The sequence below is a fragment of the Algibacter sp. 2305UL17-15 genome (genome assembly GCF_040720935.1).
Lineage (GTDB): Bacteria > Bacteroidota > Bacteroidia > Flavobacteriales > Flavobacteriaceae > Jejuia.
On record NZ_JBFDAE010000014.1, the window covers coordinates 57,672 to 115,342 of the forward strand.

At 33.6% G+C, this 57,671-nt stretch carries 46 protein-coding genes (2 of these 46 cut by a window edge); 26 read left to right on the plus strand and 20 right to left on the minus strand.

Annotated elements, in window-relative coordinates:
- The 4 genes in view from ABXQ82_RS14590 to ABXQ82_RS14605 are tightly spaced (at most 27 nt apart) and all read right to left on the minus strand, a layout consistent with a single transcriptional unit that may run on beyond the window.
- Positions 1 to 456, minus strand: partial view of a T9SS type B sorting domain-containing protein gene (locus ABXQ82_RS14590; RefSeq protein ID WP_367061239.1) — the start only. It extends 2,004 nt beyond the left edge of the window; only the first 456 of its 2,460 coding nucleotides appear in the window; the start codon lies at positions 454 to 456; its stop codon lies off the left edge, out of view.
- Positions 457 to 460: 4 nt separating this feature from the next.
- Positions 461 to 3,181, minus strand: coding sequence for a T9SS type B sorting domain-containing protein (locus ABXQ82_RS14595; RefSeq protein ID WP_367061243.1), 2,721 nt, complete (start codon positions 3,179 to 3,181; stop codon positions 461 to 463).
- A 27-nt stretch (positions 3,182 to 3,208) separates the two neighbouring features.
- Positions 3,209 to 4,033, minus strand: a complete 825-nt coding sequence (locus ABXQ82_RS14600) for an ABC transporter permease subunit (protein WP_367061246.1) — start codon at positions 4,031 to 4,033, stop codon at positions 3,209 to 3,211.
- A gap of 10 nt (positions 4,034 to 4,043) precedes the next feature.
- Positions 4,044 to 4,940, minus strand: a complete 897-nt coding sequence (locus ABXQ82_RS14605) for an ATP-binding cassette domain-containing protein (protein WP_367061249.1) — start codon at positions 4,938 to 4,940, stop codon at positions 4,044 to 4,046.
- A 111-nt stretch (positions 4,941 to 5,051) separates the two neighbouring features.
- On the opposite strand from ABXQ82_RS14605, the gene ABXQ82_RS14610 reads away from it, so the two are divergent.
- Positions 5,052 to 6,116 (plus strand): hypothetical protein, encoded by a 1,065-nt coding sequence (locus ABXQ82_RS14610; RefSeq protein ID WP_367061251.1) that lies wholly within the window; start codon positions 5,052 to 5,054, stop codon positions 6,114 to 6,116.
- 6 nt (positions 6,117 to 6,122) lie between these two features.
- Here the strand turns inward: ABXQ82_RS14610 and ABXQ82_RS14615 are convergent, their stop codons facing one another.
- The 6 genes from ABXQ82_RS14615 to ABXQ82_RS14640 all read right to left on the minus strand — a co-directional run bounded on the left by ABXQ82_RS14615 (position 6,123) and on the right by ABXQ82_RS14640 (position 13,622).
- Positions 6,123 to 6,635, minus strand: coding sequence for a hypothetical protein (locus ABXQ82_RS14615; RefSeq protein ID WP_367061253.1), 513 nt, complete (start codon positions 6,633 to 6,635; stop codon positions 6,123 to 6,125).
- 131 nt (positions 6,636 to 6,766) lie between these two features.
- Positions 6,767 to 7,672 carry a hypothetical protein gene (locus ABXQ82_RS14620; RefSeq protein WP_367061256.1) on the minus strand — a complete coding sequence of 302 codons (906 nt, stop codon included), beginning with the start codon at positions 7,670 to 7,672 and terminating at the stop codon, positions 6,767 to 6,769.
- Between the two features lie 22 nt (positions 7,673 to 7,694).
- Entirely contained in the window at positions 7,695 to 9,137 is a 1,443-nt protein-coding gene (locus ABXQ82_RS14625) for an MBOAT family O-acyltransferase (RefSeq protein WP_367061258.1), read from the minus strand.
- Between the two features lie 117 nt (positions 9,138 to 9,254).
- Positions 9,255 to 9,674 (minus strand): DCC1-like thiol-disulfide oxidoreductase family protein, encoded by a 420-nt coding sequence (locus ABXQ82_RS14630; protein ID WP_367061261.1) that lies wholly within the window; start codon positions 9,672 to 9,674, stop codon positions 9,255 to 9,257.
- 17 nt (positions 9,675 to 9,691) lie between these two features.
- Positions 9,692 to 11,284, minus strand: coding sequence for a tetratricopeptide repeat protein (locus tag ABXQ82_RS14635; RefSeq protein ID WP_367061263.1), 1,593 nt, complete (start codon positions 11,282 to 11,284; stop codon positions 9,692 to 9,694).
- A 445-nt stretch (positions 11,285 to 11,729) separates the two neighbouring features.
- Positions 11,730 to 13,622 carry a tetratricopeptide repeat protein gene (locus ABXQ82_RS14640; RefSeq protein WP_367061266.1) on the minus strand — a complete coding sequence of 631 codons (1,893 nt, stop codon included), beginning with the start codon at positions 13,620 to 13,622 and terminating at the stop codon, positions 11,730 to 11,732.
- Between the two features lie 312 nt (positions 13,623 to 13,934).
- Here ABXQ82_RS14640 and ABXQ82_RS14645 point away from each other — a divergent pair, with 312 nt between their 5' ends.
- Positions 13,935 to 15,479: a thiol-activated cytolysin family protein gene (locus ABXQ82_RS14645; protein WP_367061269.1), complete on the plus strand. Its 1,545-nt coding sequence runs from the start codon at positions 13,935 to 13,937 to the stop codon at positions 15,477 to 15,479.
- Between the two features lie 169 nt (positions 15,480 to 15,648).
- Here the strand turns inward: ABXQ82_RS14645 and ABXQ82_RS14650 are convergent, their stop codons facing one another.
- Entirely contained in the window at positions 15,649 to 17,817 is a 2,169-nt protein-coding gene (locus ABXQ82_RS14650; RefSeq protein ID WP_367061271.1) for a DNA mismatch repair protein MutS, read from the minus strand.
- Between the two features lie 162 nt (positions 17,818 to 17,979).
- Between ABXQ82_RS14650 and sppA the strand changes: the two genes are divergently transcribed.
- Positions 17,980 to 19,752 (plus strand): signal peptide peptidase SppA, encoded by a 1,773-nt coding sequence (sppA, locus tag ABXQ82_RS14655; RefSeq protein WP_367061274.1) that lies wholly within the window; start codon positions 17,980 to 17,982, stop codon positions 19,750 to 19,752.
- 70 nt (positions 19,753 to 19,822) lie between these two features.
- Here sppA and ABXQ82_RS14660 read toward each other — a convergent pair whose 3' ends face one another.
- Positions 19,823 to 20,245, minus strand: a complete 423-nt coding sequence (locus tag ABXQ82_RS14660; protein ID WP_367061277.1) for a DoxX family protein — start codon at positions 20,243 to 20,245, stop codon at positions 19,823 to 19,825.
- Between the two features lie 176 nt (positions 20,246 to 20,421).
- Between ABXQ82_RS14660 and ABXQ82_RS14665 the strand changes: the two genes are divergently transcribed.
- A complete protein-coding gene (locus tag ABXQ82_RS14665) occupies positions 20,422 to 21,027 on the plus strand; it encodes a hypothetical protein (RefSeq protein WP_367061281.1) in 606 nt (201 codons plus the stop codon).
- Here ABXQ82_RS14665 and ABXQ82_RS14670 read toward each other — a convergent pair.
- Positions 21,024 to 22,667: a carboxyl transferase domain-containing protein gene (locus ABXQ82_RS14670; RefSeq protein WP_367061283.1), complete on the minus strand. Its 1,644-nt coding sequence runs from the start codon at positions 22,665 to 22,667 to the stop codon at positions 21,024 to 21,026. The two genes, ABXQ82_RS14665 and ABXQ82_RS14670, sit on opposite strands and share 4 nt — an antisense overlap.
- A 169-nt stretch (positions 22,668 to 22,836) precedes the next feature.
- Between ABXQ82_RS14670 and ABXQ82_RS14675 the strand changes: the two genes are divergently transcribed.
- From ABXQ82_RS14675 to ettA, 7 genes are all read left to right on the plus strand, one after another.
- A complete protein-coding gene (locus ABXQ82_RS14675) occupies positions 22,837 to 23,367 on the plus strand; it encodes an NAD(P)H-dependent oxidoreductase (RefSeq protein ID WP_367061286.1) in 531 nt (176 codons plus the stop codon).
- A gap of 34 nt (positions 23,368 to 23,401) precedes the next feature.
- Positions 23,402 to 23,839 (plus strand): MarR family transcriptional regulator, encoded by a 438-nt coding sequence (locus tag ABXQ82_RS14680; protein WP_367061289.1) that lies wholly within the window; start codon positions 23,402 to 23,404, stop codon positions 23,837 to 23,839.
- A 168-nt stretch (positions 23,840 to 24,007) separates the two neighbouring features.
- Positions 24,008 to 24,724: a pirin family protein gene (locus ABXQ82_RS14685; protein WP_367061291.1), complete on the plus strand. Its 717-nt coding sequence runs from the start codon at positions 24,008 to 24,010 to the stop codon at positions 24,722 to 24,724.
- Positions 24,725 to 25,318: 594 nt separating this feature from the next.
- The gene (locus tag ABXQ82_RS14690; protein WP_367061294.1) at positions 25,319 to 26,425 is read left to right on the plus strand and encodes a sulfatase-like hydrolase/transferase; all 1,107 of its coding nucleotides are present in this window, start codon (positions 25,319 to 25,321) and stop codon (positions 26,423 to 26,425) included.
- Positions 26,406 to 27,137, plus strand: coding sequence for a hypothetical protein (locus tag ABXQ82_RS14695; RefSeq protein WP_367061296.1), 732 nt, complete (start codon positions 26,406 to 26,408; stop codon positions 27,135 to 27,137). The genes ABXQ82_RS14690 and ABXQ82_RS14695 overlap by 20 nt, the downstream gene beginning before the upstream one ends.
- 78 nt (positions 27,138 to 27,215) lie before the next feature.
- Positions 27,216 to 27,398 (plus strand): CAL67264 family membrane protein, encoded by a 183-nt coding sequence (locus ABXQ82_RS14700; protein WP_367061299.1) that lies wholly within the window; start codon positions 27,216 to 27,218, stop codon positions 27,396 to 27,398.
- A 93-nt stretch (positions 27,399 to 27,491) separates the two neighbouring features.
- Entirely contained in the window at positions 27,492 to 29,183 is a 1,692-nt protein-coding gene (ettA, locus tag ABXQ82_RS14705; RefSeq protein WP_367061301.1) for an energy-dependent translational throttle protein EttA, read from the plus strand.
- 155 nt (positions 29,184 to 29,338) lie between these two features.
- On the opposite strand, the gene ABXQ82_RS14710 is transcribed toward ettA, so the two are convergent.
- Positions 29,339 to 33,736 carry a BspA family leucine-rich repeat surface protein gene (locus tag ABXQ82_RS14710; protein WP_367061304.1) on the minus strand — a complete coding sequence of 1,466 codons (4,398 nt, stop codon included), beginning with the start codon at positions 33,734 to 33,736 and terminating at the stop codon, positions 29,339 to 29,341.
- Positions 33,737 to 34,168: 432 nt separating this feature from the next.
- Entirely contained in the window at positions 34,169 to 34,411 is a 243-nt protein-coding gene (locus ABXQ82_RS14715; RefSeq protein ID WP_367061306.1) for a hypothetical protein, read from the minus strand.
- 316 nt (positions 34,412 to 34,727) lie between these two features.
- Here ABXQ82_RS14715 and ABXQ82_RS14720 point away from each other — a divergent pair, with 316 nt between their 5' ends.
- From ABXQ82_RS14720 to ABXQ82_RS14775, 12 genes are all read left to right on the plus strand, one after another.
- Complete coding sequence (locus ABXQ82_RS14720; RefSeq protein WP_367061309.1) at positions 34,728 to 36,071, plus strand: microtubule-binding protein; 1,344 nt, start codon at positions 34,728 to 34,730, stop codon at positions 36,069 to 36,071.
- A gap of 217 nt (positions 36,072 to 36,288) precedes the next feature.
- Positions 36,289 to 37,359 (plus strand): hypothetical protein, encoded by a 1,071-nt coding sequence (locus tag ABXQ82_RS14725; protein ID WP_367061312.1) that lies wholly within the window; start codon positions 36,289 to 36,291, stop codon positions 37,357 to 37,359.
- 29 nt (positions 37,360 to 37,388) lie between these two features.
- The gene (locus ABXQ82_RS14730; protein WP_367061315.1) at positions 37,389 to 37,625 is read left to right on the plus strand and encodes a four helix bundle protein; all 237 of its coding nucleotides are present in this window, start codon (positions 37,389 to 37,391) and stop codon (positions 37,623 to 37,625) included.
- 205 nt (positions 37,626 to 37,830) lie between these two features.
- The gene (locus ABXQ82_RS14735) at positions 37,831 to 39,795 is read left to right on the plus strand and encodes an AAA family ATPase (protein ID WP_367061318.1); all 1,965 of its coding nucleotides are present in this window, start codon (positions 37,831 to 37,833) and stop codon (positions 39,793 to 39,795) included.
- Positions 39,785 to 40,372, plus strand: coding sequence for an NUDIX domain-containing protein (locus ABXQ82_RS14740; RefSeq protein ID WP_367061321.1), 588 nt, complete (start codon positions 39,785 to 39,787; stop codon positions 40,370 to 40,372). Before ABXQ82_RS14735 ends, ABXQ82_RS14740 begins: the two co-directional genes overlap by 11 nt.
- 159 nt (positions 40,373 to 40,531) lie before the next feature.
- Positions 40,532 to 41,770: a DUF6638 family protein gene (locus ABXQ82_RS14745; protein WP_367061324.1), complete on the plus strand. Its 1,239-nt coding sequence runs from the start codon at positions 40,532 to 40,534 to the stop codon at positions 41,768 to 41,770.
- A gap of 66 nt (positions 41,771 to 41,836) precedes the next feature.
- Positions 41,837 to 42,139, plus strand: coding sequence for a GIY-YIG nuclease family protein (locus ABXQ82_RS14750; protein ID WP_367061327.1), 303 nt, complete (start codon positions 41,837 to 41,839; stop codon positions 42,137 to 42,139).
- Between the two features lie 46 nt (positions 42,140 to 42,185).
- Positions 42,186 to 42,710, plus strand: coding sequence for a hypothetical protein (locus ABXQ82_RS14755; RefSeq protein ID WP_367061330.1), 525 nt, complete (start codon positions 42,186 to 42,188; stop codon positions 42,708 to 42,710).
- 140 nt (positions 42,711 to 42,850) lie between these two features.
- Positions 42,851 to 44,545, plus strand: coding sequence for a hypothetical protein (locus tag ABXQ82_RS14760; protein WP_367061333.1), 1,695 nt, complete (start codon positions 42,851 to 42,853; stop codon positions 44,543 to 44,545).
- A gap of 189 nt (positions 44,546 to 44,734) precedes the next feature.
- Complete coding sequence (locus ABXQ82_RS14765) at positions 44,735 to 46,036, plus strand: Ig-like domain-containing protein (RefSeq protein ID WP_367061336.1); 1,302 nt, start codon at positions 44,735 to 44,737, stop codon at positions 46,034 to 46,036.
- 321 nt (positions 46,037 to 46,357) lie between these two features.
- Positions 46,358 to 47,242, plus strand: a complete 885-nt coding sequence (locus tag ABXQ82_RS14770) for a chromosome partitioning protein ParA (protein ID WP_367061339.1) — start codon at positions 46,358 to 46,360, stop codon at positions 47,240 to 47,242.
- A gap of 140 nt (positions 47,243 to 47,382) precedes the next feature.
- Entirely contained in the window at positions 47,383 to 47,955 is a 573-nt protein-coding gene (locus ABXQ82_RS14775) for a Crp/Fnr family transcriptional regulator (protein WP_367061342.1), read from the plus strand.
- A 153-nt stretch (positions 47,956 to 48,108) separates the two neighbouring features.
- On the opposite strand, the gene fumC is transcribed toward ABXQ82_RS14775, so the two are convergent.
- A complete protein-coding gene (fumC, locus tag ABXQ82_RS14780) occupies positions 48,109 to 49,506 on the minus strand; it encodes a class II fumarate hydratase (RefSeq protein ID WP_367061345.1) in 1,398 nt (465 codons plus the stop codon).
- A 199-nt stretch (positions 49,507 to 49,705) separates the two neighbouring features.
- Between fumC and ABXQ82_RS14785 the strand changes: the two genes are divergently transcribed.
- Positions 49,706 to 50,344, plus strand: a complete 639-nt coding sequence (locus ABXQ82_RS14785) for a peroxiredoxin (protein ID WP_367061348.1) — start codon at positions 49,706 to 49,708, stop codon at positions 50,342 to 50,344.
- Between the two features lie 545 nt (positions 50,345 to 50,889).
- Here ABXQ82_RS14785 and ABXQ82_RS14790 read toward each other — a convergent pair.
- The 4 genes from ABXQ82_RS14790 to prfB form a co-directional block, all read right to left on the minus strand.
- Positions 50,890 to 53,313, minus strand: a complete 2,424-nt coding sequence (locus tag ABXQ82_RS14790) for a TonB-dependent receptor (RefSeq protein WP_367061351.1) — start codon at positions 53,311 to 53,313, stop codon at positions 50,890 to 50,892.
- Positions 53,314 to 53,400: 87 nt separating this feature from the next.
- Complete coding sequence (arsC, locus tag ABXQ82_RS14795; protein ID WP_367061354.1) at positions 53,401 to 53,742, minus strand: arsenate reductase (glutaredoxin); 342 nt, start codon at positions 53,740 to 53,742, stop codon at positions 53,401 to 53,403.
- Positions 53,742 to 54,356, minus strand: coding sequence for an HAD family phosphatase (locus ABXQ82_RS14800; RefSeq protein ID WP_367061357.1), 615 nt, complete (start codon positions 54,354 to 54,356; stop codon positions 53,742 to 53,744). The genes arsC and ABXQ82_RS14800 overlap by 1 nt, the downstream gene beginning before the upstream one ends.
- Positions 54,356 to 55,466, minus strand: a protein-coding gene (gene prfB, locus ABXQ82_RS14805; protein ID WP_367061360.1) for a peptide chain release factor 2 whose coding sequence is annotated in 2 segments (ribosomal slippage) — positions 54,356 to 55,402 and positions 55,404 to 55,466 — 1,110 coding nt in all. Because the reading frame shifts where the segments join, the coding sequence is not laid out codon by codon here. Before prfB ends, ABXQ82_RS14800 begins: the two co-directional genes overlap by 1 nt.
- Before the next feature lie 154 nt (positions 55,467 to 55,620).
- On the opposite strand from prfB, the gene ABXQ82_RS14810 reads away from it, so the two are divergent.
- Together ABXQ82_RS14810 and ABXQ82_RS14815 are read left to right on the plus strand one after the other, a co-directional pair.
- On the plus strand, positions 55,621 to 56,655 hold the full coding sequence (locus tag ABXQ82_RS14810; protein WP_367061363.1) for a glycosyltransferase: 1,035 nt from the start codon (positions 55,621 to 55,623) through the stop codon (positions 56,653 to 56,655).
- Positions 56,656 to 56,661: 6 nt separating this feature from the next.
- A protein-coding gene (locus tag ABXQ82_RS14815) for a glycosyltransferase (protein WP_367061366.1) crosses the window boundary here: on the plus strand, positions 56,662 to 57,671 show its 5' portion. 7 nt of this gene lie beyond the right edge of the window; the window shows 1,010 of its 1,017 coding nt (coding positions 1–1,010); it begins with the start codon at positions 56,662 to 56,664; its stop codon lies beyond the right edge, outside the window.

Consider the following 57,671-nt stretch of genomic DNA (forward strand, 5'->3'; position numbering starts at 1 on the left):
AATCCATCTTACAAAACTGTTTCCATCTGCTCCAGGGCCTTCAGAAGTATCTGTAGAAACCGCATTCATACCCGTAAAATTACTCGTTAAATTTGCGTTTGAAGGGTTTGTTGTAGAACACCTTATTGCTTGACCAATGGCACTACAAGATACATTAGGGCCGAATACAAAAAAGTCGTAATCCTCATTAATATCAGTACTTTCTGGTTTTAATGTAAATCCAAGCGTTCCTGTTGTAACGGTTGTTACTTTTAGCCAAACACTATTGTTTTCTTGTCCAAAACATGCATTGCTTCCAAATAATTCTTGGGTTCCTGCGCCATTAACATCAAGGTTAATTTGGGAATTCCCGCAGGCAATTACTGCATCAATACAATCTGTTGGCTCTTGAGCAGAGATAAAATTAAAAAGCAAACCGAAATTTACTAGAAGTATAAATTTTAAATTTGAATTCAAAGAGTTAATATTTTAAAGTAAAGTGATTTTTGTAAATCCTTCCGTCCTGTAATTTTACAACAAACCAATAATCATCAGAAGGGAGTCTTTGTCCATCAAAAAGTCCGTCCCAACCCTCAGAAAGCGGACTTAATTCTTTAATGAGCTTGCCATGTCTATTATATATAGATATTTTAGTTTCGGGTTGAAATTCTTTTGATATCCCATAAACTTGCCAAGTATCGTTATAGCCGTCATTATTTGGTGTGAAAAATTTTGGAAAACCTATAACCGCAACATTATCTTTTATTGTACCACAATCATTTTTAATATCTCTAACAGCTACCTCATAAAAACCGGGTTTTACATTTTCAAAAAAGTTGCTGTCTTGAAACGGGGCGACAATGGTTTTATTATTATCAATGAGCTGGTATTGGTATGTGCCGTCGCCTTCAACAAAAACCACGATACTATTATTTTGAGTTGCATCGTCCACTTTAAAGGATGTTATGGTAGCAATACTGGAAGGCGCAACGGTAATTGTTCCAACATTGGAGCAACCCGTAACGTTATCAGTAACCGTAACGGTATAGCTGCCAACTGCATTTACCTGTATTTGATATCCGTTATCACCAGTTGACCAGCTATAGGTATAATCAGAAATATTGGTACTATTTAAACCCGCATTGATAGCAATTGGTTTTGGAAAGAAATTTGTGCAGTAATATTCTGAGCTAAGAGCTTCAATATCAGCTAGGGGATGTACTGTAAGCGTAACTTCGCTAATCCCATAACAATTATTTTCATTTTCTACCCTGGCATAAATAATTTGCGACATTGGGGTTGTATTCGTGTAAGTGTCTCCTAAGTCATTTTGCTCCAGCAAGGCATCATCATAAGTTTTAAAAAACGAAATGTCCAATCCAGGTGGTAATCCGTTTACTATAGCACTATTTGCGTCTGTTAAGTTAAAAACATGCACACCGTCATCTGATCCGTCTTCGTCACAAACGGCAATTTCTGTGTCAAAAGAATCTGTTCCGCTAACATCTAAAATTAACTCAGAATTACTGGTACAAGATGTAATAACATTGATAACTTCAACATATATAGTTTGTTGATTTGTAGTATTCGAAAAATTCTCAGGATCTGTTATTTCATTAGTTCTTGCAGGGTCTAGATAAAATTTGGCAGTCGAGGTTGTTTCTCCTCCGGTCAATACATTTTCGGCTTCTTTCAGATTGAACGCTGTGAGGCCGTCAACTATGCCATCTTCATCACATTGAAACATTAAATGATCGAATGCTTCTGGGTTGGGATTAAAATTTACAAATGCTTGACCTTCAATGGCGCAATCTCCATTATTAGGGTCAATATATACTTTATAATGTCCTGCTTTTGTTACTTCTAAATCAAAATTGGTATGAGATAATGGATTACCATCTAAAGTCCAAATATAAGTAGCTCCGGGGAGGTTTACAGATTCTAAAGTGTAAGAGCCCTGATCGCAGACGTCAAGATTAATAGTGCTTTTACCATTTTTAATAATATCTATTTGAGTGTTGAAAAAAGATACTATAAATGGTGGTAGCCCTTGAGAAGAAAGCGCAGGAGAAAGGTTAACGGCATTATGTCTATAATTACATGATGGGCCAATTTCGTTAGGGTCTTCAATGACACCCAAACCAGATAATCCGTTATTATAGCTGGAACTCGTCGCTCTATAGATTTTTCCATTAGGACCCAATTGTAATGCTCCTCTGTAGGATTCACGTTCATCTATTGTTATTTCTGACTGTTGTAGTAAAGCCTCTCTAAAATCAAATTGCGTAAGAGCCGCAAAATGATTGGACGGATTGTTGTGGTTTTCCCAATCATCACGGTCAGAAAAATTATTTGATGAATTCACATAAAGCAAATTACTATCAGGAGAAAATTCTACGCCATATGGAAATGCTGCATTATTCGCTCTATTTATGCTTAGGTTTATTTCATTTGAAAGTTTCCCTGTGGAAGCATCAAAATCATAAACAAATAAGCCATCGGTTACATGGGCAGAAGCTACTTTAGTTCCATCTGGCGATAGTTTTAAATAGCCACGGGCATCTAATATTCCCGAACCGAAAGTGGTTTTTATCGCTGTGGTATTGATTCCCGTGTTTGATACTTCAAAAGCATGATACGTGTCGTAAACATCAGTTAGGCCATCTTTAGAGGCAAAGGTTAACACCCAGATAGAGCCATCTAAACAATCCTTTATTACTGCGGTTATCTTTTCTGAGCTTATGTTTAAAAGATTCACATTTTTAACAGTAACGGCTCCCAATCCGCTATCAAGGCTCATATTTACCTCAGAATAGTTTAAACCTTCGTTTATATCATCTAGAAAATTATCAACCGTAAAAACATAAAAAACATCAGGGTTTTCGGGTTTGGGAACAATTATGGCAGATTGTGTACTTGAGGAATCTCCAAATAACCCAAAACCATTGGACATAACATTATGGTTTTTGTTCCAAATAGTTAGCCCATCGGTATAGAATAATAAATTGCCATTTTCGTCCGATATGCTTGCACAACCTTCTCTGGTACTAAGTTGTCCGTCAAGAGGGGTTGTAATGCTATTAGTGTCTAAATCAAATTTCAGACCCGCATGCTCCCCAAAATACCAATTAGCGGCTTGTTTTTGGGCAGATACACTAAGGGTAATTCCCCATAGAAATACGAATACTGCAATCTTTTTCATCTTTAATTAGCAATGCTATCAAAGATATCACAAATCTCGCTTTTTTAATAATCGATAGGATAAAAAGATGAATAGGACAGTCCAAGCTAGAACGATTGTTATTTCATACCAATGTACTGCGTAATCGTGTATAAACTCTTTGTTATCAGGGGCTTTTGAAGCTGCTATTCTTAAAAACGGCACATCAATTAATTTGTAAATTGATTTTAACGGAAAGAAATTTTGAATCTTTGTCGCTATTTCTTCTGTACTGATTTTCCATAGAATACCATACAATATCCACTCTAAAAGGAATAAAATAAATAAAAATGCTAGAGCAAAAGCAGACCTTTTTACCAACATTCCCAATAAAAGACATAAACTAAAAAAACCAATGAGCTTTATAAAGTAAGCAAATAAAAATTCTGTTTCTCTAAAGATAATTCCAAATTCATTATAGCTTGAATAGTATAGGCCAATACATAAGCTTAATATGAAAATGATTATGGTAGATACGAACGAGAAAAATACAATGGTATAAAATTTTGAAAGGATGAACTCTTTTTTGCTCAATCCATCAATTAGGTTTTGCTTTATGGTTTTATTGCTGTATTCATTTCCAATCATGCTTACAACTACAATGGCAAAAAACAATTTAAAATGTGCAGCAAAATAAGTTACCAAGTGCCAAATCAGCGGGAAGTTAAAAACACCCCATTCCCCCAATTCTATGGTAAAATAACCAAAAAAGGGTATTTTAAAAGAGGAAAGTAGTATGATACAAAGTGGTAATACAAACGATATAAATATGAGTACTTTGCTTGTTTTATTAAGCAATAACTTTTGTAATTCTAAATTTAAAAGACGTAGCATGGATAGTGGGTTATTGGTTGTCGGTTAGTTGCAAAAATTGTTCTTCAAGACTTTCCTTACGCTGTACCAAATGCGTTAAAATAATCCCCTTTTCAAAAAGCTGTTTGTTAAAATCTTCCGAAGCTAAAGGTTCATTTAAAAAAGCGGTCACTAAATCGCCTTCAGTTTTAATTTTTCCAAAAACAGGATTGTCATTTAATGCAGCAATCAATTTTTCCTGATTGTTACATTTTAATTCGAAGAAACCGTGACTCGAAATCATTTCGTCAACACGACCAGAATACAATTTCACACCTTTTCTTAACACCACCACATGCGAACACACTTTTTCGACTTCATCCAATAAATGCGAAGCCAATAAAATAGTGGTGCCCTTGTTGGCAATATCTTTTATGATCTCCCTAATTTGATGAATGCCTTGGGGGTCTAAACCATTTGTAGGTTCGTCTAAAATTAAAATTTCTGGATCGTTCAATAGTGCAGAAGCAATGGCCAAACGCTGTTTCATGCCTAAAGAAAAAGTTCTGAATTTACTGTCCTTTCGGTCGTGAAGTCCAACTATTTCTAGTTTTTCATCAATTTTACTATAAGCAACACCTTTTATTTTGCACACCAATTTTAGGTTTTGGGCAGCCGTCATATAAGGGTAAAAATTAGGTCTCTCAATAATAGCACCTACTTTTTTTAGCGCATCGTGGGTAGTTGTATTGCCGTCAAACCACTTAAAATCCCCAGCAGTTTTGTTTACAACATTTAATACAATGCCCAGAGTTGTGGATTTTCCGCTACCGTTAGGCCCTAAAATACCATATATATTACCTTTATGTATTGTGAATGTTAAGTCTTTTACGGCGGTTAAATGGCCAAATTTTTTGGTAAGATTGTTAATTGTTAGAATAGGTTCCAAACGCAATAATTTTATACCGAAATAAGTTCAGTTTAGTGATTAGTTATAATGTTAAGACGAAGGTGCGGTAATTTTGTTACATTAATCCTAAGAAAACCTTAAATTTGAAGTATGCAAGATTTAAAAATTTCGAAGAAAAAACCATCGTACCCAATTTCAGATAAGTTGGACGCTTATCTTTCTGAATATAACAGAAATATAGAGATTCCTATTTATTATGACGATTTATTGCGTTTTCAAGGCGCAATAGAAGTCTATGATAAAGATGACAACGATACGCTTTGGATAAGGGTTTACTATAGCGAATTTGATAGACAGGAAATAGATTTGGCACTTAAAAAAGTATATGCCATTTTACATTCTGATGGTACCGAAAGTATTTTTTCTTTTCTGAATGTAGATGCCATAGACTACTGCACATTCGGAAATTCTAAACCTTTCAGAATAAAGATAAGGAATATCCTGAATGATAATTACACCTACTTTTATGTGAAAACTGCCGATGCGTCCCGTATTTATGGATTAGAATTGGAGCATATGTTGTCGCCTTATAATTTGAATTTTTTGGTGAGTAATACAACGCTTATTGAAGAGCATATTGCAGGAGTGCCCGGTGATGTTTTTATTAAAGATATGTTGCCAAATTGTACCAAGGCAGAAAAAGCTCAAATAGCCAAAGAGTTTGTAAAGTTTAACGAACGCTGTATGATTCGGCTTTTGGGAGATATGAGATCTTATAATTACGTGATTGTGCCCACCCATGATTTTGACCATGTGGTGTATAAAATACGTGCTATAGATTTTGACCAACAATCTTACGAAGGGAAATTTAATATCTACCGTCCACAATTTTTTAAGGAAAATTTAAAAATGGTAGAATTGGTTTCTACTAGTTTTCATAAATTATCCATAGATCAGTATAAAATAGAAGAACGTTCAATTTTAGTAAAACGCTTGAAAAGTTTTAACGATCGTATTGGGGAACTTTTGGATTGCATGGTTGATGATACCATTTCTAAGCCCGAAAACATAGATGAATTAAAGATGAAAATATATGATTATGCGCTAGATAAAAAATTTAAAAAATGTAAATCTATGGGCGAGATATTAAAGCGTGCTTTAGAATTTTTGAAGAATAATTACGAAAGCGTAAATCCTTTAAAAATGAAACCTTAAAGTGGTTTAATTCCAGTTTTCATCAAAGTCTAAACTGTCGTAATCTTCAACATCAAGATCGTCTTCAAACTCGTTAAAGTCACCGTCTGCGTCGGCTTCAAATAGGCGTTCGGGAGCTTCGTCTGGAACTTGTCCTTGAACGAACATCAAGTTGGGATAATCGTGTCCTTCGGTTTCATCAACAATTTCTGCAAGCTCCACATAAAATAGCCACATGCTCATAAAATCATAAACATAAATTAATTTTGTTTGCATTTCATGCACCACATCGTTAATTGCGGTTTCGTTCATTAAGCGGGCAGAATTGTCTTCGCTTAAATCGAATAAAGATATTTCTTCACCTTGATCCCAAGTATCATTACTTATGTAGAAAGATGCCATTTCTGCACCATCAAATCCAAAAGACTGGGTAACAATATTGTGTAAATCTTCTAAAGTATCTGTTTCACGAATTTCTAAATCTCGGAAGATATCTTCTTCTGTATCGTTGTCTAAAATAACTCTAAATCTGTAAATCATGCTGCTAAAAATCTAGCGCAAAGATATGATTTTTTATAGAAATTTTTGGGTAGGTGAGGTTTTGTGTGAATGTGTTTTAGCTTAATTTTTAACATTATCACTATCATTACAAATTTGGGATTGATGTTTGTTTAGGGATTATGTATTGCATTTAATTTTCCGGACAGTTTTTTTGCGCCTATTTCTGATAAATGATCGGCATCATAAAAATCTTTAGCGGTAAAAGAAGTGTCTGCCATAAAATTGATATACATGCAATTATCAAATGTATTAGCAATGTTGTTGGCTGCTCTTACTGTCATTTCTAATTGCTCCTTGTTCATGTTTTCTCTATAGCTTTTATAAGCGGGAGGTGTAAACAAAACAACGTTTATGTCTTTTAACTTGCTCCACTTAATGATGTCTTTTAAAATTGTTTTATTGTCAATAAACTCTAATTTAGATGTCTGAGAGCCTATATCATAATAGTGTCTTTGAGCCGCAATTTTCCCAGTCTCAATTAAATCTTTAGCGTTTTCAGATTTGTATGTTTTTGCCCAACCTAATTTAGAGGATATTCTATTATCTTTCTTTTTAAATACATAGTCGGTTGCTTTAGTAATATTTATTTTTAAATCCCCTGTACTTTCAAAATAATCTTTGGTAGTGAAATCTTTTTTTATGCCATAAGACCTGTAATACATTTTGCATCTCCAATATTCATCAATATTCTTAAGCTTTTCATAAAGTGTAAAAGATGACATTGGGAGGTATATTGTGTTCAATTTTTTAAACTTATGACTGTATGTTTTCAATATTTCATAATCGTAATCTATTGATTGTGAAACATGACTTGCGTTGAACGTGTTTTTTGAAAAATAAGCAGGGTTTGCACCAAAAAAACTATGGGAACTTCCCAGAATTAAACATTCTATCTTACTCGCATTTTGGTCTAAATAAGAAGCTTTGAATTTATAATCGTTTGGAATTTGTCTTAAAATGATTTCTAGGACAAGAAAACCAATGAGGAAAGGTAGCAGCAGTAGAGTTGTTTTCAAAATAAATTTTTTCATACGACTCCTAAAATTGAAAATAAATAAATTTTTGTTCTTCTCCACCAAACCATAGAATTACAAAAACAATGGCATAGTATGTGGCATATCTAAATATAGGTTTCCATGTACCACCTAATTTTTCAATAGCGTATTTTTGTTCTCGCCCAAACCATTCAACAAGCATAAAACAGCAAATAATAATTAAGGTTGTTAAAGCAGAAATGCCACCAAAATGATCAGGAAACTCAAAAAGTGATTTTGAAAATATCTTACCGGTGTACTTTAATGCTTCTGTTATATTTTCAGATCTAAAAAATATCCAAGCAAAAGCAGTCAAACAAAATGTCAGTCCCATTTGAAATAATTCTACGATTGTAGGAAATATGTTTCCTTGTGCTACAGTATTTAAATTTTTTCGATTATTTTGTGTTAACATTAATGGTAAAAAATAACATGCATTTAAAAAGCCCCAAGCCAAAAATGTCCAATTTGCACCATGCCAAAAAGCACTCACAAGAAAAATTATGAATATATTTCTAATAGTGACCCAAGTGCCGCCCCTGCTTCCTCCAAGTGGAATATACACATAGTCTCTAAACCAGGACGAAAGCGAAATATGCCACCTTCGCCAAAATTCCCCAATGTCTCTAGAGAAATAAGGAAATGCAAAATTTTGCATTAAATTGAAACCGAATAAGCGCGCAGTTCCTATTGCGATATCAGAATATCCAGAAAAATCCCCATAAATTTGAAATGTAAAAAATAGTGCGCCTAACACCAATGTGCTCCCATTTAAATCTGAGTGGTTTTGGAATATCTCGTTAGCTAGTTGGGCACAATTATCGGCAATAACAATTTTTTTAAACAATCCCCATAGAATTTGCCGCATACCATCAACAGCTTTATCATACTTAAAGGATCTCTTTTTGTAAAATTGCGGTAAAAGATTGCTGGCCCTTTCAATAGGCCCAGCCACTAATTGCGGAAAAAAGCTGACGAATGCTGCAAAGGCAAAAAAATCTTCCGTAGGTTTTATTTTGTTTTTGTAAACATCTATCGTGTAGCTTAACGTTTGAAAGGTGTAAAAACTAATTCCAACGGGAAGAATAATGTTTAACGACGTAGGGCTTATGTTGCTTCCAAAAAAGGAAAATGCGGTTGTGAAATTATCGATAAAGAAATTGTAATATTTAAAAAAACCAAGAAATCCGAGGTTTACTAGAATACTTCCCCAAAGAAAAAATTTTCGATTGACTTCATTCTTTTCTTTTGAAATTTTTAGTCCAACGAAATAGTCAACTAAGGTGCTAAAAATTATCAAGGATAAAAACCTCCAATCCCACCAGCCGTAAAATATATAACTAGCTAGAATTATTAATAAATTCTGAAGTTTATAATTCTTTATCAACCAATACATGGAGAAAACTATTGGCAAAAATATTGCAAAATCGATGGAATTGAAAAGCATCTATTTTTTCATTTCTTTTGTATTCATAAATTATGTCTCAAATGTAATCAACCGATTGAGTTTTATGAAAGCATTTTGAGATTTAATATCATTTGCTAAACATTTTAAAAAAGATAATTACTCCAAAAACTTACTTTTTAAGTCAGGTGTAGGAATCATACAAGCCTCTTTTTTGCCATACCATTTATAACGATTCTTCGCAATAAAATTGTAAACCCAATTGCGAATAAAAGGCGGGATGATAAAAAAAATACGCATCAAGTTTCTGGGAAACCCCAGTTTTGAAGCTACTTCTAAAGCTGCGGTACTTTTTTGTTCAATACCTTTTTCGGGCGTGTACAACAGGATGGAATCTGTTTTTGAAGTGTCTATATTGTAATGCTCAATAATTTTTTGCCCAACCTCACTTTGCAATGCTGTAAATAAAAACAGGTTGTTTTTATCATGTTTTATAACATATTGCACAGAGTTGTTACAGAGGTTACAGACCCCATCAAAAAGTATTAATTTTTTATTTGCAGGTACTCCAAAAGTCATACTGCAAAGATACCACTTTACAAATCACTTAAAAATTGGTTGAGGTCGATGTCCTTGTCTAAACCTAGTTTCTTTTTCAAGCGATATTTGCTTTTTAAAACACTTTCTGGCAATACGTTAAGCAATGATGCTATTTCTTTGGTAGAAAGGTTCATCCGCAAATAGGATGCTAAACGCATTTCTTTCTCGTTGATATCTTCATAAACTGCCTTCAGCTTATGGTCGAAGTTGTTGTGAACTTCAGAAAAATAAGATTTGAACACTTCCCAATCTTTATCTTCTGCACTTTCTTTTTTCAGGAGCATTACCAAACGTCTGAATTCTACTTTAAATAATTCTGGAGACTTTTTAATTTTTTCTAGGTTCACTTTTAATTCTTGAATAAACGTATTCTTTTGAACCAAATGTAAAGTTTGCGATGCTAACTCTTTTTTCTTGAATTCTATTTCCTGTTTTAAAATAGTCTGCTGTTTTTCACGTTCAATTTTATTCTTCTTGATACGTTGTTTAAATCCGAAGTATAGCAAAGCTGCAATAGCAATACATGAAAACATTCCAATTGCAAACGCTATTTTTGTTAAATTACCTATCTCTATCTTTTGGTTTAAAGATTTAATCTCATTGTTTTTTATCAGTAGTTCGGTTTCTTTCTTTTCGGTTTGATATTGCACTTCTAATTTGTTGATTCTTTCCAAACTTTCAGTCGGATAAAGAGAATCGTTTATTTTAGAATAAAGTCTCATGAATTCATAAGCCTTTGGGTAATTATTTAATGCAGCATAAGAACTGGATATGTTTTTAGAACTTAGTGCAATGCGTCTCTGCATTTTGCTTTTTTCAGCTATTTTTAAAGCACGTGTAAAATAAGCTATGGCTTTTTTATGATTTCCTTTTTTTCGTTCTAGATAACCTAGGTTGTTGGAAGATAATGAGATATTTGCTATCAAGTTAAATTTTTCACTTAAAGCCAAAGCTTTTTTGTAGTAGTATTCTGCGGAGTCACTATTTTTAGTCCTTGAATGTGCTACTCCAATGTTTATATATAGAAGCGGCAGTTTCTCCTCTCTTTTTAGATCCTTGTAGATATACTTGGATTTATAGTAATATGTTAGTGCAGAATCATGTTCTTTTAATCGGTTAAAATTAATTCCTGCATTCATGTAGGCATTTGCCAATTGCGATTTTTTATTTTTTAAGGTATAAACAGCTATGGCTTTTTTAAAGTATGTATTGGATAGTTTATAATTTTTAAGTTCTCCATGAATGTTTCCAACCGTAATATAATCTACTGCTAGATCTAGACTATCCATACCAATTAATTCTTTTTCCTTTAAAGAACGCATCGCAGATTGCATCGCATCTTCATACCTGCCCAGACGCCGTTGTACATGACTTAAGTATCTAAGGTTTCGATGCGTCTGTTTTTTGTTGCCAATTTTGTTGTAATGTGCTATCGCTTTTGAATAATACTTTGCAGCCTCTTCATAATTAGATACAGCCTTGTAATAGTTCCCTGTGTATCGCGCTATTTGACCAATGTATTTTTCTTCATCACATGTGTTTGCTATGCTAGTAAAACTATCTAAATACCGTTTTGCTTCTTTTGGCAATTTATAGTTAACTTCATTGAATAGTCTTTTGTAGAGTTCAATCTTTTTTTTCGGCGTTTGTATTAAATTTAATAAGTGTTCCAGACTGTCAATTTTTTTGATTTGTTGACAGTGCGCAGCGTTAGAGCCTAAGCTTAAAACAAGAAAAAGAAGTAATAATTTATTCATTTCGTGAATTGAATGAGTACCTAAGGTAAACTAAAAATAATGCAAATCAATGCACTATTTAATATTGAAAAACGTATTGCTTTATAACTTAAATGAAATCTAAAACCACTAAATGATACATAAATAACTGATAATTAAGTTTTTAATAAAATGTTTGACTTCATGGTTAAAAATGAAAATGAATTTTATATCGACCATTTTTCTATGATTGTCTATGTTTTGTCTATATATAAAGTGGTTTTCAATAAAATGAAATCGACGGTTAATTTTATATTATTTACAGATTGCTTAAAAATTGGTTCAGGTCAATGTCCTTGTCTAAACCCAGTTTCTTTTTCAGACGATATTTGCTTTTTAGAACACTCTCTGGCAATACATTAAGCAATGATGCTATTTCTTTGGTAGAAAGGTTCATCCGTAAATAGGACGCTAAACGCATTTCTTTTTCATTGATATCTTCATAAACTGCCTTCAATTTATGGTCGAAGTTATTATGAACTTCAGAAAAATAAGATTTGAACACTTCCCAATCTTTGTCTTCGGCACTTTCCTTTTTAAGGAGCATTACCAAACGCCTGAATTCTACTTTGAATAATTCTGGGGATTTTTTAATTCGCTCTAAATTCTCTTTTAATTCTTGAATAAACGTATTCTTTTGGACCAAATGTAACGTCTGGGTTGCCAATTCTTTTTTCTTGAATTCAATTTCCTGTTTTAAAATAGTTTCTTGTTTTTCACGTTCTATTTTGTTTTTTTTCATACGTTGATTAAAACTAAAATAGATTAAACCTGCAATTATTAGGAACCCAATCATACCAGTACCATACAATGTTTTTGTGAGTTTGTCATTTTTGGCTTGCACGCTTAAAGCCTCGATTTCCTGTTTTTGGAAAGCAATTTTTGATTCCTTTTGTTCAGATTCATAAATAGCTTTTAACTCCTCAATTTGTTGCGATTTTTTAGTAGTAAATAAGCTATCGTTTATGGTTTGATACAGTTTTAAAAACTCTAATGCATCATTGTTTTTATTTAAGCCTTCAAATAGTTTAGAACGGTATTTGTACAAATCTGCTAGATGCGAAATGGCACCCAAAGATTTCGAAATCTCTATCGCTTCCTGATTTTTTTTTAATGCTCCCGAATAATTTTTGAAATGAAAATCAATTTTTGAAAGACTATGAAGTACGTTTACTTTACCCAATTTGAGGTTTTCTTCTTCTACAATAGTTTTGGCTTCAAACAATAATTTTTTTGCTTCGGAATATTTATTTTGAAGCCGTTTAATATCGCCAAGATTATGCAACGCATTAGATATCCCTAATTTATCTTCAACAGTTTTGGCGTTTTTAACCGCTAATTCAAAATAAGTTTCAGCAGTTTTGTAATCGTTTAAATTTTGATAGGAAATACCTAAGGAGTTGTGCGTATATGCAGCATAAAAAGTCTCCTCAAAGCGTTCGTAAATTTCAAGTGCTTGTTTGAAGTATTCAATAGAAGATTCATGATTTTTTAAGCCACTTTCTATATCTCCAATTTGCTTTAAAACATCAGCTTTTCTAGATTCATGATTAATTTCTTCAAAACATTTTAAAGCTTTAAAAGCATATATTAGGGCAGTTTTATAATTACCCTTTTCAATATAAATATTTGCCAATGCGTTATATTGAGCACCTATAAATTTAGTTTTGGCCTCTCCTTCTTTTTCATGGTTTTTGATGAGTTCTATATTTTCTTTAGAAATTTCAATAGCCGTATCCAGATTACCATTGGTGCTTTCTATTGTAGATAGGGTATGGTTAACAAATATAATCCCTCGAGTGCTTCTAGCTTGGTTAAAATAGTCTTTAGCTATTTTGTAATAATATAATGCAGAATCATTTTCGTTTCTATTTGAAAAATAGTCGGCAATGTGCATATTTCCAACCGCAATACCTTTGGTGTAATCAATCTTTTTTGAAATCTCTAATTCTTGGAGTGCATATTGTTTTGCTTCCTCTGGTTTAGAAAACATAAGTTTTTCATGAAGTCGTGTAAGAATCATCACTTTTACAGAGTCCTCTTTTTTACTTGATTTTAGTTCCGTTTTTAAACTATCAATCAGTTTCGTGTTTTGAGAAAACCCCGTTTCAGTAATAAAACTTAAAACTATTAAAAGTAGTGCTTTTTTCATTTTCTTGTTGATTGGCTTCTGCTAAGTTAAATATTATATCAGTTCATATTACATAAGGCAATTTGAGTGGAAAAGCCTTTGTCCATAGCTTGTCCATGCTTTTGAATTAATTTCTGAATCTTAAATTTGATTTAATTAATTGAAAATCAATTTATTGCAACCCAAAATCAACATTTTTGGTTTTACTTGTCCAGCAACTAAAGAAGCTTTTTTTTAGAGATGGTGTCCACGCTTTGTCCACATATAAAATTAGATTTTAGCGCCATCTGTATATAGATTTGGAGTGTTGAATCATTAAAAACATAGAAATTTATGAAAACTAAGCTATTAACAAACAGAACATTTTTTAAAGCAATTTTTTTGCTGACGTTATTTACATCTATAGGATGTAGTACAGATGAAGTTGGAGACTCGGGACCAAAAGTAAATCCTGAAGCTGCAGAGATTTCAGATTTAATTTCCAACCTAAGTTACGATGCCAATAAACTTTTAAATGTAAAAGATACTGGTGGCGCACCGTCAGAACGCACGTTAGATAAAACAACGCCATCTACAACCAATCCTGTTAAAGGCTATTATCAATCATGCGAAACCAAGTTTTACACTTTAGAGTCGAATTTTAACGATGTTGCCATATTAAGACCAACTAATGGTATTCTATGGCCCGGGGCACTAGTCGTTGGAAATCAAGGCATGCTTGACGGTATGCCAGATCCTATTACTTTAGATAGGGCGCCGGTAACTTTAAGACTGGATTTACCAGGCATGGGCGATCAAGGCACTATTGTAGTAGAAAATCCCAGAAATTCAAACATACAATCAAGTATCGATAATGCGTTAGAATGGTGGAATGCCAATGCCTATCAAGAAGGCTATGTAAATGCTTCGAACTCTACGTATCAAGCTCAAACTTCATATTCCTCAAAGCAACTAAGTTTAGATGTAGGTTTGAATATAGAATGGGCAAATGGCTCAGTAGCTTCGCAATTAGAATATGAATCTAGTACAACAAAAAGAGTGGCTGCTATGGTTTATAAGCAAGTATTTTATACGGTAACTATGGATACACCAAAAACCCCAGCTAGTGTATTTGGAACTGATGTAACTTATGATGAAGTAGAAGCTAAAATAAATTCTGGAACGCCACCAGCTTATGTGAATTCTGTGTCTTATGGAAGAATTATCATGTTTAGAATGGAAACTACAGACATGAGAAAATCTATCGATTTAGATTTGGTATTAGAATATGCCACCGGAGCAGCAAGTGGTTCTGGAACCGTTAATTCTGAATATGATGAAGTACTTAAGAAATCCAGTATTACCGTGGTAACCATTGGCGGAAATGCCGAAGTAGCTTCCGAAGCTGTTAATGCAACTGGTTTCGAATCCTTAAAACATATCATAACGGGCGAAAATGCAGTATATAGCAGAGATAATCCAGGGGTGCCAATTGCTTATACCGTAAGATATTTAAAGGACAATACCTTTGCGAAAATGGGTTATACAACCGATTATAAAACCGAAGATTGTAGTACAAAAACAGTATCTCACGCCAACGCCATTGTGGATAATAACTTTGGTCAGGATGCACGGTTCCGTTTTAGATATAAAAAGAAAGGCTCTGAAACCATAGCCTATACAAATTGGAACAAGGTTAAGAAAAATGACCCACCAGTTACAGCTAGACCACCAAGTGGGGCGCACAATGTTAAGGTTCAGTTTGAGCTATGGGATTTAACATGGAAATACCTTGGGGAATTTACCGAAGGTTATATTGAAAGTGATGAAAAATACGAAGTGTATTGCTCTAAGAAAATAGCTTTGGTTTGTACAAAAGTTTCAGTAAGGCGAAAATAGAATTTTATAGTTTTTTTAGAATAGTTAATGCAGTCGGTGCCTTAAGTTGTGATTCAACAACTTGGTGCTGGCTGTTTATTGATTTACGAATAACGAGTAACGATTTTTGATTTCAGAATTCTGCGACTGATACTGATACTGCGACTGCCAATTGAATGCCGCAAACGGCCTACTTCTTAACCGCTTCCACAAGTTCCAACAAATCTAAAGCGACATTGGTGGTAAACATACCATAATTAACGACTGCCTTATTTTTTTCAATTTTGTCTATACTTCCAACAGCGCGACCATCTTCCATACGTACTCGGTCTCCAACTCTTAAAATAGCTTTGGGTTTTGGTGTTTCAATCGCTTTTTGTTTGGCTGCTTTTTTCTTTTTTCGGATAACTTTCACTTTCTTTTCGGCTTCTTGTTTTACTTGATTTTCTTTGGCTTTTATTGCCTTTTTCTGTTTTGCAGTAACCTTTTTACGTTTAGAGTTTTCAATTTGAACCAATTTAAAAAGTTCGTCCATTAAAGCTTTCTTCTGTTTATTATCAAAGTATTTTTCAGCAATATCGTTTACTTTTTGCCCCAGATAAATTAGGCGTTGGTTGCTATCATATAATTCTTGATAGCTTTCTAGCTTCTTCTGGATTTTTTCATTTATCTCTTCAAGTTTATCGGCTTCTTCACTTTTCTTCTTTTCATTTTGCTTTAACGATTGTCCCGTTTTTTCAAGTCTGGAACGTTCTTTTTGCAGTTTAGCAATGGTGGCATCAAAACGCACTTTACTGCGTTCAATCTTCTTTTTTGCACGATTGATCAAGCTATACGGAATCCCGTTTTTTTGCGCCACTTCAAACGTAAAACTACTTCCGGCTTGACCGATAACAAGTTTAAATAACGGTTCTAAAGAACGTTCATCAAACAGCATATTGGCGTTTATCATATCGGGCAGCTCTGTTGCCAATATTTTTAAGTTTGAATAATGTGTTGTAATAATACCATATGCTTCCCGATGGTAAAACTCTTCCAGAAATGTTTCGGCCAGAGCACCCCCCAATTCAGGATCACTTCCTGTTCCAAATTCGTCTATTAAAAAGAGGGTGTTTTTGTTACATTTCCGAAGAAAATAATTCATTTGTTTCAAACGGTAACTGTACGTACTTAAATGGTTTTCAATAGATTGGTTGTCGCCAATATCACTTAAAATTCTATCGAATAAACAAACCGTACTACGTTCATGTACTGGGATAAGCATGCCACTTTGTAGCATTACTTGCAGTAATCCAACGGTTTTTAAAGTGATACTTTTTCCGCCAGCATTCGGGCCTGAAATCACAATAATTCTACTGTCTTTTTTAAGTGCTAAGGTCTGCGGAAATGTTTTTACTTTATGTTCTAAATTATTTAAGTAGAGCAATGGATGATAAGCATCTCGCAGGTACATACTTTTGTCTTCCGATATTTCTGGTAAGATTCCATTCATGGATTTTGCGTATTTCGCTTTCGCGGAAATCACATCAAAATCTATTAAAAACGCTTGATAATCTTTGAGTAATGGTAAAAACGGACGCATAAAATCGGTCACTTCCTTTAAAATCCGAATGACTTCTTCTTTTTCCTCGTACTCTAAATTGTTTAGTTCTCGTGAATATTGCAGCGTAGTTTCTGGCTCGATATAAACAATACTGCCAGTTTTACTACCACCCATTATAGCACCTTTTACTTTTCGTCGGTACATGGATTTTACTGCCAAAACCCTTTTGTTATCTACCACCGACTCCCGAATATCATCCAAATATTCTAAATTGTGGTAGGTGTTTAAGGCAGAAGAAAAACTCTGGTTTATTTTTCCTCTTATTTTGTTGATGGCCTGTCGTAAATCATAAAGCGTGTTGGAAGCGTTGTCCTTAATATCTCCAAAACGGTCCACAATAGCATCAACCTTTTCAATCAACACCTTGGTCACTTCAATATGAGATGCAAATGCATTTAAATCGGGATAATATTCCTCGAATTTCTTTAAAAAAACAACAATGCTATTTACCGTTATAGACATCGCCACTATTTTCTTTAGACCGTGAACTTCCAGATAGGTATTTTCAATATTTAAAAGCTGTAATTCTTTAGTAATTGTATCAAATCCATGGTTGGGGATTCGGTTGTCATTATAAAAAGACGATACATATTCATTCGTTAGTTTTAGGGCATGCCGGAGTTCTGCTTCGCTTTTGTAAGGCAGAATCTTTAAAGCCGCTGCATGTCCCAATGGGGTCATACAAAGTTCGCTTACCTGTTGTAAAACGGTTTGGAATTCTAAGTCTTGTAATGTCTTTTTGTGAATATGTATCACTTTATAAATGTGTCAAAAATGAAAACGCAAAGTTATAAATTCTTTAGGTTAAGTTTTTTAGATTTGCAAAATAGAGTGAAATGAAAATTTGCCTAAATTTATAAGTCTAGTTTATGTAACAATATTTCATTTTCGGTACTAATAAATAAATATTAAATACTAATGAATTTTATAAAGAGAGTATTATCCACAGTAACGGGAATTTTTGTGTTTTTGGGTATTTGCATTTTGTTGCTGTTTGTTGTAGGTGTTGTAGGTTCTGCACTTGGAGGAGGTTCAGATGATGTTGTTCATGTGAAATCGAATTCGGTTTTAGAATTAAAATTAGATTTTCCAATAAACGATTATGCAGGAAAAACGGTGTTTAAAGAGTATCCTTTTTTAAATGAAGACAATAAAAACGGACTGTTCAATTTAATTGATGCGATTAAATATGCTGAAACTGATGATAAAATAAAAGGCATTTCTATCGATAATAATTTTATAAGTGCTGGAATATCACAGACCAAAGCGTTGCGTGATGCTTTATTGCACTTTAAGGAGTCTGGAAAGTTTATCGTGTCTTACGGCGATATTTACACACAAAAAGATTACTATTTAAATTCGGTTGCAGATACTATTTTTATCAATCCGGTTGGGATGATGGAGTTTAAAGGACTATATACAGAGCGTTTGTATTTTAAAGATTTTCAGGAAAAATCGGGTGTTAAAATGGAAGTGATTCGTCATGGTAAATACAAAAGTGCGGTAGAACCATTTCTAGAAAATGAAATGAGTGATAATAACCGCGAGCAAATTGCAGCTTATTTAAACGGGCTTTGGACAGAAATAAAGAAAGAAGTAGGCCAGAGCAGAACTATTGCTGTTGAAAGATTGGATATTATTGCAGATAGTTTATTAGCAAGGACTCCAAAATTAGCGATGACCTCAAATTTAATTGATAAAATTGCCTATCATGATGAGTACGTTGTCGGTTTAAAAAACGCAGTAGGTATTGCAAACGATAAAGATTTAGAGGTTGTGACCATCGAAGACTATGCCAGATATGTTGCATCAAAATTTAAAGCAAAATCTAGCGACAACAAAATAGCAGTAATTTATGCTGAAGGCGATATTATTTATGGCGAAGGAAAAGCAGGTGTTGTGGGTCATATCACTATAAATGAATCTTTTCAAAAAGCTAGAGAAGACAAGAAAATTAAGGCCATTGTATTGCGTATCAATTCTCCTGGAGGAAGTGCCTTGGCTAGCGAACTCATTTGGCGGGAGATTGAACTGACCAAAAAGGTAAAACCCGTAATTGTGTCTATGGGTAATTTAGCAGCTTCCGGTGGCTATTATATCGCTGCGAACGCTGATAAAATCATATCTGAGCCTACAACCATTACAGGGAGTATTGGGGTATTCGGAACACTACCAAATTTTAAAAACCTAGCTGATGATATGGGCATAAATGCGGAACAAGTTGTAACTAATGCAAATGCTGTTACCTATAGTTTCTTTGAACCTTTAAATGAAACACAACATGATTTTATTAAAGAAGGTGTTGTAGATATTTATGATATATTTAGAAAAAGAGTAGCAGACGGCCGTGGTTTAACTATTGAACAGGTTGAAGAAATTGCACAGGGTAGAGTTTGGACAGGGTCTGATGCTTTACAACATGGTTTGGTAGATGAGTTAGGTGGTCTTGATTTGGCACTAAAATATGCTGCCGAAGCTGCCGAAATTGAAGATTATAAATTGAAAGAATTCCCAGTATTTGAAAAGAATTTAGATGAAATTTTTGAAGCCTTTGGTTTAACAAAAGCCAAAGAAACCATTTTAGCCGAAGAACTTGGAGAAGAAAACTACAAGCTACTAAAAGAAGTAAAACGATTATCACAGAAAAAAGGTGTGCAGTTGCTGTTTCCTTTTAGTACTGAGATTAAGTAAGAAATAAGAATAAAAAAAATAAAAACGAGATGGCTTGAAATTATATAGTTTTCAAGCCATCTCTTTAGTTTTACTGTTGCATTTTAAAATAATAATCCAATGAATTTTTTCCTGAACCATAAAGTAAAAAGAATATACAAGTTAGAAGTGTAATTAGGGCCATTATTAAATTATTAGAATGCATTTCTCCAATAAAATTGATAATAACAGCTCCAATTAAAATGGGTAATTGGGCAAGAATGGCCCAACGCGTTAATAATCCAGCAACAATAAGAATAGCTCCGATAAAATGTGCTGGTGCTACATAATGCACCACTAACATACTACCGGGCATGTCCTTGATAGGCTCAGCTAGTTCCATTAACATTTCAGTATTTGAAAAAAAACTAATGCCTTTAATGAACAGAAAAACACCCAAGGCAATACGTAACAAGTCGATTGGAAAATAAGTGTGTCTATTGGCCCACTTATTAAGTGTTTTAATAGTTTCCATGTTTGAAGTTATTGGTTTTCAGTCATTAATATACGAAAAATGAGCGAGACTTTAAAATTAAACGGAGCGTCTCTTTTTTTATGGCTTTCACTCAATCAGAATTGCACTTCACTCATTCTCGGTTTTATAAAATGGTAGTTGGTTATAGTTTTATGTGAAACTTAAAACCAAAAACAATGAAAGCACTATTTATTATTCTAGCAGCCACTTTTTATTTTACTCCAAATACTATACTTGCACAAGAAAAAAATATAGAAACACAATCTGTAGAAATAGAAAATCTGATTTCTTTCATAGTTGAAAACTATAAGAAAAAAGAAGAAGGAGGTAATGGTGTGCATAATTTGACTTTTTTAATTCAAGTCTCAAATAATGGATATTCATTAGAAGATGAAGTTGTTTTAAAACAAGGTTTTAAGTTGTTATCAAAAAGACTGACTAAAGACGATTCTATTTCAATCATCGGGTATTCAGGTTTAAATGGGATAGCTTTAGAACAGGAATCAATCAAAAGCTTAAAAAAGATTCTTTACACACTTAATAATTTTAAATCTAGTATAAAAGAATTTCATAAAGATGGCATCACATTAGCATATGATTACGCAGACGAAAATTTTGTTGAAGAAGCGATAAATAAAGTTATAATGGTTAGAATGCCTAATTCACAGCATATAACGGAGACTCAAAATGCTTCAGCAGCACCAAAGAAAAAGAAAAATAATGCCATCGTATTAACCGCAATAACACTTTTACCTGAAATAATTTCAGTTTTAAAGGACTAAACCTGCAACACCCCCAAATTAAATTTCTTTTCAATAGGAGCGTGGTTAGCAGCTTCAATACCCATACTTATCCATGTTCTGGTATCTAAAGGATTAATAATCCCATCCGTCCATATTCTAGCTGCTGCATAGTATGGAGACACTTGGTTATCGTAACGGTCTTTAATTTTTTTAAATAGGGCTTCTTCTTTTTCAGGAGTTATCTCTTCGCCCTTTTTTAGAAGCGACGCTTTTTCAATTTGCAATAATACTTTAGCAGCAGAATTTCCGCTCATAACCGCAAGTTCTGCACTTGGCCATGCAACAATCAATCTTGGATCATAAGCTTTTCCACACATCGCATAATTACCTGCGCCGTAACTATTTCCAATAATAATAGTGAATTTTGGCACTACCGAATTACTAACGGCATTTACCATTTTAGCGCCATCTTTTATAATGCCTCCATGTTCAGACTTACTGCCTACCATAAATCCTGTAACATCTTGAAGAAACACTAACGGAATTTTCTTTTGATTACAGTTAGCTATAAAACGTGTAGCTTTATCTGCGGAGTCATTATAAATCACACCACCAAACTGCATTTCCTTGGGTTTTGTTTTTGAACCAGTTGTCTTAACAATTTGTCGTTGGTTAGCAACAATACCAACTGCCCAACCATCAATTCTGGCGTAGCATGTGATAATTGTTTGCCCGTAACCCGATTTGTACTCATCATATTCCGAATTATCAACCAAACGTTTTATAATCTCATACATATCGTACTGATCTGCTCTCGACTTTGGAAGAATCCCATAAATTTCCTCAGGGTTTTCTTTAGGTTTTTTAGGTTCATTTCTATTAAAACCAGCTTTATCATAATCGCCAATTTTATCAATAATATTTTTGATGGTATCTAATGCATCAGCATCATCTTTAGCTTTATAATCGGTAACACCAGAAACTTCACAATGCGTTGTTGCGCCACCTAAAGTTTCATTATCAATACTTTCTCCAATGGCGGCTTTTACTAAGTAACTTCCCGCTAAGAAAATGCTTCCTGTTTTATCAACTATCAGAGCTTCATCACTCATAATAGGAAGGTAGGCGCCACCAGCAACACAACTGCCCATAACCGCCGAAATTTGTGTAATTCCCATACTGCTCATAATCGCATTGTTTCTAAAAATACGTCCAAAATGTTCCTTGTCAGGGAAAATCTCATCTTGTAAAGGCAGATAAACGCCAGCAGAATCCACTAAATAAATAATTGGTAATTTGTTTTCTATGGCTATTTCTTGCGCACGAAGATTCTTTTTTCCCGTAATTGGAAACCAGGCACCAGCTTTAACGGTAGCATCATTTGCTACAACAATACATTGCTTTCCTTTAATGTAGCCAACCTTCACAACAACACCGCCAGAGGGGCAACCACCGTGTTCGGCATACATATCTTCTCCCGCAAAAGCAGCTATTTCTATGGATTTCTTTTTAGCATCCAATAAATAATCAATACGCTCCCTAGCGGTCATTTTACCCTTGCTATGCAATTTTTCAATACGCGATTTTCCGCCACCCAAGCTTACTTTTGCAAGTCGTTTTTGTAATTCTGATACTAAAAGTTTATTATGATCTTCGTTTTTATTGAAGTTGATATCCATATATTGATTGTTTGTCACGAATTTACAAAACCAATTCCTGTATTGAAAGTGAATATTTTGTTAAATAATATAACATGGAAATATATTCCTTGGAATATAAATATTTTGTTTATATATTTGTAGCGTAATTAAGGATTTCCTCCTTCGAGGAAATGAATAAAATAACTCAATGAAAAATATAATAGCATTTGCAGGTAGTAACAGTAAAAATTCAATTAATAAACAGTTGGCTACTTATGCAGCTAGTTTGGTTGAAGATGTTGAAACTAACATTTTAGACTTGAATGATTTTGAATTACCAGTTTATGGCATTGATTTAGAAACAAAAAAAGGGATTCCTGATAATGCACAACAGTTTTTAGATCTTATAAAATCATCTGATGGTGTCATTTTGTCTTTAGCCGAACATAACGGTGCCTATTCAACAGCATTTAAAAATATTTTTGATTGGATGTCTAGAATAGACGGAAAACTTTGGAGTGAAAAACCAATGCTTTTGATGGCGACATCCCCAGGTGCTAGAGGAGGAGCTTCGGTTTTAGAAATAGCCAAAGGACGTTTTCCTTATATGGGCGGAAATATTGTTACAGATTTTAGTTTGCCATCATTTTTTGATAACTTTAAAGGAGGAGAAGTGATTAATGACGAATTAAATACAGATTTAAAACACAAAGTTGAACTTTTTCAAAAAGCACTATAACCATATATAGGGACTGAAAACTGTAAACTGAAACATGGGCGATTTATCAAAAGATATCAATTCAACATTTGCCAACAATAGAGTAAAAGCTTTATTGAACATTATTTACACGGCAAACTGGATTACAAGTCATCAAAATGAATTTTTTAAATCTTTTGGAATCTCGCCACAGCAGTACAACATTTTAAGAATTTTAAAAGGCGCTGATGAACCATTGAATGTGCAGACCATTAAAGATAGAATGTTGGAACGTTCGCCAAATGCAACGCGTTTAATGGATAAATTATGCGCTAAGAAATATATAGAACGTTGTCCTTCAGAACAGGATAGACGCGTAGTTAAAATAGCTATCACAAAAGAAGGAAAAACGTTTTTAGATGCGATACCAAATAATTTTAATAGGGAATTAGTGAAGAATTTAAATGAAGAAGAAGCAGAACAATTAAGTCATCTGCTTGATAAAATGCGCTAAATTCCTGCGAAGTCAGGAATCTATACAAACACAGAAAGTGTGTTTTTTTAATTAAATAATTTCCATGGAGAATAAAATAAGTTAGACCTGCGAGGTTTTATAAAAACCTTGTAGCTCTGAAAACTAAAAAGATGTCCTTCTTCAAGGAAACGACAAAACACTTAAAAAATGAAAACAATAGTTCATAAATCAGACACAAGAGGTTTTGCCAATCACGGTTGGTTAAAATCGTATCATACATTTAGTTTTGCAAGTTATCAAAATGCAGCACGTAATAATTTTGGCATGTTGCGAGTGCTAAATGATGATGTGGTACAGCCTAAAATGGGCTTTGGAACACATCCGCATAAAAACATGGAGATTATTTCTATTCCGTTAAAAGGTGCATTATCTCATAAGGATAGTATGGGGAACAAACGTGCTATTGAGGTTGGAGAAGTGCAAGTAATGAGTGCAGGAACAGGTTTGAATCATTCTGAATTTAACGATAGTAAAACGGATGAAGTTAACTTTTTACAACTTTGGATTATTCCTGAACAAATGGGTGTAACGCCTCGTTATGAGCAGCGTAAATTTGATGCGAAACATCAAAAAAACAAACTACAAACTGTTGTTGCCCCAAAGGATAAACTGGAAGGTGATGCGTTGCCCATAAATCAGCAGGCCTATATTTATAGAACTGATTTGGATAATGGACATTCAATTACTGTTTTTTTAAAAGAACGTAATAACGGATTGTATATATTTGTTGTTGAAGGAAAAATATTGGTTAGTGGCAATATTTTAAATGATAGAGATGCCATAGGGATTTCAGATGCACAAAATATTTTAGTTTTAGCCCAAGAAGATACTAAACTAATTATTGTTGAGGTGCCAATGACTTAAATTGACCGGCTGGTCTTATTGGAAGTTTTAGGTTGTATTTTTTATAATATATTAATATTTTTTAATTTGATTAAAAACATATCTTTCTTAATAAAACCGCCTTTTTTATTTTTATATATTCCTCTATTCACTTTAATGTTAATAGGTCCTTATTTTATAGTGCCTATTGAGAGCTATTGGAAAGAGGTTGTGAATTTTGGACTTATAATTTTGATCGGTATATCCCTGTTTTTTTTGATGTCTTCAAGAGCTATAAGAAAGGGGTTTTTGGCTTTTTTTGTAACGCTTTTGCACCTGTTGGTCTTTATAAAACTGAGTTTTTATATTAACTATGGTGTGCGGTTAAATGCTTCAGCTTTTTATTTGATTTTTGAAACAAACAAAAAGGAATCGATTGGTTTTTTAGATGCTTATTTTACAAGTTCTGTTATTTGTTTGCTTATTTTTCTAGGTATATCGTTAGTGTTGTTTTTTATTTTTTTCAGTAAGAGTACCGATGTAAAATTTGGTTCGGTTATTTTCAAGGATAAAAGAATAAGAATATGTTTTTTTTCTGCAGCTATTATATTAAGTGTTTTCTTAATAAACAATAGATTGTTAAGGTTTAATTTATTTGCATCAGGTGTTGTGGCATTTGAAGATTATAAAAATTATAAAAATTTGTTGAGAGATAATTTGTCCAAGCCTAATAGCGATAATTTGAAATTAAAGGATAGTTCTTTCAATAATCAAACGTGCGTTGTTATAATTGGAGAATCTACTACCCGTTGGCACATGCAATTATATGGTTATGATAGACCAACAAATCCTAAGTTAAAAGAGTTAAAAGATGAGTTATACATTTTTAGCGATGTCATTGCTCCAAATGTTCATACAATACTATCTCTAGATAAGATTTTAACATTTTCGGATTATTCAAATAGCAATAAAGAAAATAATGCTTCAGTAGTTCAACTTGCTAATATGGCAGGGTTTGAAACCTATTGGTTGAGCAATCAACAAGCAATAGGTTTGCATGAATCTGTTTCTACTTTATTGGGTTTGTCAGCAAAGAACCAATACTTTTTCGCTGGAGATGATAATTCTGCTATCAGTTATGATGAGGTTATATTTGGCAAATTAGAAGAAATATTAAATGATGAAGTTGAGCGAAAAGTTGTTTTTATTCATTTAATGGGTACTCACAGTCGCTACAATTACAGGTATCCCAAAAATTATAGCATCTTCACACAAGATGATTATCAAGATGCATCATTATTTAAAAAATCACGTCAAAAAAAGATTGATTATTATGATAATGCGGTATTATATAATGATTTTGTAGTGAGAAACATTATAGATATGGTTGATAAAACGGGTGATAATAGCTCCGTAATATATTTTTCTGACCATGGGGATGATCTTTACGATACTAGTTTTGATATTGTTGGTCATGACGAATATCATGGCACACGTCCGATGTATGAAGTGCCTTTTTTACTGTGGTTATCATCAAAACATTTTCTTAAGAAGAACGATGGTGAGCTTAGGGAATATGTAAATAGAAAATACATTCTTGAAGATTTTGAGCATACATTTGCCGATTTATTAGGAGTCACTCATAATCTGTATGAACCCAATAAAAGTATTATCAACTCTAATTTTAAAGAGAAAACAAGACTCGTAAAAAATGGAATAGATTATGACAAGCAAGAAGATTAAAAGGATTTTTTTTCTTACTCCAATACTATTGGTAGTTCTTTTGGTTTCTATCAATTATGTTTCTACGTATAAAATACAATTTTCGGGTTATTATTCAACAAAGATTTGGGGACACCGAGCTAATAGCTTGGAAAAGTTAAAACTTGGTGAAAAATATTTTATTGGTGTTGAACTTGACCTTATTTATAGTGATAGTTTAGATATTCTGGACGTTAACCACCCACCTGCAGCATCTACAAACCTTTCTTTTAATGAGTATTTGTCCCATATAAAGGATAAAAAACCAAACCTTTGGCTTGACATAAAAAACCTGACGCCATCAAATAGTAAAGCAATTTTATTTAGAATTGATAGTTTACTGAAACGTAAAAATGTTTCAAATAAGAATATATTAATAGAATCAAACCACCCCGAGGTACTACCCTTTTTTAGTGATTCAGGATATAAAACAAGCTATTATTTACCGTATTTACATGATTTAAAAGAAAGTAAAAGGAGAGACACGATAATGTACATTAAAAGTGTTCTTGAACAACAACCAGAAGTTGGGATTTCTTCACATTTTTTAAGTCACCCAATAATGAAACAAAATTTTCCTGATACCGATAAGTACTTTTGGGTATTAGGCAATTTAATTACATTTAGGTCATTTTTTGATATAAGAAATGTATTAGATGATGATTCAGTAAAAATTGTATTGGTAAGTTATTAAGCAAAAATGATGTAAATAGAAGTTTTTTTATTAAAAACACCGATATTTGCTTTTCGACTAACCAATAAAAAAAAGAATATGGCAATGAATAAAAATACAGTTTTAGCTTGGGCAACAATTTTAATGATTATAATGGGGGTTTTACTGATTTTAATGGGCGCATATAGATATAATGATGTTGCTGGTTGGGGTTTTGCTACCGTAGGTATTGGCTTTTTTGCTATTGCATGGGTGTTTAACGCTTTAAAGGGAAGGGTTTAAGGATTATCGATTGGAGCATAACGATTTCAGATTTTTGAAAAAGAATTTGATTTTAAACGACTTAATAACTTAACGAATTACAACTTACAACAAATGAGTGACGATAAAAAAGTAATATTTTCAATGTCTGGTTTAACCAAGACGTTTCCGGGTGCAAACACACCAGTTTTAAAAAATATTTATTTAAGCTTCTTTTATGGTGCAAAAATTGGAATCTTAGGTCTTAATGGTTCCGGTAAATCTACGTTGCTAAAAATTATAGCTGGGGTTGATAAGAATTTTCAAGACGATGTTACCTTTTTACAAGACTATTCGGTTGGGTTTTTAGAGCAAGAGCCAAAACTGGACGAAAGCAAAACGGTCATGGAAATTGTTCGTGAAGGTGCTGCCGAAACGGTTGCTATTCTTGACGAATACAATAAAATCAACGATATGTTTGGGTTGGAGGAAGTGTATTCTGATGCAGACAAGATGCAGAAGTTAATGGACAGACAAGCGGTGCTTCAAGATGAAATTGATGCAGCAAATGCTTGGGAACTCGACACCAAACTAGAAATAGCCATGGATGCATTGCGTACTCCAGATGGTGATAAGAAAATAAGTGTTTTATCTGGAGGAGAACGTCGTCGTGTGGCTTTATGTCGCTTACTTTTACAAGAACCTGATGTATTGCTATTGGATGAACCTACCAACCATTTGGATGCAGAATCTGTGCATTGGTTAGAGCATCATTTGGCGCAATACAAAGGCACCGTAATCGCCGTAACGCACGATAGATACTTTTTAGATAACGTTGCGGGTTGGATTTTAGAACTGGATAGAGGAGAGGGGATTCCTTGGAAAGGAAATTATTCGTCTTGGTTAGATCAAAAATCCAAACGTATGGCTCAAGAAGGAAAAACAGCTTCCAAGCGTCAAAAAACTTTAGAACGTGAGCTGGAATGGGTTCGTCAAGGCGCAAAAGGACGTCAGACGAAGCAAAAAGCACGTTTGAAAAATTATGATAAGTTAATGAGTCAAGACCAAAAACAACTTGATGAAAAACTAGAAATATACATTCCTAATGGCCCGCGTTTAGGCACCAATGTTATTGAAGCCAAAGGTGTTGCAAAGGGTTATGATGATAAATTATTATATGACGATTTAAACTTCAACTTACCACAAGCTGGAATAGTTGGGATTATTGGACCAAACGGTGCAGGTAAAACCACCATTTTCAAAATGATTATGGGTGAGGAAACTCCAGATAAAGGCGAGTTTATTGTTGGAGATACTGCTAAATTGGCTTATGTAGATCAAAAACATTCCAATATAGATCCTGAAAAAACCATTTGGCAAAACTTTAGTGACGAGCAAGAGCTGATTATGATGGGCGGTAAGGAAGTGAATTCTCGGGCCTATTTAAGTCGCTTTAACTTTTCTGGAGGCGAACAAAACAAAAAAGTAAAATTGCTTTCTGGAGGAGAGCGTAACCGTTTACATTTAGCCATGACGCTTAAGGAAGAAGGTAATGTGTTACTTTTAGACGAACCTACTAACGACCTTGATGTGAATACATTACGAGCTTTAGAGGAAGGTTTGGAAAACTTCGCTGGTTGTGCAGTTGTTATATCGCACGACCGTTGGTTCTTAGATAGAATATGTACGCATATTTTAGCTTTTGAAGGTAATTCTCAAGTGTATTTCTTTGAAGGAAGTTTTTCTGATTATGAAGAAAATAAGAAGAAACGATTGGGTGGCGATTTGATGCCGAAACGTATTAAGTATAAGAAATTAGTGAGATAGTTGAATATAATTTATTTATAAAAAACGGTTTAGATTACTCTAAACCGTTTTTTATATCCCTACTTTTTATTTGAATATGAGGGTAGAACAATATCCGCATATAAAGAAGCAAAACCTTTTCTCAATTTATTAGCCACAATCCATAAATAGCGTTATTATTCCTTAATTACTTTTTTAATTATAGAACCTGATTCATTCTTAATTTTTAAGAAATAAATACCAGTCTGGTAATTATTTATATCTAATTTATTCTCGCCTTGTTCTAATTTACCTTTTATAACGAGTTTTCCATATACATCAATAATTGAATAACTGCTCTCTCTGTTTGTTTTGACATAAAGTGTCTCATTAGCAGGATTTGGATATAATGTCAACGTATTCTTATAGTCTTCGTTATCTATACCTAATGTGCTTATTGTTATTTTACCAATATTTGGAGCTAGAGTTGATTTATCTGTATTATTTGTATCTGAAATAATGACATCTGTAAATGCAATAGGATAAACCGCATTACTTACTTCAGGCTCTATAATTATTGGCAGATTTAAAATAGCTCCCGTTCCTGAGGCTACTGTTGCAGAAGATAAAGAAAAAACAAGAACTTTAAAAGTGTTTTCACTAATTTCCTGAGCACTTACAATGAACCCATCGAGTCTTGAGCTTTTAACTATATCTGCTGGATTTAAGGTAAAGCCTTCTGGTAGTACAAAATTAAACTCCATGCCTTTAACAATATCATCATTAAATAGATTTATTTCTATTGTTTCAGAAGTGTTTGGAGAAAACATATCGTTAGTAATATTTAAATAATTTTCTCCAGCTAAGCTTTTGGAAGTACTTGCCTTACTTACATTGTCAAGAGTTGTTGCTGTTGGACTTAATATGATGTCTTGAACACCTAAGACATCTAATATATTAATGGTGTCATCAAAATTAACGTCAGCCAATTCAAAATAAAATGTAGAAGGTGGATTATCAAAAATATAATCTACAGTTCCCAAAATGTCTAAAATATTAACTGCATCATCTCCATTGGCATCTCCCATAGGATAGCTATAAACGGTTATTTCGCCATTTGTAAGACAAAGTGAGGCAATATCAAGATTGTTAACATCAGATAGTGTTACATTAGTTACTGGTATTGGATAATCGCCAGTTAGTGTCCCTTCATTAATAAGGGTTGGGAAAGTGAGTATAGATGCAGTTCCAGAGGCTATGGTTTCATTTGATAAAGAAAATCCAATAACTCTATATGCATTACCTCCTAAATCAGCACTTGACACCTGGAAGTTTTCTGGCAATCCCGTATTTGTAATGTCGTTAGGGTCAAAAACAAATCCATCTGGAAATGTGATGTCAAACTGAAAACCTTTGATGATTTCAGAACTCTCTAAAATTAAATTGATGCTATTGGAAATACCTACAAACCCATTTGCATCTTCAACAGTTAAACAATTGACTGCAGCATTGGTACAATCTTTACCAGTATCGTTAATAGTCCAACCATATGTATTAACAATATAATCTCTGGCAGTTTCCCCATTACAAAAATTAGAAACACCACCACTAAAAATAACATTAGGTTGTAATGTAGGAAGGGATGCCCAACTTATTAATAGATTATCATAGTTTACAGTTGAAAGAGAAGATGGTGGTGGAACACTAGCATACCACTGAGGGTAACCACCGAACATATTACTCATAGTGGTGACATTACTTACATCCCAGCTGTCAATATTTTGATTGAATGGATTAGGTTTAAAATCATCTACTCCCCCATAATCCCACTCAGCTCTAAACATTGAACTCATATTAGTTACGTTGCTCACATCCCAACTCCCAATATCCTGATTGAATGAAGCACCTTGAAACATTCCAGCCATATTAGTAACACTGCCTACATTCCAATTCCCAATGACCTGATTAAATTGAGAATCTCTAAACATTGAACTCATATTAGTTACGTTGCTCACATCCCAATTTCCAATATCCTGATTGAATTGAGAATAGTAAGCTTCTACATCCGCATTAAATTCATACCTCTCACCCTGAAACATCCCAGACATATTAGTCACACCGCTAACATCCCAGGCTCCTATAGGTTGATTAAACACTACTGCTCCATAAAACATTTCCTCCATAGTGGTTACACTACTCACGTCCCAGTTGCCTATATCTTGACTAAAATGTGAAAAATCATGAATTATTCCATTATTATGATAGGGGTAGCTATTGTTCATAAACACTCTAGACATATTAGTCACACCACTCACATCCCAGTCTCCTATGGGTTGGTTAAAATCAAATGCTCCATAAAACATGCTACTCATATCTGTTACATTACTTACATTCCAGTTGCCTATGGGTTGATTGAAATTTGAATTTTCAAACATTGTAGACATATTTGTAACACTGCTTACATCCCAATTTCCGATATCTTGGTTAAAGGTAGAGCTCTCGAACATCCAACTCATCGTTGTCACATTGCTCACATCCCAATTGCCTATAGGCAAGTTGAAATCTAAGCCTGCAAACAACCCAAACATATTAGTAATGTTAGAAGTATCCCAATTGCTAATATGACCATATGTGGCTTCAGCTGTTGCCTGATCAGAGACCCATAAAGCAACTGCTTCGTTAATATTGGCATCCGTAAGAGGTGTTAGTGAAGAACAATCTAAATCACCATCTGTAATTGTCCAACCATGTGTATTTATTAATACGTTCCTCCCACTTTCACCATTACAATACTTTGAAGAACCACCGTTGAAATTAACGTCAGGTTGTAAGGTTTCAAGTGATGCCCAACCATTAAGTAGAAAAGCGTAGTTCACAGTTGACAAAGTTACACCTTGAAACATTGAACTCATATCAGTTACATTGCTTACATCCCAGCCTCCTATATTCTGATTGAATTGAGAATCTGAAAACATTCCAATCATCTCAGTTACATTACTCACATCCCAACCACTTATATCAGCGTTGAAATTAGCTTTATTTTCGAAAGCATTAGACATATTAGTCACATTGCTAACCTCCCAAAAATCCATTCCACCATATTCAGATTCAAAACATAATCCATCAACAGGATTAGTGCTTAAACAGGTTTCTATTGCCTGACTGAAATTGGCATCAGTTATAGGGGTTTGTGAAGAGCAATCCAAACCACCATCTGTGATTGTCCAGCTAAATGAATTAATTAAATAGTTTCTTGCACTTGCACCACTACAATACTTAGAAGAACCACCATTGAAATTAACATCAGGTTGTAAGGTTTCAAGTGATGCCCAACCATTAAGTAGGGAATCGTAGTTATCAATGGACAAAGTTACTCCTTGAAATATAAAAGACATATCTGTTACATTACTCACATTCCAACTACCTATAGGCTGGTTAAAAGAATTGGCTTGCCAAAACATATATTTCATAGTTACAACGCTACTTACATCCCAGCTCCCAATGGGTTGGTTAAAGGCATTTGCTATATTAAACATGCCGTACATTGTGGTCACACTGCTCACATCCCAGTCCCCTATAGGTTGATTAAAAAGTGAATTTGAAAACATAAAAGACATATCTGTTACATTACTCACATCCCAATTCCCTATAGGTTGGTTGAAGGATGAAATTTCAGTATAAGTTGTACCAAACATATATGACATATCCTTTACATTACTTACATCCCAATTTCCAATGTTTTCATTAAATGACGTTTTACGAGAAAACAAATAAGACATATTAGTAATGTTTGAAGTATCCCAATTACTAATATGGCCATAAGTGGCTTCGGCAGATGTTCGGTCAGAGTACCATAAATCAACTGCATCATGAATATTGGCATCTGTAAGAGGTGTTAGTGAGGAGCAATCTAAACCACCATCGGTAATTGTCCAACCATGTGTATTTATTAATGTGTTTCTCCCACTTTCGCCATTACAATAATTAGACGGTCCTCCGTCAAAATTTACGTTCGGTTGTAAGGTAGGAAGTGATGCCCAATTTATTAATAGATTATCATAGTTGGCAGTTGAGAAGGAATTAGCATCTTTAAACATAACCAGCATACTAGTCACACTGCTCACATCCCAATTCCCGATAGGTTGGTTAAAACCTGACTTCTCAAACATGCCAACCATATCTGTCACATTACTAACATCCCAATCACCTATAGTCTGGTTGAAACCTGTTCCATAAAATAAAGAATTCATATTTGTTACACTACTCACATCCCAATCACCTATAGGTTGGTTGAAACCTGAATTTACAAACATCCAGTGCATATTTATCACGCTGCTCACATCCCAAGTACTGATATCAGCATTGAAATTGGATTTACCAACAAAAGCATTAGACATATCAGTCACATTGCTTACATCCCAAGAGGGCATTGATCCATATTCCGATTCAGAACATAATCCATCAACTGGATTTGTGCTTAAACAGGTTGCTATAGCTTGATTGAAATTGGCGTCTGTAATTGGTGTTTGAGCTGAAACATTTACTGTAATCGCTAAAAACAAAGCGACTAAAAAAGAGAGATAATTTTTTTTCATAATATTATTTGTTTAATTTAATATATGAAGTTGAAGCTTAGAGAAAATTTGCCATTCGGATATTTTAAACAAATCGAATAGCTATTTTAAGGATAGATTTTGAGGGCAAGTATAAAAATATAATAATGAAAAATTAATTTAAATGACTTATGTCATATTCATCGTATTTTACAACAAAATTAATGATTAAATTCCTCATTTAATAGCGAAAATAGAACATATATTTAAGAATGTCTTACGGAATTCCTCATTTAGGAAATAAAAAAATCTGTATAATTATTATACAAAGTTTTTTAGAGAATTACACAAGCTGATACAGTATAAATTAATATAAGAAGAAACGATTGGGTGGCGATTTGATGCCGAAACGTATTAAGTATAAGAAATTAGTGAGATAAAAAAAGCGCCATTTTTATTTAAATGGCGCTTTTTTTATTTATTACCGTACATATGTCCGTCGGTAAAATCCTTATAGGCTTTATTGTCTTCATCACTTTGCAATGAAGGACTAGATTTGCTTAATTTATCATTTTCTTTCTTAAGAATGTATGATTTTCTAACTCCAAAGATTAAAAGTACCAAGAAAAAGACAACAACAACTGATAATATTGTTACAATTTGACTTTGACTGATAAGAATTGGAATAGGTTTAAAAAGTAAACTGTGCAGGAGCATTATAATAAAAGATTTAGGTTAATAGCATGACAAATATAAAGCTTTTTATTGACTAACCAATTAAAAATGAAGTTGGTATCTCTCATTTTGTTAACATGTTTATGCACAAATTTGGTCTAATCTATTAGTGTTCAAGGGTTTTAGCTTACTTTTTCCGAAGTTTAATCTTACGTATTTTTTTATTTTTTTTGATTTCTGTAACTTTTTGATGCTAAATTATACTGATAATTTAAGGCCAATTAAATTTTAAAAGTCATCTTTTTTAACGAAATTGCTTATCCGTAAAATTGTTCAACTTTAAAATACACAATATACCATGTCTGATGATTTTGATTTATTAGAAACCAACGCCAACGAAAAAACCGAAAAAGTAGATGTCAATTGGGGAAAAGCCATTGATACTATGAAATCAAAGCTATCTCAAGAAGATGATCCAGAGGTACGTCAAAAAATATTAAATGCGACATTGGACGATGTGGTGCACATGGCGGAGAAGGATAGAACAACGCTTTTAGACGCTATCAAGGATCTAACCGATTATCAAGATGAAGTTGGTATCATGTTCGAAAAATTCTCTGCTCTAAATCCAACAGAACAGAAAGTTATAGATGATGCTCAAAAGGCGCTAGAGCGTGCTAAAATAGAGTTAGAGGATACTCAAAAAGTACCAGACACCTGGTGGAACAACCTTTGGGGGCGCAAAAGTAAAATAGCAAAAGCTGAGGCTGCCCTCAAATCTGCTGAAAAAGTTAGGGAAGGAGCAGATAACAAAGCAAAAGCAATGTTTCAAACGCGCATTGAAAGTGCCGATGTACAAGCCTTGTTAAGCGAACTCTCTTATAAATCTCAAGCTGCAGTTGGTAGATTGAAGACTAGGGAGATAGAAATAAAGGAAGTTGAGGAAAAACTTAAAGACGCTATTGTTGAAGCTTCTAAAAACCACACAAAAGCATTATCAAAGAAGAAAGAAGTAGAAGCGAAGCTAGAAGAAAATTATGCGTTGTTAAAGCAAGCACGCCAAGAGTTAGAGGATATTGCAGATAAACAATCTACCGAATATTCTGAGGCTATTGGTAAAATGACCGCTTTAGAGCAAAAAGTTGAGGAACTTGAAGGTCTTAAAAATGCCTATACTACTTTGGCGGCAAGTAAGGATAGCTTTGTGCACAAACATAATTTAACCATTAAAGTACTGACCTCTTTACGTAGCAATCTACAAACACACCGTGCCAAATTAAAGAGTGATACCGAAGAGCGTTTAAAATATTACGATGGTTATGTGGTAGCCTTAAAAGCAAGAACCGATCAGGAATTTGCTGCGATTTTAGAGCATTTAGGAGTGAAAACCGACGAGCATATTGGAGAAACACTGGCATCAATGCATACCGCAAGTGCCAAAGCACGTCAAGATATGATGGATAATATTCCGGTACACGAAAAAGTAATGCAAGGTGTTTACAGTAGTTATGCCGAGGCTTTACAAGAAATTAGAGCTAAGGATGGCGAAATCCAAAAGAATTTTGCAGAGCGTTACGGTATCGATATGAAAGAAATTTTCGAAGATTATTACAATGCCGATGCCAGCGCACCTTCTGGAGATGGTGGCGAACCAGCAGGAAAACCAAAACCTGGAGCAAGCGACGACGAATTATTGTCTTAAAAATAATAATGGCGTTACCACGCTTTTGGGCGTGGTCAGGCTTTCGGCAGTCGCTCTCTACGAGCAGCTCCAATCCCGAAGCTTCGGGGCCGCAATCCTTAACACGGGCTTACCCGAAGTTTGTTTCGTAATATTTTAATCTGTGAAAATCCATGAAATCCATGTCAAAAACCCTCTGTGTAACTCCGTGAATCTCTTGTGTAACAATTAATAAGCAATGTCCATAAACAATATCATCACACCCTTAGATTCTGCAATTTTAGATTCCAAAGAACATTATACATTTTATCATAAAATGGTAGATTTTGTGTTCAAGGAACTGATTGTTGCTGTACAAAGAGAAAAGATTTGTACGGGAAGTGAGGTTGATATGTTTAAACAATATTGCGATTTGTTGTTGTATTCTATTGAGGCAATGCGCATTAAATATATGTATGATGCTGAGGATAATATGAAGGTAGATGTTACCGAATCTGGTTTCCCAAATTACTTGGAGTTTCGATATTTATTCAACGATTTAGAGCTTCGCGACGAATATTTAGGAAGATTGACTCCCATTGCAACACTTAAGGAAGAGTTTCTGGATACGTTAATGCGTAAAAAGCAACCCGTGAAAAAGAGCAGGCTTTTTCAAGCAGCTTCAATAGTATATTATTCGTCGGTAAATAAGAAATACATATTTAACCGATTTGTTCAGGGGAAAATTGTTAGTGCTCCAAAAGATTCAGCGGGAGATTTATTAACGAGCTGGAGTTTTTATGATGTTATAAAAAACCGACCTTTTATTTGCTTCATGTATTTTAATTATGATGGCAGTAAAATTGACGATTACAGAACTAATATTTACGACGTACTAAAAAACACAGCAGATAGGGACATGTCTCTAGACGCAATGGCTTATGCCATTGACAAGAAGTTATCAAAAGTGTCTCCAAAGTTAATTAAGCGTATCGATTTAGGACCAATTCATAACATGTTTGCCAAAGATGAAAATGAAATGACACACACCATTTTAGAGGCATTGAGCAAAAAAGAAATACCTCTCGAGTCTTACGCTGTGACTTTAAAAGTAATTGAGGTAGCTTCTAAAACTGAATTTAAAGAGGGTAGTTTTTTCAACAAGCAAGTATTACAACGTTGGGATACGATTTTTAGTCAAAAATATGTGTTTGCGCCACATCGTATTATCCAACTCCTGTATAATAAAACACCAGATTTGATGAACGGTTTGGCAAAACCTCCGATTGAAGTTAGCAGTATGCAGTATTCAGTTGGCAGTAAGCGGTAGGTAGTAATCAGTAAAAAAAAGTAAAAATAATGAGTTTTAAAACTTTACTCGCATATCAAAAAGGATTCGAATTGGCAATGGAGATTTTTCATTTAACCAAAGCATTTCCTAAATCTGAAATGTTTGGACTCACATCACAAATGGTTCGGTCGAGTAGGTCTGTTTGTTCAAATATAGCTGAAGGCTATAGAAAGCGTCAGTATGAAAAACACTATAAAAGTAAATTGTCTGATGCTGATGGAGAAAATCCGGAAACGCAATTATAGCTAGATTTTGCTTTAGCTTGTGAATATATTTCAGAAGAAGAAAGATTAGAATTACAAAATAAAAGTGAGGAGATAGGAAAACTATTAAATTATATGATGAATAATCCAAATAAGTTTGGAGTATAAAATAAATTGAAAAAATAGAGCAGAGTAAGTCCGCAAGAGTAATACTAAAGACTGGCTACTGCCAACTGAATACTGAAACATGGAACACAACTCAACATTCCCCATAAAATTATCTGAACTAGATATGCTTCGTGATGAAGCTTCCTCCTACTTAAAAAGTGTACAATGGGAGCAGGGGTCTCGTGCAAAAAACAGAGATAAAGACGCTAAAGATGAATCTATTTTACTGTATTTATCTAGAGCTAATAATGGAACAAACTCTGCGGATATCACTTCGGTTTCAAAAACTATTTTGGCTTTAAAAAAGCGATTGTTGCCAGATTCTATAGCAATTCCTATTTACCTAAACCAAACATTATATGCGGTTCAAGAGGGGATTACATTGGGTATTTGGATTAAAGATAGCTACTACGATGCATCAGGATTGTCTAGTTTAAACGAAAACAAATCTGCTTTAGACAACAACGGAAAGCGTGAGTTTGAAAGTAAAATGCATACCGCAACCGCGTTTATGTTATTTGCTACCTCATATAAAATATTACACGATTTAAAACCGTATGCATCAGACGATTTAAGCGTGATGAAACAGAAGTTTGCAGGTATTCCAGAAGTTTCACTTATGTCGCCACTAAAAGGCATTTCATGTTGTCTGTTTTATTTTGATAAATATCTGGGGCATCCAGAAATCATTACATCAGATAAAGATGTTATCGATTTTACTGTCGTTTATTTTGAAGCTTTAATTGATGAAATTCAACTTAGAAAAAGTTCATTAGAATATACCGAAACCATTGAAGACAGAACCTATAAATTAGAAAAATCTGAATTTGCAGTTTCAGGATGGAATAACGTATTTCAAGGTACGGCCAAAAGTATTGAGTTCAATAAAATCAAATTTGAACAAATCGTCGGTAACCGAGATGCAAAACATTTTGCGCGCCGTTTAACGGAGCGCATGCTGAGTTACGATTTTGTTGCAAAAAGGAATCCATTTCAAGAATTGGGAGGTTTTATGCCAGTCTTTATGGGTTACGGCATTCCAGGGACCGGAAAAAGTATGCTGATTGCAGCTATAGCAACACGATTAAAAGAACATTGTGATACGCTGGATATTCCGTTTTTGTTTCATCCCATGCCAGATACATTGATATCAACATTCCAAGGTGGTTCGGCAGAAAAAATGGTGGAGTGGATGAAACCCATGCAAGACCCAACAAAATTAATTTTCGCACCTATCGATGATGCTGAAAATAATTTACAAGAACGGACAGCTCAAGGAGTTTCCGCAGGAGTAAAAGAAGTAATTGGCGTGTTTTTAAGATATACAGAAGGGGCTTACGCCGTTAATTATGGGAATAGTTCCATCGGGTTATTTACCAATCTTCCAGAAATGTTAGATAAAGCTGTGATTTCCCGTGTGCAAGGTCGATTTAAAATTGACGGTGCAAGAACGGAACACGATTTTTTAGATCAAGATCATATTTGGTGGCGAAAACTGGATGATACCATGCCCGATTTTGTAAATATGCAAGGGCCAGAAAATTACAGTTATTTGCAAGATCAAGGTTTAGCAAAAAATATGGGTGATATATTAAGTACTATTGATAAACCAACAGAAGCGCGAGTTCTCGAGGTTTATGATAACGTAGAACAACAGTTTAAAACCAATCAGCATTTGTTTTATGCGAATTTGTATAAGGAAATGCAAGCGGTATTCCCGTTCTTTTCATCGCGTGATGTTCGTAATATCCAGTCGGCCATATCATTGCGATTGACAGATTTTGATTTGGAAGAAGATTGGTTCGAAAACCCGGAAATCTATTTCAAGCAAGACTACGACACCAAGTTTAATATGCTTCAAGAATTGATGCGAGGTAACATGAAAGCATTGGATTTCTCTGAAATTCGTCGTCAGGAAGTTGTACGTTATTTAGATAATGTGGCAACAATTGCAGATACCGATTTTAAACGAAAAGTAGATGCTAGAGTAAACCAATTACATATAGAAACTAAAGCTAGAAACACCTTTGAAAATGAACAATAAGCAAATAAAGAATATAGAAAAGACCCTACTTTCAGATAATTATTACATTCTTAACAAAGTCACTTTTGATTATTTAATGAAAAGTGGCGAATGGGTCAACCAGATGCGAGAGGTGTATGATAGAGGAGATGGTGCTGGGATTCTATTGTATAATAAACGAAAACAAACTGTTATTTTAACCAAGCAATTCAGAATGCCAACCTATTTAAATGATAATAAAGATGGTTTTTTAGTTGAAATAGCAGCAGGAATGTTGGATAAAGACAACCCAGAAGCTTGCGTGATTAGAGAAACAGAAGAAGAAGTAGGCTATCGTTTAAAAGAAGTGAAAAAAGTATATGAAGCCTATTCCTCTCCAGGAGTAATGACCGAGAAAATGCACTTTTTTGTTGGAGAATATACCGATGATATGAAAGTGAACGAAGGCGGTGGTTTAGATAGCGAACATGAAGATATTGAGGTTTTGGAGATTCCTTTTGAAACTGCGGTAAATATGTTGAATAATGGAGAAATTCATGATACGCGGACTATTGTGTTGTTGCAGTATGCACAGATTCATAAGTTGTTGGAGCGTTGAGTTATTCCACAGAGGTGCACGGAGTTTTCGCAGAGATTCTCAGAGGAAATCGAAAAAAATTAATATTTAGAAAGTTAAATGGTATTCGGAATAAAGGATTATAGATATAATTTCTCTGTGAACCTCTGCGTTTCTCAGCGAATCTCTGTGTTACAATAAATGATGGACAAACTAAAACAATCAAACCTATACAGAAGTGAGCTTATTCCCGTAAGCGGAAAACTCGTGGAGCGTTACAACAAATGCTTGGTAAAATTGGGGTTTACAAAAACGAAGTTAAAAACCTTTCATATTGATGGTATTGGTTGGAGTCCTGAAGTTGCTGAAGAAAAAGAAAATAAAAGCTATTTAAACAATGGGGAAGCAAACCCTCATGGCATCATCATTTCCCCGCTCCAAAAAGGTAAACCCGTCTATTTACCGTTTCATACGTTTGACAGAGATATCATGAAATTTGTCTTTAAAATTCATGGCATAAAAATAAAGAACATCACGAGAGACTGTGCGATTTGTTTGGATTTCGATCAAGGTATCGATGCCTTTTATGAACCACTAGATGTGTTGAAATACAATACCATAACTATTAATTTTCATTTAATTGACAATCTGGATAAAATTAAAGAAGAGCAATTGAAATTGGTTGAAGAATTCAATAGGAGCAATAATTTCATCAGTGAAACCATGCACCAAAAATTATTGGATTCTGCTAAAAAATATGGGGATTTACGAAATAGGGATTTAGATTTACATGCATTACAATTCACTACTGATTCTTTTTACACACGTGCCTTTGGCGGTGTTTATGTGTTACGTGATTTTATAAAAACCATCGTAGTTTTTGAAGATGAAGCATGGCATAAAGAAGCTATAAAAGATACGAATTACGATGTTTTGATTTACCATATTTCCCAACCAGAACTCATGGATAAATTAAGAGATCATATGATAATAGAGTACGATTTGGAGACTGAAGTCAAGACAGAACGCTATGATCGTATAAAGAAGTTCGAAATGTTTCAGCATCTCAAAAAAACGCAACATCCAATTAAGGATATTTTAAGTGATCCTATTTTATTCAAAAGTTATTTGAATAAATTGGATATAAAATCACGTAAAAAAGTGATGAGTGTAGAACGTTATTTAGAAAAATTAGAAACCAGTAATGAATATAAAATTGCTGATATAGTTGATGTAAAACTCTTTGAAGCATTACATAAACCACATTCGTCTTTAGAGGCAAAACATCAAGATTTGATTTGGAAGCTATTGGTAAATATTTCGCCAAAAGATGTGTTGTTTTGGTATTGGTACGATAAAGAAGACTTTTATGCTAATTTTGAAGATTGGGATGATTCTTTTAAAGATTGGGTAATTGAAACAATTGGTAACAATATTTAGGAAATATAGACTAATTTTATAGAAGCGTTTTGTCATTCCGCACTTGATGCGGAATCCATATAGAGAATGAGAGGAAATTATTATCAATATTATGTTTATATTCTATCGAACATGAAAAATGGCACTTTATATATAGGTGTAACAAATGATTTGGAAAGAAGAATGTATGAGCATAAGAAAAAAATAGTTCCAGGGTTTACATCAAAATATGGTTTGAATAAATTGATGTATTTTGAACAATTTCAATATGTGAATGATGCCATAAAAAGAGAAAAGCAATTGAAAAACTGGAATCGACAATGGAAAATAGATTTAATTGAAGAGGACAATAAAAGTTGGGAAGATTTATCTTCTGATTGGATTTATTAAGTGGATTCCGCATCAAGTGCGGAATGACAAATAAAACTTTTAAATTATGACACTAGAACTCATCGTTTTCATTGGCTCAATATTATTTGGAGCCTTATTATATTGGAGAGAATCCCATGGCAATGGACTCTACCGATTTTTCAATAAATTAATGTATTCCAAAGAATTACAAATGAAACCTACAGATAAAACGGGTTTTGTTTATCAACAGAAGTTTATTATAAGACTTGTTTTTGTGGGATTTCTATTTCTAATAGGAATTGTCATCACTCGGTTTTTAATACCTATTGATATTGCTACAATTTCCGTTTTTGCTTCAATGATTGTTGGCGCCATAGTTGGAACCTATTTGGCTGGTTTTATATTCAAATCAAGTGAAGTCATTGATGAAAAAAGTGATTCTATTGAAGATTTGGTTCAAGATACCATCGAAAAAGGAAAAGATTTTATTGAAGATTTAAAGACTGAAAAACCTAAAGTGATTAAAGAAGCTAATAAAGAAATGAAAAACGAACCTAAAGCTGAAGAAAAAAGTGCAAGAGAACGTTTAAAGGATAAGGGGTTGCTTTAAGTTAGCAGTCCCGATAGCTATCGGGATCAGTAAGCAGTATGCAGTCAATAATATAGATTAAAAAAAAAGTATAAGTATAGTAATTTAGAGTATGAGTGAGAAACTTCAAGCTTCCAACGCCATACTTCAAACTAAATAAGATGATTAAAAACTATTGGAATAAAGGAAAGAAGCAAAAAACAATAACTATTATTGTTGCTCTAATTCTACTCATTGTGTTGTTCGTTTTAAGGGACGATTATCAACCGGCGTTGTTATTTGTTAGAAAATTCATTTTCATTATTTTATTAAGTGCTGTTGTTTTGTTTCTGGGTTTACGAAAATTCAGAAACTCGGCAAGCACAGGTACTCGATTAGGGATTCTTGGAATTTTGGTTTTGTTTTTTGGAATTTTATACCTAGTAGGCTGGCATTTTAAAATGTACGATTATATGAAAACCTACAATGTCTTTAATCATCTCAATAAATTCGAAATCAACGAATTGCCATTAACACAAAACGAACGTATTCAACCGTTAAGAAATATATCTTCTATGGCAAATGAAAGTGTTGGGGAGACCAAAGATGTTTCTTTACCTCATTTGGTAAGAATAGGAAATGAGAATAAATGGACCATGGCTATTCAACCTACTGAAAAGTACATGTGGCAAGGCATGACCGATAATACGGAAGAAGTTTTTGCTGTATCAAGTACCACACCATTTCCAAGGTTTTCTAGTGAAAATAGAATTCCTGTAACGTTCTCCATTGGAGAATCTTTAAAATTTAGCAGAAATACCTATAATGCCGTTGTGCAACGTTTCAATTTCTTGCAGTTATTTACTTTGGAACCAAGTGACACCTATTACATGAAAAACGATTCCGGTAAATGGGTGCAAGTAGTTAGTCTAATTAAATGGAAAGGTTTTTTATTTCCGTACCCGACCTTTGGAGGTGTGATGGTTATAGATAGTGGCGAACATGATTTTAGTGATTATATAGAACGCATTTTGATAGGAAAAGGAACATATGTAAGTCCTGAAAACATGAAAAACCATGAGTATTTAACAAGACAAAATACATTGGCCGAAAAAGTATCTCGTTTGCAAGCAGAGTCCTTAAAATTCTTAGGAGGATTTAGTGATCCTTTACCCTGGAATATGGAAACAGCAGTTAAAATACCAGAAATGCCTAAAGATCAAAATCAACAACCTTATGTAACCGATTTTGATTTTTCCGATACCGAAACAGGGGCTTATAGCGGTTTATACCATTGGTTTGGCTTAGAACCAGTAGGAGATGAGCGTACCAGTTTGAGTTTTAGTGTATTTGTGCCAGCAGATGGAACCGATAAATTATATTATTATAACCACGCAGCCAAAAAACAAGGTTATGCAGGTGTTACGGCAATGCCTTTAAAAGTAAAAGAATCCCGAAAAGAATATGACTGGGATGCTAATACACCAGTAGAATTCAGACCCTATATTAAAGATATTGCTGGGCGTAAGCGAATGTTTTTTTTAGGAACGGTATCATCTATTAGTAAAAGTGATTCTAAACAATTTGATGGTTCTGCAACACCAGATTTAGTTTTAGTTGACAGCGAGTATCGTGATGTGGTTTGGATTGACGTAAAACACCCAAGTCAATGGGATAAAACAGTTTACGACCAATTAAATGAAGCTTGGAGAGCAAGTGAAGGTATTGGATATTATTTTATAGAGGAAACAAAAACCATTGATATGGTGCAGCAAACTATAGATTCCATACAGACCATTCCCGCGGTTGACAAAACATCTGAAGAAATTGAAAGACTTCAAAAAAGGATTGATTCTTTAAAAGCGGTTTCAAAATAATTCATAGCATATATTGTTGTTTATTTTGCACTAGATTATTTGGGCTAAAATAGCCATGTTCTTCAATTGTTTTGCTTTTGGTAAGTTAATTTTAATAGTATTATAACCATTTGTTGCTTAAAAAAAGTTGTTATTGCCAGTAAAACTCGAACTCTTCGTTAAATTTGTAACAATAATTTTTAAATAAAAATGATGCTAAAAAGAATTGCTTTACAAAACCGAATGATTACCTTATTATTTTGCGCTCTATTCCTCTCGATTATTAGTTGTAGTAGTAACGACTCTAATTCTGATGAAGATCCCAAGGAAATGCCAGATGATACTCCTGTTGCCACAGATGACTCGCTAACGGTAGAAGAAAATAGTGTTGCCGGAACTGCAAACCAAGAAGATGTTTCAACCAATGACGACATAGGAGACGATGGTGGAGATGGAGATGATTATAGTTTATTATCAGGTCCAGCTAATGGTACCGTTACCGAAGTAAGCGATGGTGTGTTTGAGTATATCCCAAATGCAGATTTTGATGGTTTTGATAGTTTTACCTATACAATTACCGATAAAGATGGAGACACAGATACCGCTAAGGTTAGTATTACGGTAAACGATGTGCCAGATGGTCCAACAGCAGCAGATTTTAATAATATAGACCCTGCTTTTCCTTCATTTGTATCTATTGATGATACAACTCCTGCAGGAAAAAAGTGGTCTAAACTTGATAGTATGTCTGATGAGTTTGATACTTGGAATGTTTCAAAGTGGTATAAAACTACTTGGAATTATGGAGTGCCTGTATTTATGTCAACTTCAAGTAATAATTCAGGTGTTACCGATGGTAAACTGTGGATAAAAGCAACACTCAATGAAGCTAACCCAGAAGGCAGATGGTTTCAGAGTGCTAGAATTCATTCTAAGACTAAAACTAAATATCCAATGTACACGGAGGCAAGAATAAAAACGTCTCATATTTCTGCATACAATACGTATTGGTTAAACAATGGAGATATCAATAACAGAGATGAAATTGATATTATTGAAAATAACTCAAAACCATCTTGTACCAATTGTGAAGCAGAGGCGTTTCCAAATCAAATGAATTCGCAATATTTTCATGTGGATTCTAATAAAACCCCAGATGAGATTAGAAATAAGGGCAATTTTTTAAGATCCAATCTTTTAGATGTCAATCCTCTAAAAAATAAAGGTTGGAATGAAGACTATCACACTTACGGTGTGTGGTGGAAAGATGCTAAAAACATTCAGTTTTATTTAAATGGAGAGCCAGCAGGTAGTGTCGTAGTTGGTGAGCATAATAATGGTCAAACATACAATGATAGACAGTTTACCAGAGATTTAGAAATAATTTTCGATTTGTGGACCAAAGATGCTCCTTGGCTGGGCGGTCTTCCTCCAAAGACCGATTTAGCAGATGATTCAATAAACACAATGAGAATTGATTGGGTAAGAACTTGGAAATTAGAAAACGAATAGTTTTAAAAGCAAATATTTAAATTAAAAACAGAGTGTATTAACACTCTGTTTTTGTGTTTAAGATTCTCAATATTATAAAGCGCAAAATCATCTTTTCTATAAACAATCCATTTATTTTAACATAATTTTAATTAATTGATAATTTATTGATAATAAATGGGTTAACCATGTGTGGCAATAGTCAAAATATACTAAAACATCTAAAAAATACAATTAAACGTATATGATTTTGAAAGATGTAATTTTAATATCTTTTAACAATTAACATAAAAAAAGACAACTAATAAAATTAGTTAGTATAACTCTAAACACACAACAATTATGGAAAACAGCAAAAGTAATACTGGGTTAAAAGTAGCTTTAGGAATAGCATTGGTTTTATTTATAGCTACTGGCTTTTACACAATGAATTTAAAAAGCGAAAGTGATAAGGCTAATAATGATTTAAATAAAGAAAAGCAATTGGTAATGAATGATTTAAATGCAATGGCTAAACAATATGATGAAGCTATTGGAGAAAATGAGATTGCCAATAAAGATTTGGTTATAGCAAGAGATCGCATTCAAGGATTGATAGATTCGTTAAGAATTTCTGAAACTAACGTAAAAAGTTTATGGCGCTATAAAACAAGATACAACAATCTTAAAAGCGAGATGGATGTATTGTTAGCCCAGAATGATTCGTTAAAAATCGAGAATTCATATTTAGCAACATCTTTAGATAGTACCCGCGTAAGATTAGAAGAGCGTACCATGTTTACAGATTCTCTATTAGTGCAGAATACGGCACTTGCTGAAGTTGTTGAAAACGCATCTATTTTGAATACTGTTGATTTAAAAGGTTTTGGTGTGATAGAAAGAACTTCTGGAAAGTTGATTCCTACTGAAAGAGCACGTAGAGCAGATAAAATTAGAGTTTGTTTTACAGTTGCAAAAAACCCATTGGTACAAGCTGGAGATCAAGAGTTGTACGTTCAGGTTATTGATCCAAAAAACAATATTTTAGGAGCAAATGAACAAGTGATCTTTGGTGAAAAAACTTTAAATTACAGTATTGTAAGTAAGTTTAATTATGAAAAAAGCAACTTAAACGTTTGTGAGTTTGTAACTGCCAATAGTGATAAGGATTTTGAAAAAGGACGTTATGTAGTTAATGTTTTTAATCAGAAAGATTTAGTGTCAACTTCAGAGTTTACGCTTAAATAAATAGTTAGCACCTTAATGATCTAACCCAAAAGAACTTCTTTTGGGTTTTTTTATGCGCTTTATTTTACCTTATAAAAAGTTTTCTTTTAAAGTTAGATAAACATGTTTTATATTGCACCACCAACCAACCCAACCCACCCATGTTTAAAAGTGAAGACTTTTTAAGCGCTTTTGGTGATATATCAGAAGAAGCTTTTTTGAAATTAAAAAATATCTCTGAGTACAAAAAAATTGATGCAAATACTCAAGTTGATAAATTAGGTAAAATACCCTCAAAAATTTATTTAGTTATTTCTGGAGTCATGCGTTGTTATGTAACTTCAGAATCTGGAAGAGAATTTAATAAACGCTTTTTTTTTTCAACGGATTTTGCCGGCTCTTTAACCGCATTAATTAAAAATGCACCATCAGAAATAGTCTATGAAACACTTACCGACTGTGAAGTTTATGAGATAGATTTTGTCGCATTAACAAAACTTTGCGAAAAAGACATCGTCATAAATAATTTATATTCCAGAATTTTGGAAAAAGTGTTTATGAGATATGAAAAGCGACAATTAGAACTCATTTCTATGAATGCATCTCAGCGTTATCAAAGACTAAAAGAAGATATTCCAAACATAGATAAGCTTGTACCGCAATACCATATTGCATCTTATTTAAGCATAACTCCCGTTCAGCTTAGTAGAATTAGAAAAAAACTCAAAGAATAATTATATTAACAAATGTTATATTTTAACAGCATTGATAACCATATATTTGCAGCGATGTCTTCATGATATTCAATATTAGAGGATTAATAGCTAACCAACCAAAAAAAGCAGGTATTTTTACCTGCTTTTTTACTCTTTTCTTTTTTTATGTTCTTATTTTAAGCTTCCAACCATTTCTTCAGGTTTTACCCAAGCATCATAATCTTCGGCAGTTACATACCCCAAATTAATAGCTTCCTCTTTTAGGGTAGTTCCGTTTTTATGTGCGGTATTAGCTATTTCAGCAGCTTTATAATACCCGATTTTGGTGTTCAACGCGGTAACAAGCATTAATGAATTATTCAATAATTCCTTTATTACTGTATAGTTTGGTTCAATTCCAATAGCACAATTAACATCAAAACTCACACAGGCATCTCCTAATAATTCCGCAGATTGTAAAACATTTGCCGCCATTAAGGGTTTAAACACATTGAGTTCGTAGTGCCCTTGCGTACCTCCAACAGAAACTGTAACATCATTACCAATAACTTGAGCGCAAACCATGGTTAAAGCTTCACATTGTGTTGGGTTTACTTTTCCTGGCATAATAGAACTTCCCGGTTCGTTTGCAGGAATAATTATTTCTCCAATTCCAGAGCGTGGCCCAGATGCCATCATTCTAATATCGTTGGCAATTTTATTTAAAGAAACTGCTAGTTGTTTTAAAGCACCGTGAGTTTCAACTAAAGCATCATGAGCCGCTAGTGCTTCAAATTTATTTGGTGCCGTTACAAATGGTAACCCTGTAAATTCAGCTATGTATTCCGCTACGCGTTTGCTATAGCCTTTAGGGGTGTTTAATCCAGTTCCGACAGCAGTACCACCAAGTGCTAATTCACTCAAATGTGTGAGCGTGTTTTCAAGTGCTTTCATACCATAGTCTAACTGTGCTACATAGCCCGAAAGTTCTTGTCCTAAAGTTAATGGTGTTGCGTCCATAAGGTGCGTTCTTCCTATTTTTACAACATTTTTAAAATCTTTAGATTTTTTATTTAATGTATCCCTTAATTGTTTCACTCCGGGAATGGTAGTTTCAACAACTTTTTTGTAGGCAGCAATATGCATTCCGGTGGGGAAGGTGTCATTAGAAGATTGCGACTTATTGACGTCATCATTTGGCTGAATTGTTTTTTCGCCCTCACCAATCACTTTGCCAGCAATTTGATGGGCCCTGTTTGCAATAACCTCATTCACATTCATATTGCTTTGCGTACCAGAACCGGTTTGCCAAATCACCAGAGGGAATTGGTCATCATGTTTTCCTTCTAAAATTTCGTCACAAACTTGAGCAATTAAATCTCGTTTTTCAATGGCTAGAACCCCAAGTTCACAATTGGTATAGGCAGCAGCTTTTTTTAAGTAAGCGAACCCATAAACTATCTCTAGAGGCATAGAGGCACTAGGCCCAATTTTAAAGTTGTTTCTAGAACGCTCGGTTTGCGCTCCCCAAAGTTTATCGGCAGGTACTTTTACCTCGCCCATTGTGTCTTTTTCTATTCTGAAACTCATGATTTTGGATATTAAATGTAAGCTACAAAGTTAATTCTTTTGAAGCTTTATATATTATGATTTTTGTTAGTTTTTGTAACTTCTTTTTAACATTTATATAACTAATAAAAATTGGGTAGTAAGGTGCTAATCTATTAATTTAGTAGGAAATAAAATGTTTAACTTTAACTGAAGTAATTAACACTATAAAAATATTATTATGGCAACAATTAGATTAGGGGATAAAGCTCCAAATTTTACAGCAGAATCTACAGAAGGCACTATCAATTTTCATGAATGGCTAGGAGATAGTTGGGGAATTTTGTTTTCACATCCAGCAGATTATACACCTGTTTGTACAACAGAATTAGGAACTGTAGCAAAATATAAGGATGAATTTGATAAGCGAAACGTTAAAATAGTAGCCTTAAGTGTTGATGGTATAGATTCTCACCACGGATGGGTAAAAGATATTAATGAAACCCAAAACACAACTGTTAATTTTCCAATTATTGCAGATGAAGACAGAAAAGTATCTGAACTATATGATATGATTCATCCAAATGCGGATAGTCAATTAACTGTACGATCAGTATTTGTTATCGGTAATGATAAGGAAGTGAAGTTGATTATCACGTATCCGGCTTCAACAGGACGAAATTTTGATGAATTGTTGAGGGTTATAGACTCGTTACAGTTAACGGCATATCATAAAGTAGCGACACCTGCAAACTGGAAACACGGGGAAGACGTTGTAGTGTCTCCTTCTATCGAGACCAAAGATATTCCGAGGCTATTTCCGAAAGGGCATAAAGTAGTGAAGCCTTATTTACGTATGACACCACAGCCAAATATTTAATGGCAATTTAAAAGCTTTGTATTTTTAGCCACAAATTTCACGTATTGTCACTAATTTTTGAAAAATCTTTAGATTTTTCTATTCGTGCAATTATTCTTTGTCATTATTTCACGAATTTCAAACGGATGTAACCCATTTATTCGTGCTTATTTGTGAAATTTGTGGCTTATTAATTTTAACTATTTTGAATTTGAATGTGATAGTTGAAAAAACTGTTAATAAATTTTAATTTAGTATTGTAAAACAAGTCACTTTGTAGTAACTTTGCAACAGAATAAAAAAGACACATACCATTATGTTTGAATTTGACCAGTATTTAGGATTTTTAGCGTTCTTAGGCATTTTAACCTTAGGATTTTGGTTGATGATATTTTTGTTAACCTTCGTTATTCCTTATTGGATAGGAGGTTCCTTAATTGAAAGATTAAAAGAAATTAGGGAAGAAAAGAAAGCTAAACGTTTACAGAGTTAGAACATAATTGAATGATTATATAAAAAAAGGAAGCAAATTTGCTTCCTTTTTTTATGCGTTATAGTATCGTTATTTACAGCTCCATACCGTTTCCACCATCAAAGTCGCCACCTCGCTCACGTTTTTTCTGCTGGTTAAATCTATATGTAAAAGATAAGTTGTAGATACGCCCACCTCTAAACTGAATTTCTTGATATGCCGTAAAAGTTTCTGCTGTAATATTATTACTAAAGAAAGCAGTATTAAAAATATCTCTTATATTAAATGCAATCGATGCTTTCTCTTTAAATAAGTCTTTGCTAAAAGCTAAATTTGTTGAAAATATTCCATTTCTATCATTTTGTGCATCCTTCCTAGGCCCCCTATAATTTATGTTAGTCTGCCAGTCGATAGCATAAGGCAATGTTAATTTATTGCTTAATCTAGCTGTCCATGTCAAGTTATCTGCTCCTAAGTCTATACCATTAAAACTACCATCCCTTTTCAAATTATAAATATTGAAATCAGTATTTATGCGCCATTTTTTAGTCGGACTATAATTCACATTAAACTCAAACCCAACACGTTCATCTGTTCCTAGATTTACTGGGCCTCTTTCAATAACCGGAAATTCTTCACCATCTACAATTACAGATTCGCCAGTTTTTCTACTTACAAAACTCATCACATCTGTAGCATGGGAATAATAAACTGAAGTTGATAATGTAACTTTGCTAAATCTGTTAATATAACCCAATTCAAAAGTGCTGGCATAAGATGGTATCAATCCTGGATTTCCTTGAAACACGTTTGTAACACTAGAGCGAGAAGGGAAGGGGTTTAGCATAAAACCTCTTGGTCTTCTTATTCTTCTATTATATCCCAAACTTAAACTTTGTGTTTCGCTAAACTCGTAGTTTAAATTTACGGTAGGGAACAAGCCAGTAAATTTTTTTCGTTCAAAATCTCCAGATGTAGGTTGGTCCAAAGTCAATTTTGTATCTTCTAACCTTAAACCTAATAAATAGGAGAACTTTCCAGTTTTACTGCCAAATTGAGTGTATAAGGCATTTATATACTGCTTAAAATTAAATAGGTTCGTAAGGTTGTTATTAATGACGAAATCCCCAGAATCAGGATCGAAAAGAGAGACTTCAAAATCTGTTGATCTGGTATCAAAACTGCCGCGATATCCCATTTCAATTTGACTTTTTTCTCCAACAGGAACCACATAATCGGTTTGCAATAAAATATCGGATTGATCTTCTATGGTTGAAACAATTTCAGAATCTATTCCATTCACATTTATAACCGAGTTTTGATCTTCATCACTATTTTCATATTGAAAATCGAAAGAAAATTTATGGTCTGTTTTTTCAAAGTTTTTTGTGAAATTTAAGGAATATTGAATGGTTTTAGAATCTTCCATTTCGGGGTCCAATCTAAAACTTTCACTAGTTGTATTAGTCACTTTATTAAACTGAGCGAGTCTATTTATAGAATTATTATCAGAACTATTATCCGTGTACACCACCGAAGTTGTTAAAGATGCAGAATCGTTTATGTACCATTCTATACCGGTGTTTGTGGTTAATCCTTTTCTTGTATCTGTCCAATCTCGTCTTTCATCCAAATCAGGCGTGTTAATGTCAAAATACTTCACATCGTTATACCATCTCCCAAGTCTTTCATTATAATGATAAGACGAGGTATTAAAAATGTTGATATTTCCAGTTCTATAATTAATATTTCCAGAAATACCTGCAGCATCAGGATGGCCAACATTAGTGGTTATAGAACCGTTAAGTCCTTGTAACTTACTACGTCTTAAAATTATATTTAGAATTCCTGCGGTTCCTTCAGCTTCATATCTCGCAGATGGGGAAGTTACCACTTCCACTTTTTCAATAGCATCGGCAGGTAACTGTCGTAAAGCGTCGGTAGAGTTTAAGCCTACCAAACCAGATGGTTTTCCATTAATTAATATCCTTACATTATCGTTGCCTCTCAATGCTACATTGCCTTCTGCATCTACAGAAACGGAAGGTACATTGTCCAAAACATCACTAACTGTACCACCGCTAACCGTTAAATCTTTTCCAACATTGTATATTTTTTTGTCTAAGCGAATTTCTACGGTTGTCTTTTCGGCAATAACTTCAACCGCTTCCAGAGCTTCTGTGTCTAACTCCAATTCAAAAACGCCTATGTTTTCAGGTTTAATAACCTTTCTGTCATTAAGTGTAATGGTTTTAAAAGAAATATATTCAATAGAGATGTTGTACATACCAGTATTTACTGGAATACTGAAATTGCCTTTAGTATCGGTAATGCCGCCTGTAACTATTTTGTTTAAACGCTTGTTGAAAAACGAAATTGTGGCATATTCAAGAGGTTGCTTGGTTTCTTTGTCAATTACTTTTCCTGTTAAAGTAACTTCTTTTTGTTGAGGTTTTTGCGCAAATGAGGATGCCGAAATAAAGCTAAATATTATGAGTAATAAAGTGATTTTACGCATGTCCAGTTTTTGCGATTAAGACACCAAAATTAGAACTTAGTTTATCCGTGATGGGTTAAATGTTTGTTAAAAGAATAGCTTTAAAATTTACAAAATATCTAATATGATTTCAGGAGGTCTGCCAATAACGGCTTTGTTTCCATTAATAACTATGGGACGTTCAATTAATTTTGGATTTTTGACCATTGCCGTTATAATAGCATCATCAGTGAGCGTTTTATTTTTGAAATCTGATTTCCAAACAGCTTCGTTTTTTCTAACTAAGTCTATTGGTTTGATATTTAGAAGGTTGATGATTTCTTTCAATTCTTCCTCTGAAGGAATATCTTCAAGATATTTAACAACCTCAAATTCTTTTCCTGATTTTTCGAGTAAATCCAATCCGCAACGAGATTTACTACATCTGTTATTATGATAAATTTTAATCATTATAAATTGATATTATATGTTTTTAAATCTGAAATTAATTGTTCTGGATTTTTAAAATGAACGCCATTAATTCCTAAGGCATTAGCAGCTTCAATATTTCTTAAATTGTCATCAATGAAGATGGATTTTTCTGCTGAAATGTTGAATCGTTTTAAAGTGATTTCAAAAATATCATTATGAGGTTTTCTGGTTTTTTCTTCACCTGAAACCACAATCCCTTCAAACCAATTTAAAAAACCGAATCTTTTTTGAGCAATAGGGAAGGTTTCGCTACTCCAATTGGTTAAGGCAACCACTTTATAGTTTTCATTCTTAACAAATTTGTCAAGAATAGAAACTGTACCTTCTATGGCGCCACCAAGCATGTTTTCCCATTTTCCGTAATAGAGACGGATATAGTTTTCATATTCTGGAAATTGGGTTACCAAATCTTCGGTGGCTTGCTGTATTGGATAGCCTGCATCTTGGTTTTCATTCCAATCCATGGTGCAGATGTTTTTAAAAAACCAATCCATTTTTTCTCTATCGCCTTTAAAAGCATCCAAAAAAACATATTCAGGATTCCAATCAATTAAAACACCTCCTAAGTCGAAAATTATTGTATTTATCTTCATTACAGTTGGTTATCGTCTTCAATAGTTTGTCCCATTGCCATAAGGTAGGCTTTTAAAAATGCATCAATATCGCCATTCATTACAGCATCTACATTTCCAGTTTCATGTCCGGTTCTCACATCTTTTACCAGTTTATAAGGATGCATCACATAATTTCTAATTTGACTTCCCCATTCAATTTTCATTTTACCAGCTTCAATATCATCACGTTGCGCTAATTGTTTTTGGAGTTCAATTTCATACAATTGAGATTTTAGCATTTGCATTGCTCTAGACCTGTTATCATGTTGAGAACGTGTTTCTGAACATGAAATTTGAATCCCGGTAGGCTTATGGGTCAATTGCACTTTTGTTTCAACCTTATTTACATTTTGTCCACCAGCACCACTCGAACGGGCTGTTGTAATATCAATATCGGCTGGGTTTATTTCAATTTCAATAGTATCATCAACCAAAGGATATACATAAACAGAAGCGAAACTTGTATGGCGTTTTGCGTTACTATCAAAAGGGGAGATACGTACCAAACGATGTACGCCGTTTTCACCTTTTAGCCACCCAAAAGCAAAATCGCCTTCAATTTCTAATGTAACTGTTTTGATTCCGGCAACATCGCCTTCTTGAAAGTTGAGTTCCTTTACTTTAAAACCACTTTTTTCGGCATACATCAAATACATGCGCATGAGCATACTGGCCCAATCGCAACTCTCTGTACCACCAGCACCTGCGGTAATCTGTAATACTGCGCTTAAGCTATCGCCTTCTTCAGAAAGCATGTTCCTAAACTCAATGTCCTCAAGTAAAGTAGCTGCCTTTGTATAACGATTTTCAACGTCCTGGGCAGTAGCTTCTTCCTCTTTAAAAAACTCGTAAATGACTTCGAGGTCTTCAATTAATGTTTGTAAATCTTTGTAGTCTTGCACCCATTTTTTCTTGACACGAAGCGATCTCATAATGGCTTCGGCAGCTTTTGGATCGTTCCAGAAATTTGGGTCGAAGGTTTGTTCCTCCTCGTTTTGTATTTCTATAAGTTTGGCATCTATGTCAAAGATAGTGCCTAAGTTTGTCGAGGCGGGTATTGAGATCTTTAATTTGATCGGATGTTATCATTGAATCTTTATTTTAGACAAAAATATGTTTTAATGTTCGAGATGAAAATTTATTGTGTGTAAATTTTAAAGGTTATTTAAGTGGCATTATCGAGTTTTTTAAGGTTATTCGTATTAATAACTATATTTTTAGCCCAATTAAAACCCAAATGAATATGAAACTTAGTGTTTTGATTCCTATGTACAATTCTGAAAAGTACATCGGGAACTGTTTAGATAGCCTCTTAAACCAAGACCTATTGGAAGATGATTATGAAATTATTGTTATGGATGATGGATCTAGTGATAATTCTGCTTCGATAGTTGAAACCTACACAGAGAAACATAAGAATATATTTTTACATCTTGAAAAAAATTCGGGTACTTATGCTACTCGTAACAAGTTGTTGAAATTGGCCAAGGGAGACTATGTTTTTAATTTGGACAATGATGATTATATAGTACACAATTGTCTTGGAACGCTACTTAAATATACAGCTAAAAATAACCTGGATGTTATAGGTTTCAACTCGATTTCCACCTCAGATATGGGATTGGTTCACCTTAAACTTGATAGTTCACTTAATGAAAATCTGCCAAAAGTTTACGATGGCATTCATTTTTTAAAAGACTTTAAATCAAGGCATATTATGGTTTGGTGGTATTTTGTTAGAAGAGAGTTTTTAATAGAAAACAATATAGTTTTTGTAGAAAACAACCCGCTAGAGGACGGTCCTTTTACATTTAATGTGTTTTTACACGCAAAAAGGGTAATGCATCTACCATTAGACATCCATAGATATGTGAAAGCTCCAGATTCTATTATGAAAAACCAGAGCGAAGCGCATATTGCCAGTATGATTGATAGCTATTTGGATATTATTAGAAGATACGAATTTCTTTCAAAAAAAGCATCCCAAATTAAAGATTCTAGAATAGATAAAGTAATGAAAACCGCAAAGTATTGGGGAGACCTAAATACCTATGTTTTAATACGTAAGCTGATTAAATTGAAAACATCAAAACATCAAATCAAATACTTAATTACAGAACTAGAACATACAAACGCCTACCCACTTTCTAATTTTATAGGACGTGAGTTTTCATCTTTAAAACATAAATTGATTGTTTTTGTTTTTAATCATAAAGGGCTTTTGTTTATTGCAATGCCTTTAGCTAAATTTTTGAATGAATTGAGACCAATAGAATAGGATTTTATGAAGCTGAGTATAATAATACCTGTTTATAATGTTGAGAAATACATTTCTAGGTGCCTAGATAGTATTCTTATTCAGGGTTTGGACATCAATGATTTTGAAATATTACTCATAAATGATGGTTCAACTGATAATAGTGTTTCTGTAATAGACCAGTACAAGTTAAAATATAATAATATAAAAATCCATAATCAAAAAAATGGAGGTGCAGGAAAAGCTAGAAATAAGGGAATTAGTTTAGCCTCTGGCGAATATATTTATTTTATAGATCCGGATGATTACCTAGCTAATAATGTATTAAAAAATATCTTATCTTATGTTTATAGTCTTAATTTAGATGTTTTAACCTTTAATACTATTGTAACAGATAATCCTGATTTGGATGAAACTAGTGTTAATGTAGAAGATATAAAACCATCGGAAGTTTATAGTGGAAAAGATTATATAGACTATTATGGTTTTAGAAATGAAGTTTGGTGGTACGTTGCAAAAAGTAAATATGTTAAGGACATAGGAGCTAAATTGGTTGAAGGTAGATTTTTAGAAGACGCTATTTATACCATATCTATAATTTTAAATTCTAACCGAATAGCACATTGGCCTGTTGCTGCCCATAGATATGTAAAAGTGTCAAATTCAGCTATGACCAGTAACGAGCCAAACCATTACCTTAAGGTTATTTATGACATGCAGAATGTGGCCGAATCTTATTATGATTTTATAAGGGATGTTGAAAATAAAGGTAGTATTAGCAGGGATGGTGTTCAAAGGTTGAAATCGCGTCAACAGTCATTTGTTTTCTTTATGATGGTTAGAATGTTAAAATCGACCATTAAATTGAAAGACGTAAAATCAATATTGAACAGCCTAGAAAATGTTGGGGCTTATCCCCTTAATTCATTTATTGGTAAAGACTATAGTAAAAAAACATATTTTATTTTATCTAAAATATTTAATTCTAAACCTCTTTATTATTTGATCTTTGGGGTATTTAACCCTATTTTAAAAAG

Bases quoted from the DNA above. Each gene is read 5' to 3' on its own strand.
- ABXQ82_RS14710 (WP_367061304.1), bottom strand. From the start codon at position 33,736: ATGAAAAAAAATTATCTCTCTTTTTTAGTCGCTTTGTTTTTAGCGATT.
- ABXQ82_RS14735 (WP_367061318.1), top strand. From the start codon at position 37,831: ATGGAACACAACTCAACATTCCCCATAAAATTATCTGAACTAGATATG.
- ABXQ82_RS14775 (WP_367061342.1), top strand. From the start codon at position 47,383: ATGTTTAAAAGTGAAGACTTTTTAAGCGCTTTTGGTGATATATCAGAA.
- ABXQ82_RS14630 (WP_367061261.1), bottom strand. From the start codon at position 9,674: ATGACTTTTGGAGTACCTGCAAATAAAAAATTAATACTTTTTGATGGG.
- ABXQ82_RS14660 (WP_367061277.1), bottom strand. From the start codon at position 20,245: ATGGAAACTATTAAAACACTTAATAAGTGGGCCAATAGACACACTTAT.
- ABXQ82_RS14765 (WP_367061336.1), top strand. From the start codon at position 44,735: ATGATGCTAAAAAGAATTGCTTTACAAAACCGAATGATTACCTTATTA.
- ABXQ82_RS14685 (WP_367061291.1), top strand. From the start codon at position 24,008: ATGAAAACAATAGTTCATAAATCAGACACAAGAGGTTTTGCCAATCAC.
- ABXQ82_RS14810 (WP_367061363.1), top strand. From the start codon at position 55,621: ATGAAACTTAGTGTTTTGATTCCTATGTACAATTCTGAAAAGTACATC.
- ABXQ82_RS14745 (WP_367061324.1), top strand. From the start codon at position 40,532: ATGATGGACAAACTAAAACAATCAAACCTATACAGAAGTGAGCTTATT.
- ABXQ82_RS14665 (WP_367061281.1), top strand. From the start codon at position 20,422: ATGAAAGCACTATTTATTATTCTAGCAGCCACTTTTTATTTTACTCCA.
- ABXQ82_RS14715 (WP_367061306.1), bottom strand. From the start codon at position 34,411: ATGCTCCTGCACAGTTTACTTTTTAAACCTATTCCAATTCTTATCAGT.
- ABXQ82_RS14770 (WP_367061339.1), top strand. From the start codon at position 46,358: ATGGAAAACAGCAAAAGTAATACTGGGTTAAAAGTAGCTTTAGGAATA.
- ABXQ82_RS14790 (WP_367061351.1), bottom strand. From the start codon at position 53,313: ATGCGTAAAATCACTTTATTACTCATAATATTTAGCTTTATTTCGGCA.
- fumC (WP_367061345.1), bottom strand. From the start codon at position 49,506: ATGAGTTTCAGAATAGAAAAAGACACAATGGGCGAGGTAAAAGTACCT.
- ABXQ82_RS14755 (WP_367061330.1), top strand. From the start codon at position 42,186: ATGACACTAGAACTCATCGTTTTCATTGGCTCAATATTATTTGGAGCC.
- ABXQ82_RS14720 (WP_367061309.1), top strand. From the start codon at position 34,728: ATGTCTGATGATTTTGATTTATTAGAAACCAACGCCAACGAAAAAACC.
- ABXQ82_RS14600 (WP_367061246.1), bottom strand. From the start codon at position 4,033: ATGCTACGTCTTTTAAATTTAGAATTACAAAAGTTATTGCTTAATAAA.
- ABXQ82_RS14675 (WP_367061286.1), top strand. From the start codon at position 22,837: ATGAAAAATATAATAGCATTTGCAGGTAGTAACAGTAAAAATTCAATT.
- ABXQ82_RS14750 (WP_367061327.1), top strand. From the start codon at position 41,837: ATGAGAGGAAATTATTATCAATATTATGTTTATATTCTATCGAACATG.
- ABXQ82_RS14645 (WP_367061269.1), top strand. From the start codon at position 13,935: ATGAAAACTAAGCTATTAACAAACAGAACATTTTTTAAAGCAATTTTT.
- ABXQ82_RS14615 (WP_367061253.1), bottom strand. From the start codon at position 6,635: ATGATTTACAGATTTAGAGTTATTTTAGACAACGATACAGAAGAAGAT.
- ABXQ82_RS14760 (WP_367061333.1), top strand. From the start codon at position 42,851: ATGATTAAAAACTATTGGAATAAAGGAAAGAAGCAAAAAACAATAACT.
- ABXQ82_RS14610 (WP_367061251.1), top strand. From the start codon at position 5,052: ATGCAAGATTTAAAAATTTCGAAGAAAAAACCATCGTACCCAATTTCA.
- ABXQ82_RS14785 (WP_367061348.1), top strand. From the start codon at position 49,706: ATGGCAACAATTAGATTAGGGGATAAAGCTCCAAATTTTACAGCAGAA.
- ABXQ82_RS14730 (WP_367061315.1), top strand. From the start codon at position 37,389: ATGAGTTTTAAAACTTTACTCGCATATCAAAAAGGATTCGAATTGGCA.
- ABXQ82_RS14800 (WP_367061357.1), bottom strand. From the start codon at position 54,356: ATGAAGATAAATACAATAATTTTCGACTTAGGAGGTGTTTTAATTGAT.
- arsC (WP_367061354.1), bottom strand. From the start codon at position 53,742: ATGATTAAAATTTATCATAATAACAGATGTAGTAAATCTCGTTGCGGA.
- sppA (WP_367061274.1), top strand. From the start codon at position 17,980: ATGAATTTTATAAAGAGAGTATTATCCACAGTAACGGGAATTTTTGTG.
- ettA (WP_367061301.1), top strand. From the start codon at position 27,492: ATGAGTGACGATAAAAAAGTAATATTTTCAATGTCTGGTTTAACCAAG.
- ABXQ82_RS14700 (WP_367061299.1), top strand. From the start codon at position 27,216: ATGGCAATGAATAAAAATACAGTTTTAGCTTGGGCAACAATTTTAATG.
- ABXQ82_RS14740 (WP_367061321.1), top strand. From the start codon at position 39,785: ATGAACAATAAGCAAATAAAGAATATAGAAAAGACCCTACTTTCAGAT.
- ABXQ82_RS14695 (WP_367061296.1), top strand. From the start codon at position 26,406: ATGACAAGCAAGAAGATTAAAAGGATTTTTTTTCTTACTCCAATACTA.
- ABXQ82_RS14725 (WP_367061312.1), top strand. From the start codon at position 36,289: ATGTCCATAAACAATATCATCACACCCTTAGATTCTGCAATTTTAGAT.
- ABXQ82_RS14595 (WP_367061243.1), bottom strand. From the start codon at position 3,181: ATGAAAAAGATTGCAGTATTCGTATTTCTATGGGGAATTACCCTTAGT.
- ABXQ82_RS14640 (WP_367061266.1), bottom strand. From the start codon at position 13,622: ATGAAAAAAGCACTACTTTTAATAGTTTTAAGTTTTATTACTGAAACG.
- ABXQ82_RS14670 (WP_367061283.1), bottom strand. From the start codon at position 22,667: ATGGATATCAACTTCAATAAAAACGAAGATCATAATAAACTTTTAGTA.
- ABXQ82_RS14625 (WP_367061258.1), bottom strand. From the start codon at position 9,137: ATGCTTTTCAATTCCATCGATTTTGCAATATTTTTGCCAATAGTTTTC.
- ABXQ82_RS14680 (WP_367061289.1), top strand. From the start codon at position 23,402: ATGGGCGATTTATCAAAAGATATCAATTCAACATTTGCCAACAATAGA.